This window comes from Ruthenibacterium lactatiformans, assembly GCF_000949455.1.
Classification (GTDB): Bacteria; Bacillota; Clostridia; order Oscillospirales; family Ruminococcaceae; genus Ruthenibacterium; species Ruthenibacterium lactatiformans.
The window spans coordinates 288,358-343,004 of record NZ_JXXK01000001.1 but is presented as its reverse complement, the minus strand read 5'-3'; the positions used below and the strand labels follow the sequence as shown (position 1 = coordinate 343,004).

Below are 54,647 nucleotides of genomic sequence, written 5' to 3'. Positions count from 1 at the left end.
TGACGTTGACCTGGATGGGCGAAAACGAGCTTGGCTGCGGCGGTGAAGCGGGCGGCCCGCTTACGGAGTTCGGCCGTGCAGTGGTGCGTGCGCTGCCGCAGTATGGTATTGTACCGGATGTTTCTCACCTCTCCGACGAGGGTGTGGCGGAGGTGTTTGAATGTTACGGTGGTCCGGTGGTGGCCACGCATTCCAACGTGCGCCGTGTCACGGGGCACCACCGCAACCTGACGGAAAAGCAGATCCGGGAGATCGTACGGCGCGGCGGGTTGATCGGCATCAATCTGTGCAGTGCGTTTTTAAGCAGCGACCGCATGCGGGCATGCAGCGACGACGTATACCGTCATCTGGATGCGTTCCTTTCGCTGGGAGCGCAGGATACGGTGTGCTTTGGAACGGACTTTGACGGCGCACATGTGCCGGAGGATATCCGGGATATCGGGGGCATCCCGCGCTTATACGGGTACCTTCTGGCGCGCGGGCTGCCGGAGACGGTTTTGAACAAGGTGTTTTTTGAAAACGCCTGGAGTTTTTGGAAGCGCACTTTTTAGAAAGGGCTGGGCAGAGCCGCTCTGTCCCACGGAAAAAGAGCAGGCCTTGCAGGGCTGCGGAAAACGGCGGAACAGCCGGATAGCGGCTGTGGCTATAATTGGAGGGGTAAAGTATGAACTACACAAGCACGCGCGACAGTGCTCTCTGCACCGGTGCGTCCACGGCCATTCTCACGGGCATTGCGCCGGGAGGCGGGCTGTTTGTCCCGCAGCAGTTCCCACAGGTGGACATGCGGGAGTTTTACGGCCTGACGTATCCGCAGACGGCGCAGAAGGTGCTGGGCATGTTTCTGACGGATTATGACCCGGATTTTTTAAAAACCGCCACAGAGCAGACATACAGCACCGAAAACTTCGGCGGCAAGGCAGGCTTTGCGGCGCATGTGGCCGGGAATACCTATGCATTGGAGTTGTGGCACGGCCCGACCTGCGCGTTTAAGGATTATGCATTGCAGCTTATGCCGCGTCTGCTGGTAGAGGCCAAAAAAAATCTGGGAGAAACAGGCGTGACAAAGATCCTTGTAGCGACCTCCGGCGATACGGGAAAGGCCGCGCTCGCGGGCTATGCGGGCCTGCCGGGCATCCGTATCGCGGTGTTTTATCCCAACGCGGGCACCAGTGAGGTGCAGCGCCTGCAGATGGCCACGCAGGAGGGAGATAACGTGGCGGTGTATGCTGTCAACGGAAACTTCGACGACGCGCAGACAGGTGTAAAGCGCGTGTTTGCGGACGAGGACCTCGCGCAGGAGCTGGCTGCCAAAAACGAAAAGCTTTCCAGCGCAAACTCCATCAACTGGGGCCGCCTTGTACCGCAGATCGTTTACTATTTTTACAGCTATGCGCAGCTTGCGGAGCGGGGGGATATCGCACCGGGCGCGCCCGTCAGCTTCTGTGTGCCCACAGGCAATTTCGGCGATATCCTTGCGGGTTATTACGCCAAACGTATGGGCCTGCCTGTGGAAAAGCTGATCTGCGCGTCCAATAAAAACAACGTTCTCACGGACTTTCTCACCACGGGTGTTTACGACGCCCGCCGCACGTTCTACAAAACGTCCTCGCCGTCCATGGACATTCTTGTGTCCTCGAACCTGGAGCGCCTTTTGTACCATGTAACACAGGATGCGGCAGCGGTGGCGGGATGGATGCGTGAGCTGGCGGAGCATGGGCATTACACCGTGCCCGCCGAAGTGCTTTCCGCCATCCGGGAGACCTTTGCCTGCGGCTGTGCCAATGACGCGCAGGTGCGGGAGGAGATCCGCGCGCGGTATGAAGCGGACGGATATCTGTGCGACACGCACACGGCGGTGGCGTTCCGTGTGGCACGGCAGCAGGCGGCCGGCGAAACGCCTTGCGTTGTACTTTCCACGGCAAGCCCGTACAAGTTCCCGTGCGATGTGCTGGGCGCGCTGGGGGCGGATGTGCCGGAGGATGAGTTTGAGGCCATGCGCCTGCTGCAGGAAAAGACCGAGGTCCCGGCGCCTGCGAGCCTTGCGGGCCTGCGGGAAAAGCCCGTACGCTTCACGCAGGTGGTGGAAAAGGACGGCATCCGGGCTGCGGCGCTTGCTTTGTAGAGAAAAAGGGTGCAATGAAAACGGCCCGTGCATATCACACGAGCCGTTTTTGCGGACATTTTTCGACGAAGCCTAAACTTCCTCAAAGGTCTCGCACATGGTCTCTTCACCGAGGACGGCCATGCGGTTTTTCACTTTGATCTCCTGCGCGGTGCAGCAGCAGTTGCCGTTGTTGTGCACACAGTTCTCTACTTCGCAGCAAATGCCTTCCAGAATCTTTTCGTCCTGCATTTTTATTGCCTCCTTAAAATCAGTTCGCAAAACGCCGCTTCATAGGGCGCGGCGCTTCCTTTTCTTAGTATGGCCGGCCTGCGGCCAGTCATTCGGAGGATGCTATGGCAATTTTTACAATCGGGGATCTTCATCTGTCGCTGGGAACGTCCAAGCCCATGGACATTTTCAGCGGCTGGGAGAACTATGTGGAGCGTCTGCGGGAAAACTGGCTGGCGGCTGTGGGTCCGCAGGATACCGTGGTACTGGCGGGGGACACCTCCTGGGCGATGAAGCTGGAGGACTGCAGTGCGGATTTTGCGTTCCTTCAGAATCTTCCGGGCAGGAAACTGCTCTTGAAGGGAAACCACGATTACTGGTGGACGACTATGGCGAAAATGAACGCCTATCTGGCTGCGAATGGGTTTGGCAGCCTGTCTTTTCTGCATAACAATTGTGTTTTTGCAGAAGGGCTTGCACTGTGCGGCACGCGGAGCTGGCTGTTCGACGCGGGCCAGCCTCACGATGAAAAGGTAATGAGCCGCGAATGCGGACGGCTGCGGGCTTCGTTGGAAGCGGCGGGAGATACGGAAAAGGCAGTGTTCCTGCATTATCCTCCGGTCTATCCCCAGGCGGACGCCGGGGAAGTGGTGGCGCTCCTGCGGGAATACGGCGTGAAACGCTGCTTTTACGGCCATTTGCACGGCCCGTCCATTCCACGGGCGGTGCAGGGGGAGCTGGACGGCATCGAGTATAAACTCATCAGTGCCGACGCACTGCGGTTTTTTCCATATAAAATTTGAATTTGTATAGAAATATTCATAAACGTATGCTATAATTGTACTCTGTAAGTTCAGTATTGGAGGAAATACAATGAATCTCGTCAAAAACGAAAAACTTGAAAACAACAGCCATGAACTGCAATTCTCCATTGACGCCGAAGCGTTCAACGCCGCAATTGCCAAAGCGTTCAAACGCGAGGCCGGTAAATACAACATTCCGGGCTTCCGCAAGGGCAAAGCCCCTCGCCATATGATTGAAAAGATGTTCGGCGCCGATGTGTTCCACTACGATGCCATCAATGACCTGTTCCCCGAGGCGTATGAAGCTGCCGTTGCCGAGAGCGGCATCGAGCCGGTGGACCGCCCCGAGGTGGACATCGTTTCCGCCAGCACCGAAGACGGCGTCGTGCTCAAGGCTGTCGTCACTGTCAAGCCCGAGATGAAGGTGGGCGAATACAAGGGTTTAAAAGCCACAAAGAAAGTCAATACTGTCGAGGACGCCGCTGTGGAGGCCGAGATCGAGCGCATGCGTGAGCGCAACGCCCGCATCATTACCCGTGAGGGCAAGGCTCAGGACGGCGACGTCACGGATATCGACTTCGAAGGCTTTGTGGACGGCGTGGCTTTCGAGGGCGGCAAGGGCGAGCATTTTTCCCTGACGCTGGGCTCCGGCCAGTTCATTCCGGGCTTTGAGGAGCAGGTTGCCGGCCATGAGGCCGGCGAGGAGTTCGAGGTGAACGTCACGTTCCCCGAGCAGTATCAGGCTGAGGAGCTGGCGGGCAAGGCCGCTACGTTTAAGGTCAAGCTGCACGAAGTGAAGACCAAGGAGCTGCCCGCCGCGGATGACGAATTCGCGAAGGATGTGTCTGAATACGACACACTGGACGAGCTGAAAGCCAGCATTCGCAAGGGCATGGAAGAGCAGAACGAGAAGAATGCCGAGCTGGAAGTGGAGAACGATCTGGTCGAGCAGATCGTTGCGACGCTGGAGGGCGATATCCCGCCCGTTATGTTCGAGAGCCGCATTGACGAAATGGTGCGCGATTTCGAGTACCGCCTGCAGCAGCAGGGCCTGCGCCTGGAGGATTACATCAAGTATATGGGCGGCGACACGGCCAAGTTCCGCGAAGGCTTCAAGGAGCAGGCTGAGAAGCAGGTGAAGATCCGTCTGGCGCTGGAGGCTGTGGCTGCAGCGGAAGGCATCGCGGCCAGCGAGGAGGACTTCGAGAACGAAGTCAAGCGCATTGCCGACGCCTACAAGATGGAAGTGGAGAAGGTGCGCGGCATCGTGCCCGAGGCCGAAGTGAAGAAGGACCTTGCCGTGAACAAGGCCATTGACTTCATCAAGCAGAACGCGGACGTCACCGTTGAGAATGTGGCGCCCCAGAAGGACGAGAAGGCGGAGTAAAGCGGGCCTTTTTGTCGGATAGTGACGACGCGTGACCGATACCCGCATTTTATGCGCGTATCGGTCATCTGTTACCCTGCTGCGGCGGCCGGTTTTACGGCCCGCCTGCGGCGGGCCGCGCGGCCGGGTACAGCGGGCTGCCGCGGCCATGCGATTTCCCATAAAAACTGAACCGCTGTAAAACAGGGAGGCTAATTTATGAGTTTGGTTCCTTACGTTGTAGAGCAGACCGCGCGCGGCGAACGCTCTTACGATATCTTTTCCCGCCTGCTGAACGACCGCATCGTCATGCTCAGCGAGGATGTGAACAGCACGACGGCCAGCCTTGTGGTGGCGCAGCTGCTGTATCTGGAAGGCCAGGACCCGGAGAAGGATATCAATTTCTACATCAACAGCCCGGGCGGGTCCATCACGGACGGCATGGCGATTTATGACACCATGCGGTATATCAAATGCGACGTTTCCACCATCTGTGTGGGTATGGCGGCCTCCATGGCTTCCGTACTGCTTGCGGCGGGCGCAAAGGGCAAACGCTTCGCGCTGCCCAACAGCGAAATACTCATCCACCAGCCGCTGATCGGCGGACAGGTGGGGCTGCAGGGGCAGACGACGGATATCAAGATCCACGCGGACCATATGGTGCGCACGCGCAATAAGATGAACGGTATCCTCTCCGCTTGCACCGGCCAGCCGCTGGAACGCATCGAGCAGGACACGGAGCGCGACAATTATATGACGGCCGAGGAAGCAAAGGCTTACGGCCTTATTGACGACGTGATCTCACAACGATAAAGGTGTTATATGGCAAATAAAGACAACAGCAAAGACAAAAATCTCATCTGCAACTTCTGCGGCAAAAGCCAGGACGAAGTGGAGCGGATGATCATTGGGCCGGGTGTGAACATCTGCAACGAGTGCATCGAGCTGTGCCACTCGCTGCTGGACGAGGAAGGCAAGGCTCCGGCTCAGGCCCCGCGCCGCGGCAAGGCTGCCCCGGCCCATGCCGTGCCGCAGGATATCAATATCCTCACGCCGGCGGAGATAAAGGAAGGGCTGGACCAGTATGTCATCGGGCAGGACAATGCCAAGGTGGTACTGGCTGTTTCTGTGTACAACCACTATAAGCGTATCCTGAACATGGAAAAGACGGATGTGGACCTGCAAAAGAGCAATGTTCTGCTGCTTGGCCCCTCCGGCGTGGGTAAAACGCTGCTGGCACAGACGCTGGCGCGCATGCTCAATGTGCCCTTTGCCATCGCGGACGCGACTACGCTCACCGAGGCAGGCTATGTGGGCGAAGATGTGGAAAACATTCTGCTCAAGCTCATTCAGGCTGCGGATTTCGATATTGAGCGGGCAGAGCGGGGCATCATTTACATCGACGAGATCGACAAGATCACGCGGAAAAGCGAGAATCCCTCCATCACACGCGACGTGGGCGGCGAGGGCGTGCAGCAGGCGCTGTTGAAGATCCTGGAGGGCACTGTCAGCAATGTGCCGCCCCAAGGCGGACGGAAGCATCCACAGCAGGAGTTCATTCAAATCAACACGAAAAACATCCTGTTTATCTGCGGCGGCGCGTTCGACGGGCTGGAAAAGCATATCCAGAAGCGCACGGACACCTCTGCGCTGGGCTTTGGCGGCAAGCTGAAGGAGGACCCCGAAAAGGCGAAGCAGAACCTGCTGCGTCTGGTGGAGCCGCACGACCTGGTGCGCTTTGGCCTGATTCCGGAGCTGGTGGGCCGTATCCCTGTTGTGACAGTGCTGGACCCGCTGGATGAAGATGCGCTGGTGCGTGTGCTGAAAGAGCCGAAAAACAGCCTTGTGAAGCAGTACCAGACGCTGATGAAGCTGGACAGCGTGGAGTTGGATATCACGGACGAGGCGCTGCATGCCATCGCAAAAAAGACCATTGCGCTGAAGAGCGGCGCGCGCGGCCTGCGCAGCGTGATGGAGCAGTCGCTCATCGGCATCATGTACGAGATCCCCAGCGACCCAACCATCATCAAAGTGACGGTGGACGAGGAAACGGTGAACGGCGCGAAGCCGAAGCTGGAATACGGCGCGGTGCGCAAGCGGTATAAGGCGCTGGCGTCGGGCCGTGTGAACTGAGACGGCGGACGGATAAGTGAAAAAATGGCGGAACATGGGCGTTTTACCAATGTTCCGCTTTTCTTTTTGTTGAAAAGTTCACAAATTTCGTATATAATAAAGTTCCATAGAGCATTCATGGGGCTAAAGCCCTTTCAGATATGCATACAAAGGGGAGATACACGTATGTCGGAACGAGTAAAAATCATTTTGGATAAGAACGCGGATATCCTGCGCCTGCCGGCCATTGCACTGCGGGGCCTGGTGGTATTCCCGGGAAATATCATCCACTTCGAGGTGGGCCGCAAAAAGTCCATCGCGGCCATCGAATGGGCCATGAGCAATAACAACGCTGTCTTTTTGACTGCCCAGCAGGATATGGACGTGGAGGATCCCGGCTTTAAGGATCTGTATGCGTACGGCGTTGTGGCCGAGGTAAAGCAGGTGCTGCGTGTCTCGGACGAGCTTGTCAAGGTGCTGGTGGAAGGCAAATACCGTGCCAAGCTGCTGACGCTGGATTCAAGCGGGCGTTTTCTGCTGGCGTCTACCAAGGCCGCCGCGCTGCGCGGGACAAAATCGGTCGATTCCGCACGCGTGGAGGCGCTGGTGCGCAGTGTGAAAGAAGCCTTTGAGGAATATCTTTCGCTGAACCCGCGCCTTTCCAAAGACGTGGTGTATACCATCATCACCAATGAGGATGCAGCATTGCTGTGTGATTATATCCCGGCAAACCTGCTGCTGAAATATACCGACAAACAGGCGCTGCTCAATGAGGGCACTGTGTCCGGCCGCCTGGAAAAGCTGCTGGAGATCCTGCGCCGGGAGACGAAGATACTGCACATTGAAAAGGACATCCAGAGCAAGGTCAACGAGCAGATGGACAAAAATCAGCGGGATTATTACCTGCGTGAGCAAATGCGGGCGATTTCCAACGAGCTGGACGATTTCGACGACACCCGCGAGGAGGCCGAGGAATACAAGGCGAAGATCGAAAAAACAAAGCTGCCCGAAGAGGCGCGGGAGAAACTGCTCAAGGAAGCGGACCGCATGTTCAAAATGCAGGGCAATTCCCAGGAGGCTTCGGTCATCCGCACTTATCTGGACACATGTCTGGATCTTCCGTGGGATACGCGCACCGAGGATAATCTGGACGTCAATAAGGCTGCTGCGCTTCTGGATAAGGAGCATTACGGCCTGAAAAAGGTGAAGGAACGCATCCTTGAGATTCTGGCCGTGCGCAAGCTGGCGCCCGAAGTCAAAGGACAGATCATTTGCCTGGTCGGCCCTCCGGGCGTGGGTAAAACGTCCATTGCACGGTCCATCGCTGAATGCCTGGGCCGCAAGTATGCGCGAATGTCTCTGGGCGGCGTGCGGGATGAGGCCGAAATCCGCGGCCATCGGCGCACCTATATCGGGGCGATGCCCGGCAAGATCATCAGCGCCATCCTCACGGCAAAGAGCGCGAATCCGCTGCTCCTGCTGGACGAGGTGGACAAAATGGCCAGCGATTTTCGGGGCGACCCGGCCGCCGCCCTGCTGGAAGCGCTGGACCCGGAGCAGAACGTCGCGTTCAAGGATCACTATCTGGATATCCCGTTTGACTTGAGCGATGTGTTGTTTATCACCACGGCCAATACTACGGATACCATTCCGCGTCCGCTGCTGGACCGTATGGATGTTATTGAGCTTTCCAGCTATACGCGCGTGGAAAAGTTCGAGATCGCCAAGCGTCACCTGCTGCCCAAGCAGCTCGCTGCCACGGGCCTGAAAGGCCGTGTGAAGCTGACGAACTCCGCGCTGTACGGCCTGATCGACGGATATACGCAGGAAGCGGGTGTGCGCAACCTGGAGCGCGCCGTCACCGAACTGCTGCGCAAGTGCGCCAAGCGCATCGCGGCGGGAGAGGTGGAGACGCTTTCTGTAAGTGATAAAAACCTGGAAGAGATTTTGGGGCCGAAACGCGTGAAACCGGCTTTTCTCAGCCGTAAGGACGCCGTGGGCGTGGCCAATGGCCTTGCGTGGACCAGCGTGGGCGGCGAGATACTGCCCATCGAGGTGCAGACAGTGCCCGGCGGAGCAGGACGGCTGGAACTGACGGGTTCTTTGGGCGAGGTAATGAAAGAGAGCGCCAAGCTTGCCATCACCTACGCAAAAGCCCATGCGGAGGCTTACGGCTATGATGTTTCCGTTTTTAAAGATATCGATATCCACATACACGCGCCGGAAGGAGCCATTCCAAAGGACGGTCCGTCTGCGGGCGTAACGCTGACAACGGCGCTGGTGTCGTGCCTGTCCGGCTGCCCGGTGCGTTCTGATGTGGCCATGACGGGTGAGATAACACTCCACGGGCAGGTGCTGCCCATAGGCGGCCTCAAAGAAAAAAGCATGGCCGCCTACCGGGAGGGGATGAAGTTGGTGCTGATCCCGAAAGACAATGCTCCCGATTTGTATGAGGTGGACGACGCCGTGAAAAACGGTTTGACGTTCCGTCCGGTGAGCACGTTGGAGGAAGTTCTGCGCACGGTGCTGCTGCCCGCTAAAAAGCCTGCAAAGGCCGCGAAAGCGCCCAAGGCAGGCGGGGAAAAGCATACGCGCCCGGTGCCGCCGGAAAAAGCAGAACCGCAGCTCAGCATCCGCCAGTAAGGAGGCACGCATGGATACGACGAAAGCCGAGTTCAAGGCGTCCTACGGCCTTTCTTCTCAGCTGCCGGAACGGGACCGCGCGGAGATTGTTTTTTCCGGGCGCTCGAATGTGGGGAAGTCCTCTCTGATCAATAAGCTGTGCAACCGTAAAAGCCTGGCGCGCGTGAGCAGCACGCCGGGCAAGACGGCTACCATCAACTTTTATACGGTGGGCGGCGTCTATTTGGTCGATCTGCCGGGTTACGGCTACGCCAAGGTGGCGCAGGGCGAACGGCAGCGCTGGGATAAACTCATCAACAGCTATTTCGAGCGCGGACGGCGATGTGCGCTGCTGGTGCAGCTGCTGGACAGCCGCCATGCCCCCAGCGCCGACGATGAAATGATGCTGGAGTATCTGGCGCACCACGAGGTACCCTTCATTGCGGCACTGACGAAGGCTGACAAGCTGAAAAAAAGCCAATATGCCGAGACAGCGGCACGTTTTGCGGAAATCTGTGCGCCCTATGGGTGCAGGGGCGTGGTGCTCACCAGCGCGGATAACGGATACGGCATTCCGGAATTGCGGGATGTCCTGGACCAATTTTTAGCGGAGGGGTAAAGAAGTATGGAAACAAAAGTGACGGCTGTCAACGGGCATGGACATTTGACGATCGGCGGGTTGGATACCGTAGCGCTGGCCTCGAAATACGGTACGCCGTTGTATGTGATGGACGAGGATGCCATCCGGGCCAACTGCCGCGCGCTGAAAAATTCCATGGACGCGCATTATCATAAAAAGGGTCTGGTACTGTATGCCAGCAAAGCGTTCTGCTGCAAGCGGATGTACCGTATCCTGAACGAAGAAGGCCTTGGTGCGGATGTGGTGTCCGGCGGCGAGCTGTACACGGCGCTGCAGGCGGGGTTCCCGGCTGAGCGAATTTATTTCCACGGAAACAATAAGACGGCTGATGAGCTGACCATGGCGCTGGAGAGCGGTGTGGGGCGTATCGTGGTGGATAACATCGCTGAGTTGGAGCTGCTGGGCGCGCTGGCAAAGGCAGCGGGCAAAACGGCCAGCGTGCTGTTCCGCATCAAGCCGGGTATCGACGCGCATACGCATAATTTCATCCGCACCGGCCAGATCGACTCCAAATTCGGCTTTGCGCTGGAGACGGGCGAAGCGCTGCAGGCTGTGGCTGCGGCGCTCAAGACACCGGGCATCCGTGTGGCGGGCATTCACTGTCACATCGGCTCGCAGATCTTTGATATCGATCCTTTCTGCCATGCAGCCGAAGTAATGCTGGGCTTTGCACAGCAGGTGCGCGCAGAGCTGGGATATACCATTGAAGAGCTGAATCTGGGCGGCGGCTTCGGCATCCGCTATGTGGCGCAGGATGATCCCAAGGCGCTGGAAAGCTATATGGAGGCGGTCTCCAAGGTGGTGCTGGGTTTCTGCGAAACAAACAGCTTTCCGGTGCCGTTTATCTGCATTGAGCCGGGACGTTCCATTGTAGGGGATACGGGCATCACGCTGTATACCATCGGCAGCGTCAAAACCATTCCGGGCTACCGTACATATGTTTCCATCGACGGCGGCATGACGGACAACCCGCGCTATGCGCTTTACCAGTCTGCTTATGAGGCGGTCGTTGCAAACAAGGCTGCACAGCAAAAAGACTTTACAGCGACGATCGCAGGGCGCTGCTGTGAGAGCGGCGACCTGATTCAGGAAAACACGCAGCTCCAGACGCCTGCTGTGGGAGATATCCTGGCTGTGCTGTCCACGGGCGCGTACAATTATTCCATGGCGTCCAATTATAACCGTGTGCCCCGTCTGCCCGTGGTGATGGTGCGCGGCGGAGAGGACAGCCTTGCCGTCCGGCGCGAAACGTACGAGGACCTCGTGCGCAACGACGTATAATGGCTTACGAAGCATTTGCAGGGGTATATGACGCGTTCAACGAGGACGCGGACTATGACTCCCTGTTCCGGTACGTATGCGGCGTGCTCCGCGCTCACGGTGTGGAGGACGGCATCGTGGCGGACCTGGGGTGCGGTACGGGAGAACTGACGCTCCGCCTGGCGGCCGCGGGATATGATATGATCGGCGTAGACCTCTCGCCGGAGATGCTCAGCGTCCTGAGGGAGAAGGCTTGGGAAACGGGGCAGGAAGGCCTGTTGCTGCTGTGCCAGGACATTGCAGAGCTGGACCTTTACGGTACGGTGCGCGCTGCCGTGTCCACATTCGATACGTTCAATCACATCGGGCCTGCCGAAAAATTCCGGCGGGCCTTGTGCCGCGCTGCTCTGTTTGTGGAGCCGGGCGGACTGGTGCTTTTTGATATGAACACGCCTTACAAGCACGCACATATTTTGAGCGACAATGTCTATGAGATTGAGGCGGACGACGCGTATTGTGTCTGGCGCAACCGTTATGACGCGGCTGCGTGCTGCACGCATATCGCGGTGGAGATCACTTATCCCGATATGGATGAATGCGACAAGGAGGCCTTCACGGAGTATGCCTATTCTCTGGAAGAGATAACCCGTGCCTGCAGGCAGGCGGGGCTGCGCGTGGAGCATGTGGCGGACGGCGAGGATTTCGGCCCGCTGCGCCCGGACAGCGTGCGCTATTTTATTACGGCGGTGAAACAGGCCGCAGGGGAGAATGAATGATGTCAAGATTGATACGCGCCATTTCCGAAAATGGCGGGGTGCTTTTTTGCGCCGTGGATTCCACAGATATCGTCCGTGAAGCCGAGCGCATCCATAAGACGTCCGCGGTGACCTCGGCAGCTCTGGGGCGGCTGCTTACAGCCGCGTCGATGATGGGTGTAATGCTCAAGAGCGAAAAGGATTCTCTGACGCTGCGTATCAAAGGCGGCGGTCCGTCGGGTACCGTTCTGGCAGTTTCGGACGGGGCGGGCAATGTACGCGGTTATGTAGAGCAGCCTGTGGTGGAGCTGCCGCCTCGGGCAGACGGCAAACTGGATGTAGGCGGCGCTGTAGGCCGTGATGGCACGCTGAGCGTTGTGAAAGACCTTGGAATGAAAGAGCCGTATGTGGGCCAGGTGCCGCTGGTGAGCGGAGAGATCGCGGAGGATATTACGGCATACTACGCTGTCAGCGAACAGACGCCCACAGTGTGTGCGCTGGGGGTGCTGGTGGACAGGGACCTTTCCATCCTGACGGCGGGCGGCTATCTGCTGCAGCTGCTGCCGGGAGCCAGCGACGCGGAGATCACACATTTGGAACAAAATGTGGCGGCGCTGCCCTCTGTGACAGAGCTGCTGCGCAGCGGCGCGTCTTTGGAACAGATTATGGAGCAGGCTCTGGCGGGCTTCGCCCCGAATGTGTTGGACGAGCAGCAGGTGCGGTATCAATGCGATTGCAGCCAGGCGCGTGTGGAACGCGCACTGCTTTCGCTTGGGCGGGATGAGCTTGCGGAAATGGCGGCGGAGGGCAAGCCTGTTGAGGTTTCGTGCCATTTCTGCGACAAAAAATATTATGTGGACGCCGGCACGCTTTTGGACAAAACGAAAGGATAAAGGCGTTTTTTTGAAAAAATTGCCGGATTCCTATTGACAAATATACGGCAATAAGATAAAATAAATATCGCCGCTCAGAGAGCAGCGGCGGTTACGCGGATTTAGCTCATCTGGTAGAGCGCCACCTTGCCAAGGTGGAGGTAGCGAGTTCGAGCCTCGTAATCCGCTCCATTTTCCGGTATGCGCCAAACCGAATACCGGATTTTTATTATCGCAAAACTGCTTGACAAATAAGTAGTTGATGTGATAAAATAGCATGCGTCGGTTTGGTTTCGGAAGTTTAGCTCAGCTGGGAGAGCATCTGCCTTACAAGCAGAGGGTCAGCGGTTCGAGCCCGTTAACTTCCACCATGATGGCCCGGTAGTTCAGTTGGTTAGAACGCTAGCCTGTCACGCTAGAGGTCGTGAGTTCGAGCCTCATCCGGGTCGCCATTTGCCTCTGTAGCTCAGTCGGTAGAGCAGGGGACTGAAAATCCCCGTGTCATTGGTTCGATTCCGATCGGAGGCACCAAGGGCTTTGCAAGCGCAAAGCCTTCCCGCGGATTTAGCTCATCTGGTAGAGCGCCACCTTGCCAAGGTGGAGGTAGCGAGTTCGAGCCTCGTAATCCGCTCCATGAAAATTTGGCGCTGTAGCTTCAACTGCGGCGCCAAAGTTTTATGGTGCCGTAGCCAAGCGGTAAGGCAGAGGTCTGCAAAACCTCTATGCACCAGTTCAAATCTGGTCGGCACCTCCAATGCAAAAGCGCCGGACGAAATTGTCCGGCGCTTTTCGTATTTTTTTGAGTGTACAGGAGAATATAAAGCGGGAGAGTGATGGACATGAAGCGTGTTCTTATGATTGGTACCGGCGGCACCATCGCGTCCGAAATGACCGGCGCAGGGCTTGTGCCGGAGCTTACCACGGACCAGTTCCTGAAATATGTCCCGGCGGTGCGCGAGCTTTGCGATGTGACCTGCCGCCAGGTATGCAACATTGACAGCACGAACATGTCTCCTGCTTACTGGCTGGAGATCGCGCGTGCCATTCGCGAAGCGTATTCTTCCTGTGACGGTTTTGTGGTGTGCCATGGCACGGATACGATGGCGTATACCGCCGCTGCACTCAGCTACCTTGTTCAGCAGGGCCCCAAGCCCATTGTGCTCACCGGCAGCCAGAAGCCCATCAATATGGATATTACGGACTCCAAGACCAATCTGCTGGACAGCTTTGTCTGCGCTTGTGACGGACGCATCCCGGGCGTGCAGATTGTGTTCGGCGGTGCGGTGATCCTGGGGACCCGTGCGCGCAAAACTTATTCCAAAAGCTTTGGTGCGTTTTCCAGCATTAATTATCCGGTTCTGGGGGTTGTGCAGGACAATTGTCTGGTACCCTATATCCGCCCGCAGGCTCAGGCGGAACCCGTGTTTTATGATGCTTTGAATAGCCGTGTGGCACTGCTCAAGCTGATTCCGGGGGCTTCGGCGGGGCAGCTCCGCTTCCTTCTGGATGAAAACGATGCGGTCATTCTGGAGAGCTTTGGCGTCGGCGGCGTGCCGTCGGGTGAGACCGGGGAGTTTTACGAGGTTATCCGCAAGGCTTCAGCAAAAGGGAAGACCGTTGTTGTTACGACACAGGTGCAGAACGAAGGCAGCGATCTGAGCATATATAATGTGGGGCACAGCCTGAAAAACAGCCTGGGCGTGCTGGAAGCCTTTGATATGACGACTGAGGCCGTGGTGGCAAAGCTGATGTGGCTGCTTGCGTTGACGGATGACCCCAACGAGGTGCAGAAGCTCTTTTATACGCCTGTTGCAAATGATATCCTGCGCGGCGCAGGTATTTGAAACGGCTCGTGTGCGCCGCTGCGTACGAAGGCGGGCGGGAAGCGCAAATCAAAAAGAGCGGCGTGAAGCCGCTCTTTTTTGCTTTATCACAGCTTGGAGTATCCAAAACTGTTTACCAGGGCGTCGATGCGCCGTCCCTCTTTGCACAGCGGACAGTCGTGCATGGCGCAGCTCTGATAATCGGGAATATCATCCTTGTGGAACACTGCGTTGACGGGCTGGCCTTCCACCTCGTCTACTGCGCTGAAAATCGCGGATATTCCCACGAGCATGCCGCCATAATAGGAGATGCATTCCATGCTTTTGCGGATGGTGATGCCTGTGGTGACGGAGGCCATCAGGACAATGACATGCTTACCCTGGATCATTGGCTGGATATTGTCGCGGAAAATCATTTGGCTATTGGAGTTGTATTCCGGTGTGACCACGTAGATAGTGCCGTGAGCGTTCATGGAGAGATATCCGGCGCGTGTAAGTTCCTGGGCGAGCAAAGTACCGATGACCTGGGTGCCGTCCAGACAGACGATGGTGTCCACGATAGTGTTCGTCATATAAAGGCCTGCCAGCGAAGCGGCTACAGACCCGGCTTCTGACAGGCGCGTTTTGAGCGTTGTCATGTCGATATAGTAATTTACATGAGAATGGTTGGTGGCAAAATGGCCAGGAACGACCTTCAGGGGAACGGTGTTGTTCTTTGCGTACAATTTAACGATGCGCTTTTCCATAATAGGCCTCCCATTTTCAAAAGCGTCCCCCTTTCCACGCAGAAAGTTGAACGCTTTTTTTAAGTATACCATATATAATGAGTTAAATCAACAAAATAATATTTAAATGATGAAAAATATTGTGCGAAAATGTTTTGCGCTTGCACAAATACGGTGGGCGTCGTATACTGGAAACAATAAAAGGAAAGGGTGGAACGCTGATTTGCCGGATTCCAATATCACGAAACACGCCATTGCCGCAGCCTTGAAAGAACTGTGCCGCGAGAAAAGCTTTGACAAGATCAGCATTGCGGACATCACCTCCACCTGCGGCCTCAACCGTCAGACATTTTATTATCATTTTGAAGACAAGTATGAGCTGCTGAATTGGATTTATTATACGGAGGGGTTTGCGCGGCTGGTCGACGGAATTACGCTGGAAAACTGGGACAGCCATATCGCAGTGCTGTTCGAGACCATGCGTGCGGATAAAAAGTTCTACGAAAATACGGTGCGCTGTACGCCGGACACCTTTGGAAACTATTTGTTCAAAGTGGTGCGCGCACTTTTCCTGGAGGCCGTCGAAGCTTTGGACAATGGCACGGTACCGGATGCTGACAAGGCGTTTTTTGCAGACTTTTATGCCTACGGAAGCTGCGGAACAGTCAGAGCTTGGGTGTCTGCCGGTATGAAAACGCCGCCGGAGGAGCTGGCCCGCAGCCTAAAACGGCTTGCACAGGACAGTGAGAAGCTGGCATACCGGCGTTATGTTGAAGAGCGGGGCGAAAAGCCTGCTTTGTAGAAATATGTACAACAAAAAGGACGCCGCAGATCTTGCGGCGTCCTTCTTGTCATTCGCAAAGTCCGGCGGCGTGTTCCAGCAGAGCGAAAAGGTGTTCCCGGTCCGCTTCCTGCAGCATGGGATAGACTGCATCATACAGCTTGGCTTTTTGTGCATCGTCAAATAAGCCGCCGGCGACGCCTGCGGTAAATTCAACGAGGTTGCGTGCCGTTCGCGCCGGGTTTTTGGCTGCGTGCCGCAGTGCGGGATGCAGGGCGGCTTCCAGCGCTGCAGCCTTCAGCTTTTGTTCAAAGGTCATCTCATCACCTTACTTCGCTTCTATCCTACGCCATGGAAGTACACTTGCCCATAGACAAAATGTGCGGTTTGTCTAAAAAACGTACAACCGATGGTTACTGTCTGCTTTTTTTACAGGGGCGTACAACTGTATAATGACATGCGCCTGGACGGGCGGTATACTGATGCCACCGAAAGGAAAATGGGACATATGTCCCGAAGAGAAAGGGCGCATGAGCATTATGAATAAAAAGGTTTTGGGCATCGCAGCGGCAGCCGCAGCAGCGGGCGGCGCGGTTTACGCGGCAAGCAAAGTAAAAAAACAGGCGCAGGCACAGGAAATGCGCAGGGAAAAGGAAAGCCTCCAGCCCCATAATTACGGCGATAAGCAGGTTTATCTTGTGGGCGGCGGCCTGGCATCTATGGCGGCGGCTGCATACCTTGTACGGGATGCGAATTTTGACGGTCACAACATTCACATACTGGAAAGCATGGATGTCTTGGGCGGCTCAAACGACGGTGCGGGCAGTGTACAGCAGGGCTTTGTCTGCCGCGGTGGCCGTATGCTCAACGAAGAGACCTATGAAAATTTCTGGGAGTTGTTCCGCAGCATTCCGTCGTTGGAGCAACCGCAGCGCAGCGTCACAGAGGAAATTTTGAACTTTGACCATGCGCATCCCACATGTGCGCATGCACGTCTGATCGACAAGGACGCCAAAATTCTCGATGTCCGCAGCATGGGCTTTGACAATGCGGACCGCTTGGCAATGACAAAGCTGCTGCTTACACCGGAGGAACGGCTCGACAATATGACCATCGAGGATTGGTTCGGCCCGCATTTCTTTGAAACGAATTTCTGGTATATGTGGCAGACGACCTTTGCTTTCCAAAAATGGAGCAGTCTGTTCGAGTTCCGGCGCTATATGAACCGCATGATTTTTGAGTTCCCGCGTATTGAAACGCTGGAGGGCGTCACACGAACGCCGTATAATCAGTATGAGAGCGTGATCCTGCCACTGAAGGCCTATTTGGAGACGAACGGCGTTCGGTTTGAAACAGGGCGTACCGTGACGGATATCGATTTTGCACCCGGGGAGGCGCTGACGGCGACAGCGCTGCATTTTGCGGACGGTTCCGCGGTCGATCTGCGCGAAGGCGACGTATGTATCATGACGAATGCCTGTATGACGGATTCCGCTACATTGGGCAGCCTGCATGCACCGGCTCCGGCACCGGAACGAAAGCCGGTTTCCGCTGAGCTGTGGGCGAAGGTGGCGGCGAAGCGGCCGGGGTTGGGCAATCCGGAACCGTTCTTCGGCAACGTGAATGAAAGCAACTGGGAAAGCTTTACGGTGACCTGCAAAGGAAACCGGCTGCTGAAGATGATCGAAAACTATTCGGGCAACATCCCCGGCTCCGGAGCGCTGATGACCTTTAAGGATTCTTCGTGGCGTATGAGCATTGTGGTGGCGGCACAACCGCACTTCAAAGCCCAGGATCCGGATACCACGATTTTCTGGGGCTACGGCCTTTATACGGATCATGTGGGAGATTATGTGAAAAAGCCCATGAGAGATTGTACCGGCGCAGAGATCCTGAAAGAGCTGCTGCATCAACTGCACTGGGAAGAACATCAGGAAGAGATCATGGCGGATGTCGTTAATGTCATTCCGTGTATGATGCCGTATGTGGATGCACAATTCCAGCCGCGGGCAATGGCCGACCGGCCGCCGGTGGTGCCGCAGGGCAGCACAAACTTTGCGATGGTGAGCCAGTTTGTAGAGATACCGGAGGATATGGTGTTCACCGAGGAATATTCTGTCCGTGCGGCCCGTATCGCCGTGTACACATTGTTCGATATCCCCAAAAAGATATGTCCTGTCACACCCTACAACAAGGCCCCCAAAGTCCTGCTGAATGCAGCCCGGACAATGTATCGCTAAAGAAGCCGGGGCTTGTTTCATCGGAACGAGCCCCGGTTTTTCTGCGTGTTCAATTAACAAATCTTTCATGCATCCTGTTCGTGAGTATGATATAATGAATCAGGGCTAATCCTCAGTAATTTAGGAGAGGAAAAGGATAATCGCATGAATCTTTTGTTTTTTTAACGCCGAAGGCCGAGGTGGCGTATCTGTATGATGACTTCACCCTGCGCCAGGCGATTGAGAAAATGGAGTACCACCGTTATTCCTCCATACCTATTTTAAATAGGAAAGGAGAGTATGTTGGCACCATTACAGAGGGTGATATCCTGTGGGCGGTGAAGCGGAATTATAACTTGAATCTGCAGGACGCCGAGGATATGCCGATCATGAGCATCCCGCGCAAGCGGGATAACAAATGCGTCTCAGTGGATACGGACATGGAAGAACTGATCGCGGCGGCAATGCGGCAAAACTTTGTGCCTGTTATTGATGGAAAAAACAGTTTTATCGGCCTGATCAAGCGTAACAGCATCATCCAGTTCTGTTACGACCAATACAAAAACAGTCTGAGACAGGAACCGCAGGTCTGCATGAAAATATCATGCCGTGAAAATGAAAAAAAGACGTTGACAAAAGTGCAAGGATGACGTATAATAATTTTTGCCGCCGGAACGGGCGGCAATGTCCGGGTGTAGCGCAGTTTGGTAGCGCGCTTGAATGGGGTTCAAGAGGCCGTGAGTTCGACTCTCGCCACTCGGACCATGCGGAGTATCATTAAAGGATCTGAAAAGGTCTGCTGATGATACTCCGCATTTTTTATTTCCAAGTTTATATAGCGATCTGTACGGGGGCGTAGCTTAATGCTACGCCTTTTCTCGTTTCCAAAAGAATGTCCCGCTCGGGGATCTTCCGGCAATCCGGCACCTCAAAGGCTCCAATGCAGTTGTAGTGAATTGTCACCCGCTGATTGGTAATGCCGTCCTCCTTGACCGCCGGATAAACCTCGATGTACTGAATGAGCTCGGCAACCATGCGTTTGGTGATGGTGGTGGCGTCGGTATAGCGGCGCACCGTTTCCAAGAAGGTGTCCACATCCATCCGCTTATCTTCCAGCTTTTTCAGCTCCAACCGCAGCGCCTTGATCCGTCCGGCGTTTTCGCCCTGTTCCTGCTCATACCGCTTGGACATTTTGGCGAACCGGGCATCGTCGATTTTGCCGGACACATTGTCCTCATAGAGCCGTTCAAAGAGCATATCCAGCTCCCTGTCCCGGGCCAGTAGCCCGTCCAGCTCCCGCTTCTTGCGTACCCGGTCATTTTCCGCTACCTTTGCCGAGCGGCCCACCATCGCCTTGATAAAGTCGTTTTCGTACTCATTGGCGAAACAGGCCAGCCGGTGTACCTCGTAAAGCACGACCTGTTCCAAGAAGTCCAGCCGGATATAGTGGGTAGACGAGCATTTGCGGAGCCCGGAATTGTGGTTGTTGCAGCTAAAGAACTTGATGTCGTGGTTGCCTTGGTTGAAGTGGAAAGTCAGATTGCCTCCGCACTCCGGGCATTTCAGATAGCCGCAAAAGGCGCTGGACTCCTTTGTTACGGTAGGCCGCCTGCGCCGGGTGGTTTGCAGGCTTTGCACCTTTTCCCAAGTCACACGGTCAATGATGGGCTCATGGACATTGAGGAAGATTGCCCGGTTTTCTTCCGGGTTTTCAATCCGACGCTTCATCTTGTAGGACTTGGAATAGGTCTTGAAGTTAATTACATCGCCACAGTATTCCTGCAAGGTGAGGATTTTCTTGACGGTGGTATGGTTCCACTTGGTAGGCTCCAGCGTACTTTTGGAGCCGCCCTTGCTAATCCCCTTGCTGGTTCGATAGGCCGAGGGGTTCAGCGCCCCCATCGTCCCCAGCGCCGTGGCAATCTGCAAGGGGCCGTTACCCTCCAAGGCCAGACGGTAGATGCAGCGCACCACCTCGGCGGCCTCCGGGTCAATGACCCAAAAACGGGGATCGTCCGGGTTTTTCATGTAGCCATAGGGCGGCGGCGAAAGCGGAATCCCGGCGTTGCCTTTCATCTTATTGACGATCCGGCGCTTCTTGGAGATGTCCTTGGCGTAGTATTCATTCATGATGTTCTTGAACGGGGTGAAATCGTCCTCGCCCTCGTCGCTGTCCACGCCATCGGAAACGGCCACCAGCCGCACATCATGGAGCGGGAAAAACTCCTCGGTGAGCTTGCCCACCTCAATGTAGTTTCGGCCCAGCCGGGAGAGGTCTTTTACAAACACCGCCGAGATGTACCCGGCCTCGATTGCGGCGATCATTTTCTGAAAGCCGGGGCGCTTCATGGTAGTGCCGGTGATACCGTCATCCACGAAAAAGATAGTGTCCGTGTAGCCTTTATCCTTGGCGGCCTTTTGGAGAATTTTCTTTTGGTTCTGGATGCTGTTGGACTCGCTGTCCATGTTATCGTCACGGCTCAGGCGGCAGTAGAGAGCGGCTGTGCCGGTAGAGATTTTCTTACTTGACTGCTTCACAATGCCCTCCTTTCCAAGCAGTCGAGCAAGGCTTCATCCTATGTATATTATACCTCTGCCGACCGCTCGAGTTAAGGATGTCGATGGAACAGTTAGGCTGGCTCCAAATCGGCCAGCATCAGCTTCAACAGGATGTCACGCATGGACTCGCCTTTGTCCTTGTAGACGGGCGTGACAATGAATTGGATTTTGCCGACTTGATAGGTGTATTCCTCCTTGACGGGTACGGGATCTTCCATGTGGGCCTCCTTCCAGAGCGATACGAAACAATGACCGACAGTCCCCCTTGTCCCGTGGGGAAACGCAAGAGGGCGGCACCTTCGGCGGTGCCGCCCTCTTGCCTTGCTCCACTTTGGGACAACTTGTCCCAAGGTCAGTAGGGGCTGTTCTCAAAGTGCTGCTGGGCTTCCTCCAGCCCACGGATGTCAAAGACCTCGTAGAGCTCTGCCACCACACGCCGGATGTCCGAGGGAGAAAACCCGCAGTTTTCCATAGCGTAGATGACATAGCCACGGCAGGCGTTGTTGCTCCACGGTTGGGTGAGCAGGGCCGCCAGTTCGGGATCATACTTCATGTTGGTTTCCTCCTTGATAAAAAGTTTCGGGAGCACCACGCTCATTTCCTTGGCCCGTCATAAGACAGCAATACTCAGCATGACGCTCCCGAGGGGGCGGCAGCCCGGAGGGGCAAGCGGCCAGCTTGTCCGGCTGCGGATCGTGGCCGTGGGGTGGCTTGTCCCACTTGCGGCGCTGGTGTTGATCGCTCGTTCTCCTGCCGGAGAAGTCACAGCGCACCCGCCGCCCGGCTCCCCGCTCTATGGCTCGGGGCCGCCGCTATTCAGTTGTTGATCGGATGTAACTCCTCTCATATACCAAGGACAAAAAACGGCTCTGTGGCAGGGTCAATCAAAGAACTTTTTTCAAATATTTTCTCATAGCAGCCAAACCGCTTTGAACCGACTCCTGCACAGAAGTTTTGCTCACACCTTCGGCCATAGCCACCTCCCGATAGCTCTTGCCGAGGATCACACAGGCGTCCACCCGGCGGCCCTGCGTTTCGGGCAAGGAATTGAGCGCAGCGCACAAATGGCAGAACAGCTCCATGCGTTCCAGCAGCTCCTGCGGGGTGGGTTCGGAAACGCAGGCGGAGTATTCGATCCCGTCCTCGCAATCGAGGGAATACTGTGCCTTGTTGCGGACGATCCGCCGCTGATAGGCGGCCTCGTACAGTCTGCTCGCCCGGAGCTCGTCGGCAACTTCCTCGGAAACCTCTATGTATTCGTCGTGGGTGTACCACGGATAAAAGTCTTTCAGATTGATGGTCGTCATTTGTAATTCCTCCGTTCAGATGGTTGGGGGTGAATGGCGATCTGAACGGAGGGCGGCGGAGAGCGACACCCCGGGCCGCCTTTGCCTACTTCGGGACAACTTGTCCCAAAGCAGACAAAACAAAATGCGCCCGTGTGCCACAAGGACACGCAAGCGCGCGATGTTTTGTTGCTTTTTACATACTGCTGTATTTCATGTTCAATGCCGAACTGATCCTGTTGTGATGGCCGGCTTTTTTTGACAGGTTAGGTGGGTGGAAAAGGAAAAAGGACACAGCGATACCTCCCGGACACCGCCGTATCCTTAAAAAAGGGCGACTTTAACACACCCCCCGTATTCTCATTTTTTGAAAAAGAAAACGGCGGCTTGAAATTGATATTTCAAAACCGCCGTAAGGTTGCTATACTTTTGTTTTTGGCGCACAATCTCCAACCACCAAAACAACGGTTTTTTTATTATCCCCTTCTTTGGTGGATTGAGCTATATCAAATTGAATTGCCTGTTTTTATTTTTGGGGACGATACTTAAAAATCAATATGGTTCCCCATATTCCCCCACAAAGCATGACCTCAAGAAAACCAAGGAAATGAATAGAACCAAAAGAAAAGTTCGAATTAACAAACGCCACAAGGTGATTTGCACCTAAAAGCCAGCATAGTGTTGTAGTTTGAATAGTTAATAATCTTAGGGCAGCAATATCCTTTTTCTTTATCGAAAGCATGATTGCTGTTATTAAGGCAATATTCCATAACGCAATTTCTCGCTGCCAACCAACCGCACTTCCCCAAATCGAGTACTGCTCTCCAATTTGAGGAATGAATAATTGCCAAATACAGGCTCCTCCACACGCAAAAATGATAAATAGTAGATAGAATTTGTACGAGCACATAGATTTTTTATTGTCGTTCTCTGTCATTGTGTTCCTCCAAAACATGAAATATATTTCAGGTTTAGTGTATCACGCCATCCGACTGATGTCAACAATGTATCTGAAATTAGTTTCAGATTTTATTGATTTGATCACTATATTGCGGTATAATGGTTAAGATAACAAAGGCGGGTGAATGTAATGCCTACAAATGAAATCCGTATTCCTAAACAAAAACGGTCTATTGAAAAAAAGATGCTATTATAGTAGCAAGTTATGAACTGTTTTGCGAAAAAGGGTATTATAAGACTAATACGGCGGAAATTGCAAAGGCAGCAAATGTTTCTACCGGAATTGTCTATAACTATTTTCACGACAAACACGACATTCTAAAGGAAGTTATTGGTCTGTATATTTCCAGATTGGAATCTGAATTTAGAACTACCCTTAGCAGGCAAATTCAAAAAGAGGATCTCCATAACCTTGTTAAAGAACTGCTTGATGCATTGATTACCTCTCATACCATGAATGTTTCTGCGCATAATGAGTTTATGGCCTTGGCGTTACTCGATCCTGAAATACAAAATTACTTTGTTGCTTTTGAAGCAAGGCTACTCGCACAAATTAAGGAACTTCTTATTAGTGCAGAGTTTTCGTCTTGCTTCTTAGAGGAAAAACTTCGCATCGCTTTTGGGATCATTGAGCAGCTTTGCCACGATTATATACAGCAGATCATTGATGAAGCACAGTTGTCCAGGTCAAAAGTTGTTGCGGTTCAAGCCATTACGAGTTTAATCGAGATGGATGTTGAACCAGAAATTAAATAGTCAGTATAGTGATTTTGTAAATCGTTCAAATACTAATACCTGAAATGTAAAATCATTTTGGGTGATGTTATGAAGTTTGAACGAGATGAGCGACGATTTGACTTTCACGATATAGGGCTTGCCATAAAAAAAGCTCGGGAAGCCAGTGGGATGACGCAGGAGCAACTGGCCTATATCGTTGACCGGGCTCCTCGCACCATCATGTATAACGAGAATGACGGCCAGCACCCCAGCCTTAACACCTTTTATCAGATGGTGACGATGTTCAATATATCGGTTGACCAATATTTTTATCCGTCCAAGAATAAAGGCAGCGAGTGTAGAAAGCGTATCGACGCCATGCTTAATGCTCTGGACGAAAAAGAACTGAAAATTGTAGAAGCCACGATCCAAGCGATGAAAGCGGCTAAGGAAACGGAGGATGCGTAAGAGAAACACGCACCTCCGTTTTTTTGAGCTGTTTAGGGCAGCGCACTAATGGCAAGCAGGGCAAGTGTGGCCACACTTGCTATTTTTGCAGCCCGAGGGGGCCGCAAAAACGCTTGTTGGGGAGCCTCCCCAAACCCGGTACTTCGGGACAAAATGTCCCAAAGTAAATTGTCTGCGTCACCGTCGCTACCGCTCCTGTTCCTTATTCTTGCGCCCGTCCGTCACGCCCAGCAGATGGTCAATATTGGTCTTGACCGCCACGGCCTGCCGCATTTCCTGTTGGGCGGCCCGGTACTTGGCATACAGGGCCTTTTTCTCCGCTGCCAGCTTGCGGCGCTTTTCTTTTAATTGGGCCATCTTGGGTAGTTTGGCCCCATCCAGAAGATCGTTCAAAGCAGCCTTGGCTACCCGGTAGTCAGCCAGCTCCACCTCATGCTGGGCCAGAAATCTCTTGCTATACTTAGCCGCCTTGTACTCCTCAAACACGGGACGGGTCTTGGCGTATTGCACCACGGCTCCCATGAGCTCGGAAGTATAGGCAAGATCAGCCTCAGTTTGCCGGAGCTGCTCCGTCAGCACACGGAAACGGGCGGACACAGCCTCGGCCTCGGTGGTGAGCTGGTCATATTCGCTGATCTGATGCTCCCGCATGAATTGCAGCGCAGCGGCCATTTGTTTGAGGTTATACACCTTGGCCCACCGCTCATAGGCCGGGCTTTTCCCGGAGCGGAGCCGCTCCTGTATATCCACGATCAGATCGACACGCCTGGGCGCAGCGGGGGCCGGAGCGTCCAGCTTCGGCAAGGGGCGCTTGCCCGCAATTACATCCCGGATGTCCCCGGGATCAAAGCCTTCTCCGAGGGTAGATGAGCGGAGCCGGGTGGCCCGCTGCTGCCCCGGCACAAGGAACGAGATCGCACCGCCACGCCCCCGCTTGACCGCATAGCCGGACTCCTCCATGAGCCGAAGAAAGGCGTCAAAGCTATCCGGGCCTTTGGCAAGGGCATCGCAGATGGACGCCCGCAGCCGTTCCTTGTAGGAGGGCTGGCGTTCCCTCCCCAGCCATGCTCCGTAATGGAGAAAACGGCCCTTGCTATGGAGCTTGGGGTTGGTAATCACGGACAGGTCATTTTCCAGACATACCCGGTCAGAGAGCCGCCGCACCGCCCGGGCCGAGCCGATGAAATCCCGGAACTTGTGGGAGCAATCCAGCGAAGTAGAGTTGTAGTAGATGTGGTTATGAATGTGCTGGCGGTCTGTGTGGGTGGCAACGAAAAAGGCGTACTTGCCCTTTGTCCAGCGCATCGCCGTTTCGTAGCCCACCCGGTTTGCCTCCTCCGGGGTGATCTCTCCCGGCTTGAATGACTGGCGGATCTGATAGCACAGCACATCAGCATCCCGCCGTTGCTCTCGGCCCGTGGTGACCTTGTATTTGGCCTTGGAGAGCAGGAACTCAGCATCGGCGGTCATGTAGTCGCACTCATAGGAGGAAATCAGTTCACCGCCCTGCGTCTTGTCTGGGTTTTGCCCATAGTCAAACCGCTCTTTCAAGGATTGAGCGACAGTTTCTCCCTTGCTGATCTTGTGCTTCTTGAAATAGGTTGTGGCCGTAGGCAGCCCTCCTTTGTTGTTGATGTGTATTGCAGTATAGTGTAAAATAGTAAATGCGATTTCTAGGCGCCTTTATTACAATATGTCGTAAACTATCGGTGTGTATTTAGAAGAATGAACTTTGTTGAGAAAGGGAGACATAAAAATGGAAACTTCAATATTAATGCCTGTACACCCTCAATTCATGGACGTCTTTGAAACATTTATGAACGAAGAACAAAAATCAAAGATTCGTGCAAATAATGTGCGTCAATATATTGAAGGTATCATCGATTTGCTGTTAAAGGATAAAGTTACTCCACATCTAAAACCTACGGAACCTTATGAAGGTATAAACTGGAAAAGAAAGCTCAAAATTATTAGAGAGCACTATGATGCAGGCATAGCAGATAAAATTCAGTTTATTTTTAAGGTTGGCGGAGATGGGTCACATTTCAGCGGACAGGTAACTGATGATGATTTACGCAAAACCATAGAACAGGCATCACATATTGTTGAAGACATCTTTATTAAGTATTTTCTTAGTCCTGAGCACAAATTTGGTAGTGAGAATATTTTTACCATTTTTAGCATGTTACCTCTACATAACAGGATATATATTTTGGAAAACCTCTATAAACAAGAAAAAAACCAATTTATTGTAGACCGCCTTTCACTAGCTTATTTAAAAAGCGGTAATCAAGAGAAGGCTACTCGCCTTTTAGAGGCGGCTTTTCGAGATAAAGTGATTGATGAAAATTTCAAAAATATTCAATTACAAAAGCTGCATACCTTGGATGAGAACCTAAAAAAACTGTATGAGATAAATGCTGATTACGAGCATGATTCGGAATATTCTAAAGCAATTATATTAGATGGCAGATTAGTGGTTGGTCTTCCCACTTCAAAGGATGTATTTGAAACAGCAAGGGCAGTTGAGGTATTTAAGAATTGGTTTGATGAAGACAAAGATAAATATCCTGAATTTATAAATTTATTTTTATGTTTAATGGCAAGCGATAACCGTAAATATATATAAGTTTTGGCAACAAAATGATTGTCGATATGATAGCTGTCGCAAAACATAATTTTAAGAATTAAAGGCAAACAAAAAGCCACCAAGATCCACTAAATCTGCGAATCTCGGTGGCTTTCTTAAAGCATCAATTTGCTGCCTTGGGCTAAAATCCGTATTTTCCCACAAGCCCATAACAAGTTGTCCCGAAGTATCAGCCTGTGATGAAATCCTGCAAGGAGTATTTTAGCGAGTAGAGCCTGTCCATAAGCCAGTCAGCGATGGCAGGGATGCCAAAGGGCGAAACGAGAAATGCCAGTACAAGGAACACTATGCCGCCCAGCGTCTGGCCGCCGATGAACAGGACAAGGGCCAGCAGGGTCAGCACCACGTAGCCTATATGACACAGCGCCGAAGCCACGCAGTATAGAAATGATATGATGGCAACGATCAGGGTCAGCGCCACCACAAAGGGAGCGGCAAGGATTTTAATAACAATCATATCAGCAGCTACCTCCCATAAAACTTGCTTGGTTTGTGCTTCTATGATAATTGTACCTCTGAAAAAATCGGGGCACAAGGATGTCAAACTAAGATGATGAAAGGACAAATATCTTGAATCCCATGTTGCATTAGGTCGATTTAGGTAATATGATATTTGCAGATAGTCCATTGGTTTACAGGACTTAAATATTGGAGGAATTAGTTATGAAATTATCTCCGGCTGAAAAAGGAAAAGTTGTTTCATGTTGCAATGATAATTTAATTTCTGATTATGGTTTTGATCCGGACAGGGAATATCCGATAGATTGGTTTAAACGCCAATTTTCATTTGTCCAAGACCAAAAGGTGCGTGAGCATTTAGCAGATGAGTTCTACCAAACAAGATTTGCATATACTCTCATGCAAACACTTAGTTTACCAATGGCCAAAAACAAAGGCATTGTAAAATTTCAAATCATCCAGTATGCCTCTATTTGTGAAGCCTTACTTAACTATGCTTTGGAAACATATTTCAAAGAGGAATTTGAAAGCAGGTATGCAGCTACTACTTATGTAGATTTTCCATCTGCATTGTCAATTAACACTAAAATCACATTTGAGGGCAAACCATTATACCTGTGCAAGGGCAAAACCGAAAAAGCCAAAATCACTTGGACTGCCAATCCTACAAAAGCTACATTTGCGTTAGAAAAAGGTGTTTTATCTCAGGATACAAAAGATAAATACTGTGCTTTGTACGATTTGAGAAACAACGCGCATATTCTAAAAGCCGCGACAGCTGACTATTATCCAAAGCTCAAAGAAGCAAGTGCGGGTTATGAACTGGTATTTCATTTCATTGCCGAAATACGCGCATTTTTTGAGGCAAATCCAGTAGACAACTAAATAAAAAGTGGGGGACGGCGAAAGCCGCCCCCCTAATTACATCTCCACCACTGACGACAGCTTTTTCAGCAGGTCGGACAGCGGCCCCCAAAGGTCAGCGTAGTCCCGTTGCAGGGCCTTGATCTCGTCGGGGTAAATGCCGCCGTAGGTGTTCACATGGATCGCCACTTGATTGAGATTATTGGCGCACCGCCGCTGGAGGGACACCAGCTCCCGGATGTTCGAAAGGTCAACATGGAGCACATAGCCATTCAAAGCCATTTTCCGTATATAAGCCCCCATGTTGGAAATGCCCGCCTCGGCCATGCGTTCCCCGATCAGCTTCTGCTCCTCCGGCGTCACCATCACATGAAGATGGACACAGCGGCGGCGTTTCTTTGTCACCGCTCCTCACGCTCCCGGCTCCTGTGCTTGTTGGGGGGCTCCTTCACCTTATCCAGCTCCTTTTCCGGGGGGGTGGGGCGGCCGGGCCGGGCCGTTGTTCAGCAGCCCGTCGATCATGTTGTAGTTCTGTTCGGTGGACAGCTCCACGGTTTTCATCGGGTTATCCTGTTCGCACATAGTACCTCCTTTTTGTAAGCAGAAATGACCAAGACTTTGGGACAAAATGTCCCGAAGCCCCGGCGCAAAGTGTGGAAAGCATTTGCCCTAAATTGGGACAGCCAATGAAAACATATTACCCACTTCAAATGCGGCCCCGGAAAGCCTTGAAATATGGGCATTTCCGGGGCCTAATTTTCCACGCATCAGCCTCGCTTTTTTCTCATGTAGTTTCTCTTTTGCTGTCGCAGAGCAGTCCTGGCGCAGCCGGAGGAGCAATACCGTGTCCGGCCATCGGGGAGAAAAGCCCTGCCACATACCGGGCAGGGCCGGGTTTTCGGGGCGGGGCCTTCCGCAGCGAGGGACGCCTCCAGCACGGGATCATTGGGTAACACCGCCTCCCGGAAGTAGCGGCACAGCGCCCCCGTCCAGTACTTCTCCAGCATATAGCAGGGGCAGTCCAGCGGCAGGCAGCCCACATCCCGGTCATAGTTGGCGCACAGCCTTGTCACCAGCTTGCGGATGGCCGCCTTTTCCTCACGGGTCAGCTCTCGGGCCACCGTTTCACCTCCCGCCGCCAGCGCCTTTCAGCAGTTCCCGGTAGCAGGCCACGCACCCGATCCCCCGCCAGTAGGGGCAGCCGTGGCAGCGGGAGCCCTCCGGGGCCTTGACAGGCTCGGGCCGCTCATACCGGGGAACCTGCTGCATCATCGTTTCATAGGGACTGTTGGTGAATTTCATTTGTCGCCCTCCGTTTCGTCCTCGTCCTCCTCGTCCCACGGCGGGGTGTCGTCGTAGGTTTCCAGCTCGTCCCCGTAGTCCTCCTCGGTTTCAGCGGCCCGCTGCTGCTTGGGGCGGTAGACCTTGAAATACCACCCGGCTCCGCCGCCCACCAGCGCCACCGCCAGAATGAGCAGGAGCGGCCCGGTGTTTCCACCCGCCTGTTCGGGCTCCTGCTCGGGGGTATGCTCCGACTCCTCCACGGGTTCGGGCTCCGGCTCTGCCCCCACGCACTCGGTCATATTGGTGGAGCAGACGGGGCAATCCATATTGATCGCCCCCGCCACGCACTTTTTCGTACAGGTACACTCGGGCAGTTCCGTCCCGGACGCTTCCAGAGCGGCCAGCAGATCGGCCTCGTCCACCACGCTGAAAAAGTAGGTTTCGTATTGTTCAGCGTCCTCGTCGGTGGGCTTGTCGTAGTCAATGACGATGTAAAAGGTGCTGCCGCCGCTGGTCTGAACGGTGATAAACTGCTTGTTGGTGTGCTCGTCATAGAGCAGATCCCGGGTCACAAGGTTGCCCTCCTCGGTGAAGCTCTCGCCGGGCTCAATGGTAGGCTCGGGGGTGGTGGTTTCCTCCGCCGGGTCAAGGCCCTCCCATTCGGGGCCGCCCCCGGCGTAGGCCGTGACGGAGAAGCCGCACAGGAACACGGCAACGCACAGCGTTACCATCAAAACACGCAGTTTTTTCATTCAGACACCCCCTCGGACTTCGGGACATTTTGTCCCAAGGTGGCCCTGGCCCGGATCTGCTGGAGCGCCACGGGCAGCTCGGCAAGAGGGATGCTCATGCCACGCACGATGTCCACGATCTCGCTGTTTTCCGCCTCCACCTTTTTCTGTTCCAGCTCCTTCAGCCGGGCCTGCTGTTCGGAGATTTTGGCCTTGACCTTTTCAATTTCGGCCTCGATCTTTGCACTTTTGGAAATTGCCATGAAAGCCTCCTTTACGGTAAACGCCCGTAGGCGTAGAAATGAGATTGCCAATAACTGCTGTTGAGGTTGGTATAACTGATGGGATCTCCACAATGGAGCATCCAGCCATCCCCCACATACAGCCCACAATGGCTGACCCCCGGCGTGTCGTAGGTGCCGACAAAAAACACCAGATCGCCCGGCTGGGGTGAGCTGGTGGGGGTGCAGTAGTTGTATAGGCCCTGGGCCCCCAGCCGCCCCACATTCCAGCCGCATTGATTGAGCACCCATGAGAGGTAGCCGGAGCAGTCAAAGGAAGTGGACGGGCTGGAGCCGCCCCAGACATAGGGATAGCCGATGTACTTTTCCGCCTCGGTGAGCAGGGCGGAAAAGGTTTCGTCCGACAGATATTCCTCGGGGACTTCATGCTCCACGGGATCGCCCTTGTACTTGCCCACATAGTCGGAGCTGGGGAACAGATCGGGACGGTTGCCCAGCGTCGCCATGTAGAGGGCATACCGGGAGAGCTGTTCCTCGCCCATGATGTAGACAGGCAGGTGGGAAAGGTTTTCGTTGGAAAGGGTCACGGTGCAGATGTAGTAGTTGTACGGCACTTCCACATCGTAGTCGTTGCCCTCGCTATCCGTCCGGGTTTCCGTCCGATACCGCACCTCCACCACCACATCCTCGGTGAGAATGTACTGGCGGTCAAAGAGCATTCGCAAAGTGTCCTGCACCTCGTTCAGCGTCCATTCCCCCTCATGCCATGCGCTGATGATGGACAGCAGGACATAGGGGTCATGTTCGATCTCGTCCAGATCGTAGTGGTACTCGTCATAGTCGTGGGTGCTCTCGTAGGTGTCCAGATAGTTTTGCAGCTCAGCCTCCAAAGCACAGTAGGCAGCCTCCGCCCCCAGCAGATCAGCGTCCTCGGCGGGATAGGTGGATGCCCCGATAGCCCCCGCCGTGCCGTTGCCCAGCGTTGCCAGCGAGGACATACAGGACTGCATCATCACCAGCAACAGGAACACCGCCACAAACAGCAGCGCCCCCACGGGATGCCGCTTGACGAAGCCCACGGCCCGGGCCGCCAGCTTTTCTGTGGTGACTGCTGTTTTTTCAGCGGCCTTGGCCCCTTGCTTGGCGGCCTCCCGTGCTTGTTTGGCATATTGCCGCTTGATCTTCTGCTTCTGGATCAGCCGGGACAGGGCGTTGCCCCGCATTTCCGGGTGCTCTTGGGCGGCCATGCGGTAGTGATAGTCCGCCGTGGCCTTGATGTGCCTGGACTCGGCCTTGCGGACAGCCTTGGCCGGGTGCTCCCGGATTTTCTTTTGCACAAACCGTTTGCCGTGGCGCAGGGCGGACTCGCCCACCAGCTCGGAGCGGTGAGCGCCCTCGGTGCCCACATTGTCCTGCTCCACTTCAAACATCTTGCCATGCACATAACCGTGAACGCCTCCACCCACCGTCCCGGCCACCCGGCGAACCGGGCCGGGCGGCTTGGGCGGTTTCTGTTTTGCCAGCTTTTCCTTGGCCTTCTCCAGCTTTTCACCCCGCTTTTCCATGCGGAGCTTGCTGGCGGCAGTCTGCTCCTGCTGGCTCTTGTGCCGGAACTTCGTCGTCGCAAACTTCGCTTTAGCTTCTTTGGCGGCACTGCCGCCAAAATCCGCCCGCTCCGTTGCTCCTCCTCTCCCCACAAAGTCATCCGACTTTGTGGGGGCCCCGTTTGGGGGCTTCGGGACATTTTGTCCCGAAGTGGCCCCGGCCTTATTCGTCTTTTCGCTCATGGGCCATATCCTCCGGGCGGGTGGTCAGCAGGTTATAGATTTCTCCCTTGGGGAACCGATCCACAAACGGGATGGTCACATTTCCATAGAACAGCAGTCCTTCGCCGGAATTGGAGTGGGTGATGTAGGAGAGCTGGTGCTCGGAAATGCCCAACTGCTTGGCGAGGATCGCCCGATCACTTTGGGCCTGCGACAACAGGATCAGAAAATCCGTGTTGTCCAGAATGTTGGAGATGGCCGGGCTTGCCAGCAGGTCTTTCACATTTTGCGTGAGGGCGCTGGGGACGCAGCCCTTTTTACGGAGCATCTTCCAAACGGCCACAAAGTAGCTGGCAGTGAGCTCGTCCCGCAGCAGGATATGGAACTCGTCAAAGTAGCACCATGTAGCGATCCCGGCCTTGTGGTTGGCGTTCACCGCCGCCGTGACAAACTCGTTGGTGGTGTGCATGGCGATCTTGCGGAGGTTTTCGCCCAGCCCTTTAAGGACGATACACACCACCCGGGAATTGAGGTTGACATTGGTGGGGTGGTTGAACAGGTTGAGGGAGCCGGTGCAGTAGAGCTCCAGCGCCGTTGCCACACGGCGGGCCTCCGGCTCCGGCTGTTTCAAAAGCTCCTCGTACAAATCCTGCAACAGCGGGGTTTTGGCCGTTTCCAGCCCCAGCGCCATTTCCCGGTACACCAGCCGCACACAGCGGTCAATCACAGTTTTCTCAATGGGCTGCAAGCCCTCCCGTCCGCCCACGATCAGCTCACACAGGGACAACAAAAAATCCGCCTTCATAGAAAGCGGACTTTCATCGTCGTTGGCGTTCATCTGCAAATCCATAGGCGAAATGTGGTGGGGGCTGTCCGGGGCGATGTCGATGACCTGCCCGCCCAGTCGCTGCACCAGCGGGGCGTATTCGCCCATCGGGTCTACCACGATGATCCGGTCATTGGTGGCAAGGAACACATTGATCAGCTCCCGCTTGGCGGCAAAGCTCTTGCCGGAGCCCGTGGAGCCGAGGTACATCCCATTGGCCGATTTCAGCTTCTTGCGGTCAGCCATGATGACATTGTGGGAAAGGGCGTTCATGCCGTAGTAGAGCGCCTGCCCGCCCATGCGGAGCTCCCGGGTCATAAAGGGAATGAAGATGGCCGTGGAGCTGGTGGTCATGCCCCGCTGGATTTCAATGCCGTTGTACCCCAGCACCAGCGAGGACACGAAGCCCTGCTCCTGCTGCCAGTCCAGCCGCTTCAAGGCGCAGTTGTATTTCTGTGCGATGCCGCCCACGGTGAACACATCGTTTTCCAGCCGCTGCCGGGTGGGAGCGATGTTCACCACAGTAAAGGTCAGCAGGAACATCCGCTCGTTGCGGGATTGGAGGTCGGCCAGCAGCTCGGCGGCGTCCTTGGAAAAGGTAATGAGGTCAGGGGGCAAAATCTCCATATCGTACCCGGCCCGCACCGCCTTTTTCTGCTCCTCGGCCTTCATGCGGCCAATATCAGAGATTTTCCCCTTGATGGTCTTGATGGCTTTGAGCTGATCCACCGTCCGGATGTGAAGCGTGACGGTGAGCTCGGCGTCCAGCTCCAAGATTTCCGCCAGCAGCTTGTCCGAGAGCTCCGACGCTAAAATCTGCAAGTAGGACGCAGCGCCCCACGACTGGCCCACCCGGAAAGTCCGGGATTGCCGGAAGTCGAAGCTGTCCGGGGCGATATAGTCCTTCGTCCCCATGCCGTGCCGGGGAATGTCTTTCCACGAAAAGCGGAACGGCTCCCGGCTCCCCGGGTGCATCTGGCCGTGAAGCACCGCCAGACGGTCACGGCCATCCAAGGGCTGGGACTGTACCCCCAGCCGTTTGAGGTTGCCCATGACATCGGCCTCCACACGGCCCAGCCGGGGCCGGGCCTCGGCCACGCTGCCAGCGGGCAGCCCAAAGGTGATGTACTTGGTGCGCTCAATGCCGTTGTTGCTCTTGGCGATCTGGCCTTTGAGCATCTCCACATATTCATGCCGGATGCTGTTGAACTCGTCCTCCTGTTCCGGGATATTCACCTTGTAGCGGTTGGCGCTGCGGGAACGACGGTTGACAAAGGAGAGCTGAAAGGGCAAGGAACTGTCAAAGTAGTTGAGAAACGAGCTCCACCCGCCGAAGATAGCGGTCTGATCCTCGGTGGACGCCACGGCGTAGTTGATGTCCTCATACTCCACGGTCTTGGTGTAGATGCCGCCGGGGAGCTGACACACCCCGTCTGGGTGCATCGCCACATAGGGGATGGTCTGCTGGGCGGACACCACCGCCCGGCGCTCATTTCTTTTTGCGTTTGGTTTTGTTTTGGCTGCGTTCAATAGACTCCTCCTTTCCCGTGAATGGAGCATAGATATTCTGCGTCCGATAGGGCCGGATGCCGGGGCGCAGGAACTTGGTGTTGATCATGTTCCACAGCACCTTTTCAAAGGGCAGCCCGTCTTTTTCGTACATCGCCATGAGAAAGGCCGGGAGCATGATCCCCAGCATGACGAACAGCGCCCCGGTGTTGCCGATGGCCCCACGGGTCAGCAGATAGGTGGGAATCCCGATGGCCGCCCCGATCCCGAAGCAGATCAGCTGCCGCTTGGTGAGATTAAAGGCAATCTTGGTTTTGATTTTGGACAGATCATTGGGGACATTCACATAGGGCATATTCAGCCTCCTTCCTTGGGACAATTTGTCCCGAAGTCCCGGAGCGTGGACTGTACCTCGTTGCCCCACACATCCCAGCCGGGCGGGGTCTGCCGGGCGAACAGCTCCACACGGGGCAGATCGCCCATGAGAGCCACAATTTTGTCCCGGGTTTCGTCCGGCTTTTTGCTGTGGGCCTCGATGGGCGAAATGATAAACTGGTGGATGTTGGCCGCCTGCCGCTTGGGGTGGCCCCGTGTCGCCAGCAGGCACACCTCCGCATTGGCCCGTGTCCAGAAGCCCAGCCCATAAAACCAGCTGTCCGCCTTACGGTTTTTCTTGAGCCAGACAAAAGCCACGCTTTTGTAGGTGAAGCCCCATTCCCGGATCAGCCGCAGGGCCTCCGGGAGCTGGGGAAAGGTGGCCCACAGGAAAAGTGCGCTGTCCGGGGCCGCGAGATCGGCCACAGGCAGCGCACAAAGCTCGTCTATGCTCATGGTGGGGTAATGATGCTCCGCTGCCCCCTGCAAGCCCTTTTGGGAGTAGCGCCACGGGGGATCGGCATAGATGATGGAATATGCTCCGATAATTACACTCCTTTCCCGCCACGCTCCACAGCCAGCCGTGCCTGCTCAATGCGCTGGACGGCGGGGCCGTAGATGGCCGGGGCGTTTTCAAAACAGATGAAGCGGCGGCCCGTATTGAGGGCCGCCACCGCCGTTGTGCCGGAGCCAGTGCAAATATCCGCTACCACCGCTCCTTCGTCGGTGTAGGTCTTGATGAAGTATTCGCACAGCTCCACAGGCTTTTGTGTCGGGTGGATGCCGCCCATCACCGTGGGGACAAACAGCACATTTCCCGGATAGCGCCGCCCATCGCTTGAACCGGAGCCTTGCCGCACAAATTTCCCGTAGTTGGTACTCAGGCCGCTGCTGGTGTGCGTCCGGGTGTATGGCTTGCCGTAGGTGAATTGCGGGTGATAGACCGGGGACTTCTGGTAGAACACCAGAATGTTCTCTGACTTTTTCAGCGGGGCTCGGTTGGCGTTGAGAAAACCTGTGCCCCGTTCTTTGTACCATACCCACTCATAGCGGAGCATGGACAGGTTGGACGCTCCCAGCACCTTGTCATAGGGGCATTGGGCGAAGAACAGTACCGCTCCATTGGGCTTGACCGCCCATTTCACCGCCTCCCACAGCTCGGGGAGCGGCAGCGGCACATCCCAGTAATTCCGGGTGGTGCCGTAGGGCGGATCGGTAAGCAACATATCAATCGAGTGCTGGGGCAGGGACAGCAGCCCCTTGATCCCGTCCATAAGGTACAGTCCCTCCGCCATGTTTGGGACATTTTGTCCCAAAGCGGCTCTATCGGTCATGTCTGGGCTCCTTCACCGCTGCCTTGGCGGGACGGGCGGCGTTGTCCCGGGCGGCCTGTGTGCGGCCCTCGGCCAGCCGCTGAGCAATCGACCTGGCGTCGCTCTCACCGCCCAGCAGCTCCCGCTTTTGCAGCACCTCCTCCGTTTCCGCCATGAAGCGGTACACATCCGCCTCGGAAAATTCCTCCGGGGCTTTTCCATTCCACAGGGCCGTTCCGTCCGGCCCGTATCTTCTTGGCATACAACACCCCTTTCTTAATGAGCACTAAAGATGCTCCGGGCAATCGTCCCTGTTTTGAACAGGCAGAAGCACAGCAGCACCGTGTACCCCACACAGCCCCAAATGGCCCCGATGGGGTCGCCGCCCGTGGCGATCCCTTGAATGAGCACCGCATAGATGGCGACGCACACAAGGATCAGCATCCCTTGGAATCCCACGGCAAACAGGGATTTCAAATAGTTTTGGCCCATGCTGCCCAGCTCCCGGTTGGAGAGGGTCGCCACAGGCAGCGGAGCCAGACTTGTGAGTAGGTAAATCTCAATCATGCGCCCGTAGACGATGACGAAAATCACGATGTTCAGCGCCCACATGGTCACATGAATGAGGAACGATTGGAGCCACAGCCCAAGCAGAGCGCCAAGGCTCATGGTTTCCAGACTTGCCTCCAGCGTGTCGATCATGGAGGAAGAAATGTCCGTTGAGCCCTGCACAATCCCGGCTGCGCTGGCAATCACACTTTGGGACACATCAAACACCGCCATAACGATATTGAATGTGTTGGACAGAATGAGGATGGCCGCAGCCGTTTTGAAGATCCACTTAAAAAAGATCCAGTAGTCCAGATCGTGCAGGTTGTTTTTCTCAATAATGAGCTGGATCAGCTCATAGGTGGCAACAAAGGTCAAGACCAGACCGGCAACCGGCAGTATCACCGTTTCAGAAAGCTGCCGTATGAGGGAAAAGACCCCGGCGTTCCACGCCGCCGGGGTCGTCCCCACTTGCACCGCAATCTCTCCAACACGGGTATTGACCGTATCAAAAAGCCCCGTGAGGTTGCCCATGATCCCCTCGATCAGAAGCCCTTTTAACCAGTCTGTCAGCCAGTCGGTGAGAAATCCCATAAGCTATCGCCCTTAAAACAGGCCGGACAGCAGGGGGATCAGGGTGGTGCCCAGCACGATGATGCCGCCGCCCGCCATGAGCTGCTTCATGCCCTGGCTTTTGGCACCGGGGTTGTCCGAGCCGTAGCCCTCCAGCAAATTCACCACGCCCCACACGCCAAGGCCAGCACCGAGGGCAACAACGAGGGTCTGCAAAGTGTCGATGGCAGAAGAAAAGAACTGCATATAGCCTCCATTTCTCCGGGGAATACCCGGACATGAAAAAAGCCGCCCTTACAGGCGGCAGGAACAGGTATGTATTGTTTTGGGAGGAGCTCTTGGAATGGCAACCATCCTTTCTCTTATTGAATAGTTTGAAGATAAAAGATAGAATTGTAACGGTACCAATAAGTTATAGGAGGGGAAATGTTTTGACTGAACTGGAGTATTTTAAGAATTTTAATATTGGAAAAGAAATAGACCTTGCAGGAACATTTGCGTACAATGCACTTTCAATATTAAATACGACACAGGATGTTTACTTGAATGACCAAATATTTATGTTCTTGTATAACGCCTCAGTCAGTGTGGAACGGATGCAAAAATGTGTTCTTTTTATGTACGGTAGCTATAACGGATCAGAAATTGAACAATTTGCAGAAACAATTAAAATTCATGATCACCAAAATCTTCAATGCAAAATAAATAGTCATACCAAGAAAAAACTATCCGAAGAACAAAATGCATTGCTGATTCTATTGCGGAATTTTTATGCTGATGGACGATACTCAAATTATTCCACGGATAACGCCTATGACTATAAATCAGCTCTTGAAAACTTCGTGAAGCACTACTATGACGCTTCGATGGTCAAAACTCATTTTTTTAGAGATGATACCTATATTTCGGAAGAAGCTAAAGAACGGATTGGCCGAACTTTAGGCAAATTATTATGCTACTATTATGATTTGATCAAAGAAAAAGCACATGAATTAAACCTATACACTTATGAGCTTAGAGATGGGTCACCTGCTGAAAGAGTGTTTCTAAACACTTTCCCCAAAAACTCTTTACAAGCAATAAATGCAAGTGAACGAAATGCTTTAGCCGAATTGATCGTATATTTGATTACCAATAAAGCCTCGACAGGATATTTGAATTATGTGCGAGGTCTTGAACCGCTTGATCTTGATCCGCATTTGGTGCCGGAATACCTTGCTGACATTATGAACCGACAAATCCCACAAAGCCTTGTGGATGAAGTAGAATCAATCTACGAAAATATGCCTCATAAGCAAGTAGCCGATAGGAAAGGCTCCATCTCAATAATCGGGGAAACTCATGTGTATTTTCCAGAAGATGATGAAGATGAAGAAGATAGCCTGAATTAAAAACAGCCTTATACAAAGGCGTCCGGGTCATCGAGATCGTCATAGTTGAGGATGTCCTCGTCTGTGAGCGCCTCGTCCGGCACGGTCGCCTCGTACACCTCACATTCCTCGGCCAGCCCGGGCCGTCTGCGGCGGTTGATGAGCTTGTCGAGGGAAAAGGCGTTTTTCTGTTTGTCGGCCTCCGCCGTGTACTTGTAGTTGGGGTGCTGCTTCAAATCGTACTTCTTGGAATAGAACGGGGGCAGGCCCCGAAGCTGCAAGATGCACCTGTCGCCGGGCATGGTGGCAAGCTCGCTGGGGGTCATCAGCTCCCGGCCCAGCCGTTGGTTGTTTTGGCTGTAACTTTCCGACTGTCCCCGTGTCCGGCCATCCGTCTGCATGGAGATCGTGGCCTTGCCCAGCCAGTTTTCGGATATTTCCTTAATTGTGCTGGACTCACGACCACCCAAAAACACCACACTGTCCATGTTGCCGAGGATGGTTTCGGCGTTCTTGTCATAGATAGCCTTGCATTGGGCCAACTGCTGATAAAAGAGGGTCAGACTGACCTCCCGGGAGCGGATCACGGCCACCAGCTTTTCAAGATTTGGCACCTGTCCCGTGTTGGCCGCCTCGTCCCACAGCACCCGCACATGATGGGGCAGGCGGCCCCCGTGAACATTGTCCGCCCGTTCACACAGCAAATTGAACATCTGCGAAAAGGCCAGCGCCACCAAAAAATTGTAGGTGCTGTCGGTGTCGCTGATACAGAAGAAAGTGGCCGTGCGCCTGTCGCCCATGCGGTCAAGCTCCAGCTCGTCATAGGACATGATCTCCCGGAGCTGGGGAATGTCAAAGGGGGCCAGCCGTGAGCCGCAGGAAATCAAAATGCTTTTTGCGGTTTTGCCAGAGACGAAAAGTCAAGGACTTTTTCATCAAATTCACAAAAAATCTAAAAAAGGTGTCAGAAGCACTGTAGGGCTCCTGACACCTCGTTTGATAGATTACATTTTTCCGTTCAGCAGGTCTTTGCAGAGATACGCATAGTCTGGCAGCTGGTTGATATATGGCTCCCAGCGCCGCTTGATTTCCGCCAATTCCAGCGGATCGGCTTTCTCCAGTGCATGATCGTTGCCTGTCATATATAAAACATCCGTAGCAACATCATCCAAACACCTGCCGCAGAGATCAGCAGCTGATTCTATCCTAATGCCAGTATCCACATAAAGCGGATTGACGCCAATCGCCAGCCAGACATAGCCTACCTTGTCCGACCAGAGCAGTTCAAAATCAGGGCTTTGCCGCAGATGTTCCGCAAAGACCTCCTTTACTCGTTCAATTTCATGCTTCTCTTTTTCTGTGTAAAGCATTTTCGTGTCCTCCTTGACAAAAATTTTGGTGCGTACCATTATCAGTTTAGCACAAGGCGGCTTCGTTTATCAGTCTGTCACATCTGCTGAATTTCATTTTTGAGCATACGCTTGATTTTATCGCTCATGGTTTCTGTGCTGGTCTGGCTGAAATGGACATGAACCTTGTAGGTTGTCTTGCCGATTTTCTTTACCATCGCTGGCGTGTTTTTCGGCGCTCTGGACGCAGTAGCGGCGTCTGTCACCTGCATAGTATGGGGTTCTTTGTTCATGGCGCTCCTTTCTCCGAACGGGTCTGTGCCGCCGGTAAAAAATCAGTCGTGCTTACTGTTTACAATGTCTTTTGCTGTCTGTCGGGTAGCACCGACATTTTCTTCCCGGAAATTCTTCCCGTCAAAGAGAATCGGCGCGCACCGTTCCAAAATACGGTCATAGATACGGGCGTGGGCCAGGTCAGGCGGGTTTTTGAGTTCGGCCAGCTTCAGGTTGGTGGTGATGATCATGGGCCTGCGGCTGCGGTAGCGGCTGTCAATGACGAAAAACATCTGCTCCATAGCATATTCGGTACTGCGCTCTACTCCCAGATCGTCAATGATAAGCAGGTCATACTCGTCAAAGCTGGCAATAAACTCCGACCTGTCCTCGGAAAACATTCCCGTCAGACGGTTCAGGATGGTGGGAAAGTTCGTCATCAGCACCGGCACATCCCGGTCAAGCAAAGCATTGGCAATACATCCGGCGAAAAAAGACTTGCCGGTTCCCACATCTCCAAATAGCAAAAGCCCGATATTGCTCTTATATGCCTCTTTCCAGTTCTCCACATAGGCGTGAGCCTTGTCCATCAATGGGTTTTGCCCGTTATCATTGGAAAATGTGTAGTCATACAGATAACGGTCTTGCAAGCCCTGTGCCTTTCGGCGTTTGATACGCTCCATGCGGCGCTGCCGTTCTTCAGCAGCCTTGCGCTGCTCCTCAGCCTCCTGCTGGCACTGGCAGATGCAGCGCGGCATAAAGTAGCCGGATTTCCCAAAGCATGGCACAACGGTCTGCCTCTGGCCGCCGCATTTCTTACAGTGAATGAGCCCGTCTGACGGGTCTATATACTCGTCCCCGGCCAATTCCACACCGGCAGCTGCCTTGTCGATCAGCGCCCGGATTTCTGCGGTAATCTCAATCATACAGTTTCATCCTCCTTTACGCTGTAATCCCGGTTGCGGGTGGGCGGGGCCGCCTTTTTCGCGTCCTCACCGGCCCAGCGCCGGATGGTGGCGGCATGGCTCTGATACCGCTTGCCGGTAGAGGCCATGTACTCGGACAGCTTTTCGATGTACTGGCCCCATACAGTGGGAAAGCTGGCCTGCAAGTCTGCCAGTTCTTCATCCGTCAGGAAAACATTCTGGTAACGGCCATAGGCGCGGGCGGGGTGTCCCTTCTCTATCTCTCTCTTTATCTCTATCTCTTTCTCTAACTCTATCTCTATCTCTGGTGGACGAATGTCGGACAAATGTCCGCCACTTGTCCGGAGCGCAGAAAGCGCCTTATTTTGGAGCCTCGCAGCCCGCTTTCGCTCAGCCTCGGTAGAGGACTGGCCGATTAAAAGTTCGATGTTGCTCATGTAGAATGTGCCGCTGTCCAGCACCTCCACAAGACCCAGCTTCAGGAAGATTTGCAAGGCCCTCTCCACAGTGCCGATCTGCTGGCGGGTGATGGTGGCGATCATCTGCGCCGTGTAAGGAATGTCCTCGTCAAGTTGAAGCCGTCCGCCATGTTTCAGCGATTTCAGATACAGCTTGAGCAGAATGTTGGAATACAGCACACCATCCTGCATACTTTCCAGCAGCACGATGGAATCATCGTCAAAATAGTTTTCTTTGAGTTTCAGGTAATAATATTTTCGGTTGTCTGACATAGAGTTCCTCCTTGGGGTTTCTCTTGGGATTCTGTACGCATTTTAAGGCCGTTTTAGGGGTCAGAGGATAAATCTATCAGCCTGCCTTTGACACCCCCGAAAAAAGCCTTGATTTACAAGGGTTTTTCAGCCCCTAAAGCGTGACATTTCTCCCGTTGTTTCCGCTTGCGCTTTGCGGCATTGATCCGCTTCATGCGTGCGGCACATTCCGGGCAGTATTTGGCCCGGTTGGAACCGGGGGTAAACAGCGCCCTACATACGGCGCACTTTTTCGCATTCAGCCGGTGGAACAGCGCCGTTTCCAGTTCCTTATCCTGCGGCAATACCGCCGCCCGAAACCACCTGCACAACAGGGAGTGGGAAATAGACTGGACACAGACACATTCCTCCCCATCGTCCAGGGCGATACAGTTTCCGTCGATGTAGTTACAGCACTCATGCACCAGCCTCCGCACTCTGCGGTACTGGCGGTAATCCATGACGGGGATAGGTGCAGACTTATTGTTCTTCATAAATGATTTCTTTCATAAAGCCGGTAACCTCCTTGAATGAATTTATTGTTAAATATTCGTGCAAAGTATTGTTTTCTTCGTGCAAATGGCATATACTATAATTGCCAGCAGAAAGGGGTTGATCGTATGGCTGGAAATACCACAAACATCAGTATCCGCATGGACGCAGATTTGAAAGCACAGGCGGACGCACTGTTTACTGAACTTGGCATGAACCTGACTACGGCGTTTAACATCTTTGTGCGCCAGTCGCTTCGTGAAGGCGGCATTCCCTTTGAAGTAAGGCTGGAACAGCCGAACAAAGAAACGGTTGCTGCCATGCTGGAAGCGGAAAGGATTGCAAAAGACCCGTCTGTAAAGGGCTACAATGACCTTGACGAGTTGTTTGCTGACCTGAAAAGATGAAAGAAACCAAATATACCGTCAAGTACACGACCAGTTTCAAAAAGGACTACAAACGAGCCATCAAGCGTGGCTTGAAGATTGAGCTGCTGGAGCAGGTCGTAGCATTGCTGGCAATGGGCGAGCCGCTGCCGGATAAAAACCGCGACCATGACCTGTCCGGCGATTGGGCAGGCCATCGGGAATGTCATATTCTCCCGGACTGGCTGCTTGTCTATCGCATAGAGGATGATGTTCTGGTGCTGACGCTGGCCCGCACCGGCACACACAGCGACTTGTTCGGCAAATAAACAGTCTGCCGCCGTATGGGGAAACCTGTACGGCGGTTTTTCTGTATGCAAAGGTATGTCGTGAAACGCGACGCACTTGACAGGGGTACGCCAAAACGCGGTAGCCTTTACCGCTCCGGTCCACGGTCGTGAGACTTGTCCCTTTCCTGTCGGGACAGCTGCTCGGCGGTTTTGCGGAGCCGTTCCACTGCTTTCAAATCCTCCCTCATGGATTTCATGGCAAGCGTGTCCGTCTGCTTTCCGGCGGTCAGCTGGTCGATCTCCCACTGCCATGCCTTCGGGGTGATTGCCTCGCCGCTGTCTTTCAGTTCTTTCAGATACCGGGCCGCTGCGTCATACAGAATCAGTTCCCGGCTGTGGCGCTGTTCAAACTGTTCCCGTTTTTCCGGCTTTACTTTGGCAAGCTGCTTGTGGATGGACTTGTACTGGTTGTACTGTTCCCACATCTCCCCGCGTTCGGTAAGAATGGCGATCCGGCGCTCAGCCTTGACGATCTTTCCCCGCAGGTCATAGTAACAGCTGTTCATATCAGCGATTTTTTCATGAAGCTGCTGCATAGACTGGATGCCGTTTGCCTGCAAAAAGCTGAATAGTGCAGCGCTTTCCTGCAAAGCCCGGATTTTGCCGGTGCGGGTGCGGGGAGCGTTCAACTGCTGCTGGGCTTTCCACAAGGCGATCAAGCTGCTTTGCTGCGTTTGTGGTTTTTCCGCTTCGTCTTTCGACCAGAGATAAAGACGGGTAATGCGGGCTTTGATTTCTTTCAGCAGCTTGTTGTCGGCGGCGATCTGCCGGTTTACTTCGCCCTTGTCGGTGCGGATGCCGCGCTTTTCCATTTGGCTGGCGGCTGGCCCCAGATGGACAGAGGGGATTTTATCAATGCCCTGCCGCTTGTAGCTGCGGTGGTCAATGCGCTCCGGTCTACCGGCAGATTCCAGCGCCCGGTTGGTGTAGGCTGCCCACGCTGCCCGCCAAATCTCCACATTTCCTTTATCGTTCCAATCGGTTGTATCCTCACGATGATTTTTCCAGCCGCCTTTCCCATCCGGGATACGCTGTCCATTCTCGTCCAGATCGTATGCCTTGCGGCACTTTGCGCCCCACTGTCCATTTTCTTTCAGAGGCCGGAGCGTCAGCATGATATGGACATGAGGGTTGCCGGTTCCCTTGTCATGGATAGCAAAATCGGCGCACATCCCCTTGTCCACAAAGTTGTCCTTCACATAGGACCGGACAAGGGCAAGCTGCTGTTCGCCGGACAGTTCACGGGGCAGGGCTGCTTCGATCTCGCGGGCAAGCTGGCTGTCCCTTGTTTTCTCGATTTGCTCCACGCTGTTCCAGAGGATAGATCGGTCTGCAAATTCCGGCGGCGCGTGGGCAGGCAGCATGATCTCCGCATGGACAATGCCGCCTTTCCGGGTGTAGTCGTGGGTCATTCCGTCCCATTCATTTGTCAGCTTGGTTCCGCTGCGGTAAGCAGCTGCGGCAACAGCAGAACGGCCCGCGCTGCGCTTGATGATACTGACGGGGATATGACAGAAATCTATGGGGAACACCTCCTTTCAATGAGGGAATAACAGGCTCTGTGGAGCCGGACAAACGCAAAGCGGGTGTCTGGCTGCGCAGAGCGCACAAGGGGTTTGGGGAGCGTAGCTTCCCATCGCGGACGAAGTACGCAACGCCCCCGGCAGGGCGCACAGCACCGGCAACGGTGTATAAGTGCGCCCTTGTAAACAAGGGACTTATGGCGTGTCCCCGGATTTTGGCAGGTTTGCAGTCAATTCCACAGCCCCCGGAAGATGGGACAGGGCAATCAGGAACGCCTTGACCTCTACGCCGGGAAGGTCGAGGGCCAGAGGGAAAATGCCCTCCAAAATGGCCCCGCGCTCAATCAGGCGGCGGGTGCGAACCCTGCGTTCTTCGTTCCGCTGCTTGTTCTCCAAAATCTTCTTTCGGTTTTCAAGCTGCCGAATCTCCTTCAGGACTTTCTCCCGTTCTTCTTTTTGGGGGTGGGCTGTAATTTTTTCGTTCATGTCAGGCACCTCTTTTCTTTGAAAATACTCATAGATTGACCGTCCATTTCTGTCGAGCAAAGTACCGGCGCAGCCTCCGCAGTGCGGCATGGATGGATTTTCCCGCCTGTGATGGCGTGATACCCTCCATTGCGGCAATATCTTTCACTTTCATACCCAGCATATAGCGGGCGTGGACACGGCGAGCCTGCATAGGCGGCAGGGAGGAAATGGCTTCGTACAATCGCCGTATCAGTTCTTCGTATTCGGCTAATTCTTCTTTTTCTATCAGGTAGTCCTCCGGCGATGGCTGCGCCCAGCCGATGGCGGCATTTTCGATTCCATCGTTACAATCGAGGGAATAAAACGCCTTATACCGGAACATCTTGCGATCTCTGGCGGCCTCGGCTCTCTTGTCCAGAAGAAACGCTTCGACGATCTCATCGGACACCTCCACAAAAATGTCCTCTTTGCAAAATGGATAATATTGTTTGAGATTGATGGTCTGCATAGGCACGCCCTCACTCTGTTTGAAAAAGGTCATCATAGCAGCTGCGCATATTCCGCAGACCTCGACGGATGGCAACGCTGACCTTGCTGCTGTGGATGCCCTCTCTCCGGGCGATTTCTGGCTGCTTGATACCGGCAATGTAGTAGGCGTGAACACGGCGGGCCTGTGTCGGAGTGGCATGAGCCAGAGCCACCGGCAGAGCTGCAATCAGGTATAGGCGGGTGGTCATTTCTTCTCGTTCCAGCAAAATATCTTCCGGCGATCTGCTGTGTTCCAGTGCGTAATTTTCCAGCCAGCTGTATGCGTCCAGAGAGTAGTAGGCGCGGTGGTAGACTTTCCGACGCTCATAGTTCTCCATCTCCCGCTTGGCCTGATACATCGCTGCCCATACTTCGTCCGTAACATCCACAAACTCGTCATGCCGGTAGTGGGGATACATCCACCGCAGATTGATTGTTTTCATAGGCTTACCTCCTGAAAATCGGAGAGGCGGACAGCTCGTCCGCTGTCCGCCCCTCGCTGAGATAAGGGAAATGATCCCTTTCACTTGGTAGCCAGAAAACAGGTCATTCGTTAAGCCTGTTCTCAAAGAAATTTATAAATTTTTTTCTGACCGCCTCCACACTTTGATAAACAGCCACTTTGGAGCAGCCGCACAGTACACCGATCTCTGCAAGGCTCAGCCCGTCAAGCGCATAGAGCAGGAACCGGCGGCGCTGGGCCTCGGTACAGGTGTCCAGAACAGCCATCAGCTCATGCAGCGTTTCCATGCGGCAAAGGTATTCCTCCGGCGTTTCGCCGTAGACCCCTACACCCTCGGTGGTAATGATGTACTCGTCAAACTCCCGGCCATCCCAATGCCGCCGCTGTTCATGGAAGAGGTTCTCCGTTTTATGATCGGCCCGGTCAAGAAATTCATAGACTTCCAGCGTAACCTCCACGGCTACAGCTTGTCCGTTATAATTGATGGTAACTTCCATCTGCCTTTCCTCCATTCAGATTTTTTGGGTAAATCTGAATGAGGCGGCGGGGCGCGGCACTGGGGCCAGGGTTCGGGCCATGCTGGCCCGATGTTCCGGCTCCATAGGGACAAAAAAGCGCCCGGACAGCAAAAAGCTATTCGAGCGCAAAAACTCCAATATTCACTTACAGAATGACAATTTTCGCACCGGCTACCAGACGGGGCCTGTTCGTTGACTGGGCTTTTTTTGACGGTAGTGAAATATCGTCTGAATTTGTCGGCGGTCAATGTGCTTCATGGCGGTTCCCTCCTAAAGCCGCCGTGTCAGCGTGTAGTCGTCACTCCTTTGTTGAGGGCATAAGGAACGGCGGCCTTGATGTTACTCAAAACCGCCGCAGTACCCGGAAAATCCATTATGGGCGCACGAAGCTGCCTGCCCTGCAACGGTTTTTTTCTTTCCCCGTCTTGCGGGGCAGGATCGCTTGTCTTATTTGGTTTAGGTTTGTTCCTGTTCGGCTGCCTCTTTCAGCCGTGAAAAGCTCTCATCGCTGATGATGTGTTCAATCCGGCAGGCGTCAGCCTCCGCAGTCCTGGGGTCAACGCCTGCGGCGATAAGCTGCTCGGTAAAGAAGCAGTGACGCTCGTAGATTTTTTCGGCTACCTCGCGGCCCACATCGGTCAGATGGAGAAAGTGATCTTCGTCCATAGTGAGAAAGCCGCCGTCCCGCAAGATAGCCACTGCATGGCACACGCTGGGCTTTGACACCTCCATGTGCCGGGCCACATCTACGGAGCGTACCATACCGCGTTTCTTTTGGAGAACAAGGATGGTTTCCAGGTAGTCCTCCCCGGACGCATGAAGTTTGTTCTTGCTGCTCATTATGCCAGCTTCCAGTTTTTAATAGATTTCTCTTTTTCCCACATAGTTTGATAAAGCGGCACGGTCTGCAACAGTTCTTCATGTTTCCCACAGCCTTGCAATATGCCGTCAGATAGGACAAGTATCTGATCTGAATTTTGGATATAGGACAAAGTGTGTGATACAAGGAACACCGTCTTGCCCTTAATCATTTCTTCTATGCCCTTCTGTATTGCTACGGCATTTTCGGCATCCAGACTGGACAGCGCCTCATCTAAAAGAATGATCGGGGAATCTTTCAAAATTGCCCTCGCAATAGCGACGCGCTGACGCTCTCCACCGGAAAGGCTTGCGCCGCCCTCGCTGATAACCGTTTGATAGCCCTGTGGGAGCTTTTCTATAAATTCGTGACAGTGAGCCTTTTTTGCCGCCTCTACCACCTGCTCGTCCGTTGCGCTCTGGTTTCCCATTCGGATATTATTCATCATGGTATCCTGAAAAAGATATACTTCCTGAAAAACGACACTCACATGACGCACCAGATCACTATGCTTTAATGTTGCCGCATCTTTCCCATTCAACAGAATCCGCCCGTTTTTCGGCGTCACGAATCCCGGAATTAAATTAAGGAGAGTGGATTTGCCGCTTCCAGAAGGACCCACCAATGCAGTGATCGTTCCGGGTTTAGCTGAAAAACTTACATGACTAACTGCGTCACGCTTTCCATCATAGCTAAACGATACATTTTCAAACCGTACATCGGCTTGTGTATCTGCAAACTGTGTAGTTCCCTGTTTTTCATTTTCGGTCGGCAGGTTGTTGATTTCTGCTATATTATCCAACGATGCGTTTGCAAGATTCATCATGGCAAAGGAACCCATCAGAGCTTCCAGCGGACGGTAAAAAATAATACCCATGATTGCAAAAAACAAATAGGTTGCCGGGGCTAATGAACCAGAACGAACCATTGCAATGCCAACACCCAAACTCAAAAACAGGCCCAGATTCAGGCAGATTTTATAACCCATGCTCCAATTCGTCAGCGTCGCTTCATAACGGTCAGAAGCCGTGCAATATCCGTTCACCTGCTTCTCCACGAGCTTACCAGATTGCTCCAGCCGGTATGCCTTGATCGTTTCCATGCCCTGTACATATTCCAGCGTGGAATCAATCATTGCCACCTGCGTATTTTTCTTCTGCTCTCCCAGTTGAACCATGCTCTTTTGAAACTGCTGGTAGAGGATATAGCCGGGGATGATCCCCGCAAACAGAAGAAGCGCCATACGCCAGTCCACACTAAGCAGCATCAGAGCAAATACAACCGTCATGATCATGCTGGAAACGAAACCGGCAATAATCTCCATGATATTCATTTCCACGAAACTTAAATCAGTTGTAAACAAAGATGTAAGCTGGCTGATCTTGTCTTTTGTAAAGTAGTAGAGCGGAAACTGTTTGATTTTCGCCGCAATCGAAAGACGTTCATCCCGCATCATGGCATAAGATACCGGGCGCTGTTTTGCAATCGTAAAGTAATAAAAAACAAAATGCAGGACAGTATAGACCAGAAACATAAGGCTATACTGCATCAGTTTTTCCTTTGTAAACGAGCCGCCCAAAATATCTTTTATCGCAAGGAACAGCATGAAATATATCGCGCCCTCACAAATTGAGGTCAACGCCTGAAACAGCCACGCAAGATAAAGCTGCTTTTTGCGCTCGCCTGCAAGGTCTAAGAATTTCCTTATCATAGCAATCATGCGTTTACACCTCCCATTTTCCATTGATCGGATTGTTCAAAGGCCGCCCACATATCCTGATACGGGGAGCAACGGTTTATCAATTCATCATGTGTGCCGCAGTCAATCACTTTGCCCTGTTCCAGAACCACAATCGAATCAGCTTCCTTGATACTGGAAAGACGGTGCGCTATTACAAGTACGGTTTTTCCCTCTGATAATTTAGCTAGCGCCTTTTGCAGTAAATCTTCATTGTCGGCATCAATGTAAGCCGTTGCCTCGTCAAGAATCACGACCGGCGCATTTTTCAGAATCGCCCTTGCCAATGTGATTCTCTGTTTTTCACCGCCGCTCAACTTGGTTTCCTTGTCTATCACTGTGTCATAGCCCTTTGGAAGCCGCATAATAAAGTCGTGACATACGGCATCCTTGGCTGCCTGCATCATTTCTTCCTCCGTGGCCTCTGGGTTTCCCATCATAATGTTATCCCGGATGCTCTTTTTGAACAGGAACGTATTCTGGGTCACAAAGGAAATCTGGGACATCAGATCGGATAGCGGAATCTGGTTCAGCGGTACGCCGCCCATACAAATCTGTCCCTCGGTTATATCCCAAAACCGGCAGATCAGGCTGGCCGCTGTACTTTTGCCGCTGCCGGAAACACCGGCGAGCGCCGTTACTTTTCCGTCAGGAACAGTAAATGAGACATCTTTTAATACCGGCTGTTCTTCCCCATAGGAAAATGTAACGTGTTCAAACGCAATCGTGTGGTCGGCAAGTTCTGCCTTTGAGGTCGTATCCGCCATTTCATCCAGCTTCAGAATTTCGTCTATCTTTTTTGCAACAGAGGCGTTCATGCCGATATAATCAAAGTTATTAGAAACAGTTTCCAACGGAATCAGCATGGCAAGCCCCATAAACAGATACATAATATAGCTGGCCGCTGTCACGCTGCCGGAGAGGTACATCAAACCGGCAAGCGGAAACAGGAACACAAGGTTGCTGTTTAAGTCGGTATGATTGAAAGCAACATATTTCAAGCAGCTTTGGAACCACTCTGTTACAACGGTGCTGTAAGTGCGGATGCTTTCTGACAGGCGGCCATAAGTGGATTCGTCGGCAGCAAATATCTTCAGTTCTTTCATACCGTTGACATATTCCACCGTCTTAACGCTGACATCGGCAAACGCCTGATTAAATTCGTCCATTTTTTTCATCTGAACGATAATCATAAGAATACCGACAAGAATAAACAGAACGACCGGAATCAGCATGATACCGGCTACCCTGATGTCCAATATCACCAGCAGGATTTCCATACACAGCGGTACAGCGAGGCCGGAAATAATCTCTGGAATGTTATGGGCGTAAAATGTCTCCAACTGTTCCATATTGTCCATAATGATCGTTTTGACCTGCCCGGATGCCGTTGTTTTCACATAGCCCATTGGTAAGCGGGCAATTTTACGGAACAGCTTTTTACGGGTTTCCCCCAATGTCTGGTAGGCTACCTTGTGAGAGATTTTTGTGCCGGTTCCAAACAGCAGATGTTTCAAAATGATTGCTGCGGCAATCAGGCACACATATTGAAAAAGGTTCTCTGTCCGTTCATCCAGGAAACAGGTCACAATACCCCAAACGCCTAAATAGGGCAGGATGCCGCACAAAACAGACAGGACGCAACAGATCACCGCACCAATCAGGCGGCGCTTATTTCTCTTATCAATTAGTCCAAACAGGGCTTTTACATCACTCATTACAATTCATCTCCTCCTTGCGGAATAGTGAAATTCCAAAATCTGTCCGATACTCCATTTTGCCAACCAGGTATAGCAATAGTTCCATGACTTTAATACGCATAAGGTAATTGCGGTACTGTTCCGGCAGCAAGAGCAGTTCGGTAAAAATATGCTCCACACTTTTTGTTGCGGGTGCTATAAAGCATCCGCCCGCTGTAAAAAGTCCTTGAAAATCCATGTCCTCGTCAAACGCGATTGTCCCCAGCATGATATTCAGGCTGTTTATGATCTGCGGCAGATAAGCCACCACTGAAACACCAACAAAAGGTTCTTCTCCAAAATCACAGCTTTTCAGGTGGCTTGCACCATTGAAAACAGAAATATAATGGTCGCTCATAATCATCTCCGGCTGGTCGCTGAACAGCATATTCACTCGCCCATGAAAGCAATAGGTGACTTCAATAAAACGATCTATACATTGGATATTTTTTTGAATTGGAGTTGTGATATGAACATTGCTATAAACAATTTCAGCACCAGGCATCACTTCAAAGCTCTGCATGGTGCCTTTCCCAAATTTGGGAGAAATTGTATATATCTTTGAATCCTTTTCAACGGAACAGTTACCAATCAGCTCATGGAAGAACAGGAGGTCATTTTCCATTCTCCTCAAGGTTCTGCCTCCTTTCTGACCGCAAGAAAAAATCATGTAGTCGATGCAGATTGTCGGGGGAAAGTGGGTAATCTTCCTGCTGTTTTCCGTTATCTAAATGAATCACTCTTGTACAGGCTGCCGCTAAAAATTCGTAATCATGGGTTACAACAAAAATTACCTTTCCCATTTTGGAAAGCGTTTGAAATAACCCCGCAACCTGAATCATGCTGTCATAATCAAGTCCGCTAGTTGGTTCATCAAAAATTAAAACATCCTTACGGCATACCATACTGACCGCCACGGCTGCACGCTGCTTCTGCCCCCCGGAAAGTGTATTGGGATGATGAGTACGGTACTCATAAATACCCAGCCGTTCCATTGCCTGTTTTGCTGCATCCAGATCAGGATGCTTAATTCCAAATACACATTCCTTTTCCAATGTATCGGCAAATAACTGATAGCTTACGTCCTGCATCACCATATAGGAGCGTTTTAACCGGCTCTTTGCGTTCAGTTCTTTACCATCCCAAAGAATTTGTCCCGTACAGTTTGTGTGCAGGCCGCATAGTGTTCTGGAAAATGTAGATTTCCCGGCTCCGTTATGGCCGATAATTCCTATGATTTCTCCCGGTGCCGCACTCAAATTCAAATCGTCCAGAACCAGTTTTTTCTTATAGAACAAGGATAAGTTCCTGACTTCCAAAATCGGCTTTTGAGAATTTTCAGCAAAGGCCCTTGGCTGTACCTTTGACAAATCTAAAGCGCGAAGTCCCATACTATGCCGCTGTTCTTCAGGAATAGAAAGAAACTGGCTTGGAGAAAACACAGCAGATATAGCCCCGTTTTCCATATACGCAATGCGGTCAACTAATTCCCTCAGATAATAAATCCTATGTTCTGCAATTAGAATGGTCTTGCCTTGTTTCTTTAGGAGTTCAAGTGTACGCCGCAAATCCTCAATAGCATCCATATCCAGATTGGACGATGGTTCATCTAACAAGTAAATACTCGGAGACATAGCATAGATGGACGCAAACGCCACCTTTTGTTTTTCACCGCCAGACAATTCAAATATGCTTCTCCCCGTCAGATGTGCTATATCTAAATCCGCAACTGTCTTTGAAATGCGTTCTTTCATTTTTTCCCTTGGATAAGTCAGATTTTCCATTCCAAAGGAGATTTCACTGTCTGTATCTACATTAAAAAATTGAGAGCGTGGATTTTGGAATACAGACCCCACATACTCGGACACTTCATATATGGGATAATCCTGTATATTTTTACCGTCAACATAGGTTGTTCCGGTGACTTCTCCCGGATAAAAGTATGGAATCAGGCCATTCACAAGACGGGTCAATGTGGTCTTCCCACAGCCGCTTCGCCCACACAACAGCACACACTCGCCTTTGTTGATTGTCAAATCAACATCGCGCAGTCCGCCATTTTGTAATGATTCCTGATAGGTAAAAGAAACCTTGTCAAAACGGATCATTAGCCTGCACCCCCTTTCAATTTCAGCCAGATTGACACTGACATAAACAAAGTGAACAGGATAAAGCATACGGCATCCGCAACACTAAAGTGGATTTCCTGCAAGCAGGTTCGGGGCTTCGGATTTTCCAGCCCCCTTGTAACAGCCGCCGCCGACAATTCATCCGCCACTTTCAGTGCTGACATCATCATCGGAACATAGATACATTCCACTGTTCGGGCCGGATGGGTCAGCAGACTTTTGACGGTTGGAGCTACATCGCGCATCCGCATGGCGTCGCTGATATAGCCCCAATCCTCATGCACCATAGGAAAATAGCGGAGCATGACCGTCAGAGGAATAACCATTGCTTTTGGCATATGAATACGGTTCATGGCCGCCATAAATTCATTTACCCTTGTCGTGCTGACTAAAATACCTCCGAGCATGGCACAAGGAAAGATTTTACGGATAAATACGGTAAATGTTACAATCGCAATCTGCAAAGTCCCTGTCAAATAATTTGTTCCAATGATATGCAGAACAACCATTCCCGCATAGACAGCAGCCATTCTTACCGTAAACCGCTTTGCTCCTACAAGGATGCCGAGAATCACAACGCATACAACCAGCGCAATCTCATAGAGTAAAGAGGGCGCAAGGAACAACGCAACATTTCCGACGATCAACAGATATAGTTTTGTGCGAGGGTCTAAATGTAATGTGGCAAGTGTGTCTTTTGTTTGCAGTTGCATCTCCATTACACTACTCCGGCCTTTTCAAAATGCTTTTTCAATAGTTTCTGGCCTACAAGACCGCTGATAGCAGCACAGATCAACACGCCGATAATCATTGCCGGGAGCATCCAGTTTTGCGCGGTTGAAACCATTGTGTCCATATAGGTCTGTTCTGTTCCCTTTTCTACCAAATATTGCACATAGGCGTCGCGGTCAAACCAAAGCATACCGTAGGAGAAAACTGGGCTGAGAACAAAAATCATGTAGGACAACAGGTTACGCCCTTTGTTTCTAAAGTTCCCGGAACCGGCCAGCAGATCGGCCACAACGCCGAGAATACAATATGCCAAACACATAGACCAGTACATACCGAGTACGAACAGTACACCTCCTACCAAAATACCGGTGACAATGATTGGGCCATGCTTCGGCACCTTCGCCAGTATCAGCATATAAACCGGGCCGCACAGCAGCGCAATAGACAGCGGGCAAAGGAAAGTCAGTACAGGGAAGAACCCAAAGATAGCCTCGCCAATCATGGCGCATACCATGTACAAAGCAGCAAGGATGCCGGTGGTAATCAAATCACGCACAGACAGCCCTTTTTTCATTTGTTGTGAATTAGACATTTTCAACGTCCTCCTATTTATTATTTGCTGGCAGAAGCCTCAT

At 53.0% G+C, this 54,647-nt stretch carries 63 protein-coding genes, 7 tRNA genes and 2 pseudogenes (1 of these 72 running past the window's edge); 30 read left to right on the top strand and 42 right to left on the bottom strand.

All coding sequences use genetic code 11. The features are described from left to right. Positions 1–551 carry the 3' portion of a dipeptidase gene (locus tag TQ39_RS01685; protein ID WP_050004319.1) on the top strand. Its footprint begins 376 nt before the window's first position, so 551 of the gene's 927 nt are visible here — the last part of the coding sequence; the start codon falls outside the window, past its left edge; the stop codon is at positions 549–551. A gap of 113 nt (positions 552–664) precedes the next feature. Then, a complete protein-coding gene (gene thrC / locus TQ39_RS01680) occupies positions 665–2,122 on the top strand; it encodes a threonine synthase (RefSeq protein ID WP_050004318.1) in 1,458 nt (485 codons plus the stop codon). Positions 2,123–2,194: 72 nt separating this feature from the next. On the opposite strand, the gene TQ39_RS20050 is transcribed toward thrC, so the two are convergent. Continuing rightward, positions 2,195–2,353: a DUF1540 domain-containing protein gene (locus TQ39_RS20050; protein WP_009325859.1), complete on the bottom strand. Its 159-nt coding sequence runs from the start codon at positions 2,351–2,353 to the stop codon at positions 2,195–2,197. A 104-nt stretch (positions 2,354–2,457) separates the two neighbouring features. On the opposite strand from TQ39_RS20050, the gene TQ39_RS01675 reads away from it, so the two are divergent. The 16 genes from TQ39_RS01675 to TQ39_RS01600 all read left to right on the top strand — a co-directional run bounded on the left by TQ39_RS01675 (position 2,458) and on the right by TQ39_RS01600 (position 14,606). Further along, positions 2,458–3,135 (top strand): metallophosphoesterase, encoded by a 678-nt coding sequence (locus tag TQ39_RS01675; RefSeq protein ID WP_050004317.1) that lies wholly within the window; start codon positions 2,458–2,460, stop codon positions 3,133–3,135. A gap of 70 nt (positions 3,136–3,205) precedes the next feature. Then, positions 3,206–4,522, top strand: coding sequence for a trigger factor (gene tig / locus TQ39_RS01670; RefSeq protein WP_050004316.1), 1,317 nt, complete (start codon positions 3,206–3,208; stop codon positions 4,520–4,522). Positions 4,523–4,720: 198 nt separating this feature from the next. Next, entirely contained in the window at positions 4,721–5,314 is a 594-nt protein-coding gene (locus TQ39_RS01665; RefSeq protein WP_050004315.1) for an ATP-dependent Clp protease proteolytic subunit, read from the top strand. 9 nt (positions 5,315–5,323) lie between these two features. Further along, the gene (clpX, locus tag TQ39_RS01660) at positions 5,324–6,634 is read left to right on the top strand and encodes an ATP-dependent Clp protease ATP-binding subunit ClpX (RefSeq protein WP_050004314.1); all 1,311 of its coding nucleotides are present in this window, start codon (positions 5,324–5,326) and stop codon (positions 6,632–6,634) included. A gap of 165 nt (positions 6,635–6,799) precedes the next feature. After that, complete coding sequence (lon, locus tag TQ39_RS01655) at positions 6,800–9,256, top strand: endopeptidase La (RefSeq protein WP_050004313.1); 2,457 nt, start codon at positions 6,800–6,802, stop codon at positions 9,254–9,256. Between the two features lie 10 nt (positions 9,257–9,266). After that, the gene (gene yihA / locus TQ39_RS01650) at positions 9,267–9,854 is read left to right on the top strand and encodes a ribosome biogenesis GTP-binding protein YihA/YsxC (protein ID WP_009325853.1); all 588 of its coding nucleotides are present in this window, start codon (positions 9,267–9,269) and stop codon (positions 9,852–9,854) included. 6 nt (positions 9,855–9,860) lie between these two features. After that, positions 9,861–11,156, top strand: coding sequence for a diaminopimelate decarboxylase (gene lysA / locus TQ39_RS01645; RefSeq protein ID WP_009325852.1), 1,296 nt, complete (start codon positions 9,861–9,863; stop codon positions 11,154–11,156). Beyond that, positions 11,156–11,911, top strand: a complete 756-nt coding sequence (locus TQ39_RS01640; RefSeq protein ID WP_050004312.1) for a class I SAM-dependent DNA methyltransferase — start codon at positions 11,156–11,158, stop codon at positions 11,909–11,911. The genes lysA and TQ39_RS01640 overlap by 1 nt, the downstream gene beginning before the upstream one ends. Continuing rightward, the gene (gene hslO, locus TQ39_RS01635; protein WP_050004311.1) at positions 11,911–12,783 is read left to right on the top strand and encodes an Hsp33 family molecular chaperone HslO; all 873 of its coding nucleotides are present in this window, start codon (positions 11,911–11,913) and stop codon (positions 12,781–12,783) included. Before TQ39_RS01640 ends, hslO begins: the two co-directional genes overlap by 1 nt. A 95-nt stretch (positions 12,784–12,878) precedes the next feature. Further along, a tRNA-Gly gene (locus tag TQ39_RS01630) sits at positions 12,879–12,954 on the top strand. A 103-nt stretch (positions 12,955–13,057) separates the two neighbouring features. Beyond that, positions 13,058–13,133: transfer RNA gene (locus TQ39_RS01625), tRNA-Val, on the top strand. A gap of 4 nt (positions 13,134–13,137) precedes the next feature. After that, positions 13,138–13,214 (top strand) — tRNA-Asp (locus TQ39_RS01620). Positions 13,215–13,217: 3 nt separating this feature from the next. Next, positions 13,218–13,293: transfer RNA gene (locus tag TQ39_RS01615), tRNA-Phe, on the top strand. A 27-nt stretch (positions 13,294–13,320) separates the two neighbouring features. Then, positions 13,321–13,396, top strand: a tRNA-Gly gene (locus TQ39_RS01610). Between the two features lie 45 nt (positions 13,397–13,441). Further along, positions 13,442–13,516, top strand: a tRNA-Cys gene (locus tag TQ39_RS01605). An 85-nt stretch (positions 13,517–13,601) separates the two neighbouring features. After that, complete coding sequence (locus TQ39_RS01600) at positions 13,602–14,606, top strand: asparaginase (protein ID WP_050004372.1); 1,005 nt, start codon at positions 13,602–13,604, stop codon at positions 14,604–14,606. 86 nt (positions 14,607–14,692) lie between these two features. Here TQ39_RS01600 and TQ39_RS01595 read toward each other — a convergent pair whose 3' ends face one another. Beyond that, complete coding sequence (locus tag TQ39_RS01595) at positions 14,693–15,331, bottom strand: phosphoribosyltransferase (RefSeq protein WP_009325848.1); 639 nt, start codon at positions 15,329–15,331, stop codon at positions 14,693–14,695. Between the two features lie 202 nt (positions 15,332–15,533). On the opposite strand from TQ39_RS01595, the gene TQ39_RS01590 reads away from it, so the two are divergent. Continuing rightward, positions 15,534–16,112 carry a TetR/AcrR family transcriptional regulator C-terminal domain-containing protein gene (locus tag TQ39_RS01590; protein WP_009325847.1) on the top strand — a complete coding sequence of 193 codons (579 nt, stop codon included), beginning with the start codon at positions 15,534–15,536 and terminating at the stop codon, positions 16,110–16,112. Between the two features lie 49 nt (positions 16,113–16,161). On the opposite strand, the gene TQ39_RS01585 is transcribed toward TQ39_RS01590, so the two are convergent. Beyond that, complete coding sequence (locus TQ39_RS01585; RefSeq protein WP_009325846.1) at positions 16,162–16,410, bottom strand: hypothetical protein; 249 nt, start codon at positions 16,408–16,410, stop codon at positions 16,162–16,164. 220 nt (positions 16,411–16,630) lie between these two features. Here TQ39_RS01585 and TQ39_RS01580 point away from each other — a divergent pair, with 220 nt between their 5' ends. From TQ39_RS01580 to TQ39_RS01570, 3 genes are all read left to right on the top strand, one after another. Beyond that, on the top strand, positions 16,631–18,331 hold the full coding sequence (locus TQ39_RS01580; protein ID WP_050004371.1) for an oleate hydratase: 1,701 nt from the start codon (positions 16,631–16,633) through the stop codon (positions 18,329–18,331). Between the two features lie 179 nt (positions 18,332–18,510). After that, positions 18,511–18,960, top strand: a complete 450-nt coding sequence (locus tag TQ39_RS01575; protein WP_050004310.1) for a CBS domain-containing protein — start codon at positions 18,511–18,513, stop codon at positions 18,958–18,960. A 38-nt stretch (positions 18,961–18,998) separates the two neighbouring features. Continuing rightward, positions 18,999–19,075, top strand: a tRNA-Pro gene (locus TQ39_RS01570). A 66-nt stretch (positions 19,076–19,141) separates the two neighbouring features. Here TQ39_RS01570 and TQ39_RS01565 read toward each other — a convergent pair. The 5 genes from TQ39_RS01565 to TQ39_RS01550 form a co-directional block, all read right to left on the bottom strand. Continuing rightward, on the bottom strand, positions 19,142–20,848 hold the full coding sequence (locus tag TQ39_RS01565; RefSeq protein ID WP_050004309.1) for a recombinase family protein: 1,707 nt from the start codon (positions 20,846–20,848) through the stop codon (positions 19,142–19,144). 92 nt (positions 20,849–20,940) lie between these two features. After that, the gene (locus tag TQ39_RS21170; protein ID WP_006573143.1) at positions 20,941–21,087 is read right to left on the bottom strand and encodes a hypothetical protein; all 147 of its coding nucleotides are present in this window, start codon (positions 21,085–21,087) and stop codon (positions 20,941–20,943) included. A 134-nt stretch (positions 21,088–21,221) separates the two neighbouring features. After that, complete coding sequence (locus tag TQ39_RS01560) at positions 21,222–21,422, bottom strand: hypothetical protein (RefSeq protein ID WP_050004370.1); 201 nt, start codon at positions 21,420–21,422, stop codon at positions 21,222–21,224. A 331-nt stretch (positions 21,423–21,753) separates the two neighbouring features. Further along, positions 21,754–22,176 (bottom strand): RNA polymerase sigma factor, encoded by a 423-nt coding sequence (locus TQ39_RS01555; RefSeq protein ID WP_050004308.1) that lies wholly within the window; start codon positions 22,174–22,176, stop codon positions 21,754–21,756. 505 nt (positions 22,177–22,681) lie between these two features. After that, positions 22,682–23,092 (bottom strand): hypothetical protein, encoded by a 411-nt coding sequence (locus tag TQ39_RS01550; protein ID WP_050004307.1) that lies wholly within the window; start codon positions 23,090–23,092, stop codon positions 22,682–22,684. Positions 23,093–23,304: 212 nt separating this feature from the next. On the opposite strand from TQ39_RS01550, the pseudogene TQ39_RS21945 reads away from it, so the two are divergent. From TQ39_RS21945 to TQ39_RS01540, 3 genes and pseudogenes are all read left to right on the top strand, one after another. Further along, positions 23,305–23,433 (top strand): annotated as a pseudogene (locus TQ39_RS21945) (TetR/AcrR family transcriptional regulator); the annotation flags it as partial. A gap of 33 nt (positions 23,434–23,466) precedes the next feature. Beyond that, positions 23,467–23,871, top strand: coding sequence for a hypothetical protein (locus TQ39_RS01545; protein WP_050004306.1), 405 nt, complete (start codon positions 23,467–23,469; stop codon positions 23,869–23,871). 69 nt (positions 23,872–23,940) lie between these two features. Beyond that, the gene (locus tag TQ39_RS01540) at positions 23,941–24,300 is read left to right on the top strand and encodes a helix-turn-helix transcriptional regulator (protein WP_050004369.1); all 360 of its coding nucleotides are present in this window, start codon (positions 23,941–23,943) and stop codon (positions 24,298–24,300) included. Positions 24,301–24,486: 186 nt separating this feature from the next. On the opposite strand, the gene TQ39_RS01535 is transcribed toward TQ39_RS01540, so the two are convergent. Beyond that, positions 24,487–25,851, bottom strand: a complete 1,365-nt coding sequence (locus tag TQ39_RS01535; RefSeq protein WP_050004305.1) for a relaxase/mobilization nuclease domain-containing protein — start codon at positions 25,849–25,851, stop codon at positions 24,487–24,489. Positions 25,852–26,056: 205 nt separating this feature from the next. Between TQ39_RS01535 and TQ39_RS01530 the strand changes: the two genes are divergently transcribed. Beyond that, a complete protein-coding gene (locus tag TQ39_RS01530; RefSeq protein WP_050004304.1) occupies positions 26,057–26,929 on the top strand; it encodes a hypothetical protein in 873 nt (290 codons plus the stop codon). A 190-nt stretch (positions 26,930–27,119) separates the two neighbouring features. Here TQ39_RS01530 and TQ39_RS01525 read toward each other — a convergent pair whose 3' ends face one another. After that, positions 27,120–27,407 (bottom strand): CD1845 family protein, encoded by a 288-nt coding sequence (locus TQ39_RS01525; protein WP_050004303.1) that lies wholly within the window; start codon positions 27,405–27,407, stop codon positions 27,120–27,122. Positions 27,408–27,613: 206 nt separating this feature from the next. On the opposite strand from TQ39_RS01525, the gene TQ39_RS01520 reads away from it, so the two are divergent. Further along, complete coding sequence (locus TQ39_RS01520; protein ID WP_050004302.1) at positions 27,614–28,294, top strand: hypothetical protein; 681 nt, start codon at positions 27,614–27,616, stop codon at positions 28,292–28,294. A gap of 36 nt (positions 28,295–28,330) precedes the next feature. Here TQ39_RS01520 and TQ39_RS01515 read toward each other — a convergent pair whose 3' ends face one another. From TQ39_RS01515 to TQ39_RS01455, 14 genes are all read right to left on the bottom strand, one after another. Next, entirely contained in the window at positions 28,331–28,678 is a 348-nt protein-coding gene (locus TQ39_RS01515) for a plasmid mobilization protein (RefSeq protein ID WP_050004301.1), read from the bottom strand. Between the two features lie 48 nt (positions 28,679–28,726). Continuing rightward, complete coding sequence (locus tag TQ39_RS01510; protein WP_412433793.1) at positions 28,727–28,855, bottom strand: DUF4316 domain-containing protein; 129 nt, start codon at positions 28,853–28,855, stop codon at positions 28,727–28,729. A gap of 185 nt (positions 28,856–29,040) precedes the next feature. Continuing rightward, positions 29,041–29,394: a cysteine-rich VLP protein gene (locus TQ39_RS01505; protein ID WP_050004300.1), complete on the bottom strand. Its 354-nt coding sequence runs from the start codon at positions 29,392–29,394 to the stop codon at positions 29,041–29,043. Positions 29,395–29,398: 4 nt separating this feature from the next. Further along, positions 29,399–29,575, bottom strand: a complete 177-nt coding sequence (locus tag TQ39_RS21165; RefSeq protein ID WP_167541515.1) for a hypothetical protein — start codon at positions 29,573–29,575, stop codon at positions 29,399–29,401. After that, a complete protein-coding gene (locus TQ39_RS01500) occupies positions 29,572–30,309 on the bottom strand; it encodes a DUF4366 domain-containing protein (RefSeq protein WP_050004299.1) in 738 nt (245 codons plus the stop codon). The genes TQ39_RS21165 and TQ39_RS01500 overlap by 4 nt, the downstream gene beginning before the upstream one ends. Further along, complete coding sequence (locus TQ39_RS01495; RefSeq protein ID WP_050004298.1) at positions 30,306–30,551, bottom strand: DUF4315 family protein; 246 nt, start codon at positions 30,549–30,551, stop codon at positions 30,306–30,308. The genes TQ39_RS01500 and TQ39_RS01495 overlap by 4 nt, the downstream gene beginning before the upstream one ends. Positions 30,552–30,562: 11 nt before the next feature. Continuing rightward, the gene (locus TQ39_RS01490; protein ID WP_050004297.1) at positions 30,563–32,317 is read right to left on the bottom strand and encodes a C40 family peptidase; all 1,755 of its coding nucleotides are present in this window, start codon (positions 32,315–32,317) and stop codon (positions 30,563–30,565) included. Beyond that, a complete protein-coding gene (locus TQ39_RS01485) occupies positions 32,298–34,682 on the bottom strand; it encodes a VirB4-like conjugal transfer ATPase, CD1110 family (protein WP_207641394.1) in 2,385 nt (794 codons plus the stop codon). Before TQ39_RS01485 ends, TQ39_RS01490 begins: the two co-directional genes overlap by 20 nt. Next, entirely contained in the window at positions 34,612–34,986 is a 375-nt protein-coding gene (locus TQ39_RS01480; RefSeq protein WP_050004296.1) for a PrgI family protein, read from the bottom strand. Before TQ39_RS01480 ends, TQ39_RS01485 begins: the two co-directional genes overlap by 71 nt. A 2-nt stretch (positions 34,987–34,988) precedes the next feature. Further along, positions 34,989–35,537, bottom strand: coding sequence for an MT-A70 family methyltransferase (locus TQ39_RS01475; RefSeq protein WP_207641395.1), 549 nt, complete (start codon positions 35,535–35,537; stop codon positions 34,989–34,991). Positions 35,538–35,554: 17 nt separating this feature from the next. Further along, on the bottom strand, positions 35,555–36,340 hold the full coding sequence (locus TQ39_RS01470) for a DNA-methyltransferase (protein ID WP_050004294.1): 786 nt from the start codon (positions 36,338–36,340) through the stop codon (positions 35,555–35,557). Further along, on the bottom strand, positions 36,330–36,581 hold the full coding sequence (locus TQ39_RS01465; protein WP_050004293.1) for a hypothetical protein: 252 nt from the start codon (positions 36,579–36,581) through the stop codon (positions 36,330–36,332). Before TQ39_RS01465 ends, TQ39_RS01470 begins: the two co-directional genes overlap by 11 nt. 14 nt (positions 36,582–36,595) lie before the next feature. Beyond that, a complete protein-coding gene (locus TQ39_RS01460; RefSeq protein ID WP_050004292.1) occupies positions 36,596–37,462 on the bottom strand; it encodes a VirB6/TrbL-like conjugal transfer protein, CD1112 family in 867 nt (288 codons plus the stop codon). 12 nt (positions 37,463–37,474) lie between these two features. Then, positions 37,475–37,687, bottom strand: coding sequence for a Maff2 family mobile element protein (locus TQ39_RS01455; protein ID WP_050004291.1), 213 nt, complete (start codon positions 37,685–37,687; stop codon positions 37,475–37,477). 185 nt (positions 37,688–37,872) lie between these two features. Here TQ39_RS01455 and TQ39_RS01450 point away from each other — a divergent pair, with 185 nt between their 5' ends. Then, positions 37,873–38,832 (top strand): hypothetical protein, encoded by a 960-nt coding sequence (locus TQ39_RS01450; protein WP_156146145.1) that lies wholly within the window; start codon positions 37,873–37,875, stop codon positions 38,830–38,832. 8 nt (positions 38,833–38,840) lie between these two features. Here TQ39_RS01450 and TQ39_RS01445 read toward each other — a convergent pair. The 6 genes and pseudogenes from TQ39_RS01445 to TQ39_RS01420 all read right to left on the bottom strand — a co-directional run. Then, positions 38,841–39,722 (bottom strand): annotated as a pseudogene (locus tag TQ39_RS01445) (VirD4-like conjugal transfer protein, CD1115 family); the annotation flags it as partial. 93 nt (positions 39,723–39,815) lie between these two features. Then, positions 39,816–40,181 carry a hypothetical protein gene (locus TQ39_RS01440; protein ID WP_050004289.1) on the bottom strand — a complete coding sequence of 122 codons (366 nt, stop codon included), beginning with the start codon at positions 40,179–40,181 and terminating at the stop codon, positions 39,816–39,818. A gap of 77 nt (positions 40,182–40,258) precedes the next feature. Next, positions 40,259–40,432, bottom strand: coding sequence for a transposon-encoded TnpW family protein (locus TQ39_RS01435; protein WP_478002385.1), 174 nt, complete (start codon positions 40,430–40,432; stop codon positions 40,259–40,261). A gap of 63 nt (positions 40,433–40,495) precedes the next feature. Further along, on the bottom strand, positions 40,496–41,359 hold the full coding sequence (locus TQ39_RS01430) for an ATP-binding protein (RefSeq protein WP_050004287.1): 864 nt from the start codon (positions 41,357–41,359) through the stop codon (positions 40,496–40,498). Then, positions 41,356–42,090 (bottom strand): phage replisome organizer N-terminal domain-containing protein, encoded by a 735-nt coding sequence (locus TQ39_RS01425; protein WP_050004286.1) that lies wholly within the window; start codon positions 42,088–42,090, stop codon positions 41,356–41,358. The genes TQ39_RS01430 and TQ39_RS01425 overlap by 4 nt, the downstream gene beginning before the upstream one ends. A gap of 113 nt (positions 42,091–42,203) precedes the next feature. Further along, positions 42,204–42,602 carry a cysteine-rich VLP domain-containing protein gene (locus TQ39_RS01420; RefSeq protein ID WP_050004285.1) on the bottom strand — a complete coding sequence of 133 codons (399 nt, stop codon included), beginning with the start codon at positions 42,600–42,602 and terminating at the stop codon, positions 42,204–42,206. A 126-nt stretch (positions 42,603–42,728) separates the two neighbouring features. On the opposite strand from TQ39_RS01420, the gene TQ39_RS01415 reads away from it, so the two are divergent. Both TQ39_RS01415 and TQ39_RS01410 read left to right on the top strand, forming a co-directional pair. Next, positions 42,729–43,007 carry a type II toxin-antitoxin system RelB/DinJ family antitoxin gene (locus TQ39_RS01415; protein WP_005924829.1) on the top strand — a complete coding sequence of 93 codons (279 nt, stop codon included), beginning with the start codon at positions 42,729–42,731 and terminating at the stop codon, positions 43,005–43,007. After that, positions 43,004–43,294, top strand: coding sequence for a type II toxin-antitoxin system YafQ family toxin (locus tag TQ39_RS01410; protein WP_002596328.1), 291 nt, complete (start codon positions 43,004–43,006; stop codon positions 43,292–43,294). The genes TQ39_RS01415 and TQ39_RS01410 overlap by 4 nt, the downstream gene beginning before the upstream one ends. A gap of 107 nt (positions 43,295–43,401) precedes the next feature. Here TQ39_RS01410 and mobQ read toward each other — a convergent pair whose 3' ends face one another. The 12 genes from mobQ to TQ39_RS01350 all read right to left on the bottom strand — a co-directional run bounded on the left by mobQ (position 43,402) and on the right by TQ39_RS01350 (position 54,604). Beyond that, positions 43,402–44,847: a MobQ family relaxase gene (gene mobQ / locus TQ39_RS01405; RefSeq protein WP_082052070.1), complete on the bottom strand. Its 1,446-nt coding sequence runs from the start codon at positions 44,845–44,847 to the stop codon at positions 43,402–43,404. A gap of 186 nt (positions 44,848–45,033) precedes the next feature. Next, entirely contained in the window at positions 45,034–45,324 is a 291-nt protein-coding gene (locus tag TQ39_RS01400) for a DUF3847 domain-containing protein (RefSeq protein ID WP_050004284.1), read from the bottom strand. 28 nt (positions 45,325–45,352) lie between these two features. Beyond that, the gene (locus TQ39_RS01395; RefSeq protein WP_009296689.1) at positions 45,353–45,814 is read right to left on the bottom strand and encodes an RNA polymerase sigma factor; all 462 of its coding nucleotides are present in this window, start codon (positions 45,812–45,814) and stop codon (positions 45,353–45,355) included. Positions 45,815–45,824: 10 nt separating this feature from the next. Further along, positions 45,825–46,277 carry an RNA polymerase subunit sigma-24 gene (locus TQ39_RS01390; RefSeq protein ID WP_050004283.1) on the bottom strand — a complete coding sequence of 151 codons (453 nt, stop codon included), beginning with the start codon at positions 46,275–46,277 and terminating at the stop codon, positions 45,825–45,827. A 103-nt stretch (positions 46,278–46,380) separates the two neighbouring features. Continuing rightward, positions 46,381–46,794 carry an RNA polymerase sigma factor gene (locus tag TQ39_RS01385; RefSeq protein ID WP_007860240.1) on the bottom strand — a complete coding sequence of 138 codons (414 nt, stop codon included), beginning with the start codon at positions 46,792–46,794 and terminating at the stop codon, positions 46,381–46,383. A 477-nt stretch (positions 46,795–47,271) separates the two neighbouring features. Then, entirely contained in the window at positions 47,272–47,655 is a 384-nt protein-coding gene (locus tag TQ39_RS01380) for a metal-dependent transcriptional regulator (RefSeq protein WP_024724761.1), read from the bottom strand. After that, complete coding sequence (locus TQ39_RS01375) at positions 47,655–49,394, bottom strand: ABC transporter ATP-binding protein (RefSeq protein WP_050004282.1); 1,740 nt, start codon at positions 49,392–49,394, stop codon at positions 47,655–47,657. The genes TQ39_RS01380 and TQ39_RS01375 overlap by 1 nt, the downstream gene beginning before the upstream one ends. Next, positions 49,391–51,130 (bottom strand): ABC transporter ATP-binding protein, encoded by a 1,740-nt coding sequence (locus tag TQ39_RS01370; RefSeq protein ID WP_050004281.1) that lies wholly within the window; start codon positions 51,128–51,130, stop codon positions 49,391–49,393. Before TQ39_RS01370 ends, TQ39_RS01375 begins: the two co-directional genes overlap by 4 nt. Beyond that, a complete protein-coding gene (locus TQ39_RS01365) occupies positions 51,123–51,785 on the bottom strand; it encodes a hypothetical protein (protein ID WP_059004508.1) in 663 nt (220 codons plus the stop codon). The genes TQ39_RS01370 and TQ39_RS01365 overlap by 8 nt, the downstream gene beginning before the upstream one ends. Beyond that, entirely contained in the window at positions 51,766–53,259 is a 1,494-nt protein-coding gene (locus tag TQ39_RS01360) for an ABC transporter ATP-binding protein (protein ID WP_050004279.1), read from the bottom strand. The genes TQ39_RS01365 and TQ39_RS01360 overlap by 20 nt, the downstream gene beginning before the upstream one ends. Next, complete coding sequence (locus TQ39_RS01355) at positions 53,259–53,999, bottom strand: energy-coupling factor transporter transmembrane component T (RefSeq protein WP_050004278.1); 741 nt, start codon at positions 53,997–53,999, stop codon at positions 53,259–53,261. Before TQ39_RS01355 ends, TQ39_RS01360 begins: the two co-directional genes overlap by 1 nt. Then, positions 53,999–54,604, bottom strand: a complete 606-nt coding sequence (locus TQ39_RS01350) for an MptD family putative ECF transporter S component (protein WP_015533385.1) — start codon at positions 54,602–54,604, stop codon at positions 53,999–54,001. Before TQ39_RS01350 ends, TQ39_RS01355 begins: the two co-directional genes overlap by 1 nt. Between the last annotated feature and the right edge of the window lie 43 nt (positions 54,605–54,647).

Bases quoted from the DNA above. Each gene is read 5' to 3' on its own strand.
- thrC (WP_050004318.1), top strand. From the start codon at position 665: ATGAACTACACAAGCACGCGCGACAGTGCTCTCTGCACCGGTGCGTCC.
- TQ39_RS20050 (WP_009325859.1), bottom strand. From the start codon at position 2,353: ATGCAGGACGAAAAGATTCTGGAAGGCATTTGCTGCGAAGTAGAGAAC.
- TQ39_RS01675 (WP_050004317.1), top strand. From the start codon at position 2,458: ATGGCAATTTTTACAATCGGGGATCTTCATCTGTCGCTGGGAACGTCC.
- tig (WP_050004316.1), top strand. From the start codon at position 3,206: ATGAATCTCGTCAAAAACGAAAAACTTGAAAACAACAGCCATGAACTG.
- TQ39_RS01665 (WP_050004315.1), top strand. From the start codon at position 4,721: ATGAGTTTGGTTCCTTACGTTGTAGAGCAGACCGCGCGCGGCGAACGC.
- clpX (WP_050004314.1), top strand. From the start codon at position 5,324: ATGGCAAATAAAGACAACAGCAAAGACAAAAATCTCATCTGCAACTTC.
- lon (WP_050004313.1), top strand. From the start codon at position 6,800: ATGTCGGAACGAGTAAAAATCATTTTGGATAAGAACGCGGATATCCTG.
- yihA (WP_009325853.1), top strand. From the start codon at position 9,267: ATGGATACGACGAAAGCCGAGTTCAAGGCGTCCTACGGCCTTTCTTCT.
- lysA (WP_009325852.1), top strand. From the start codon at position 9,861: ATGGAAACAAAAGTGACGGCTGTCAACGGGCATGGACATTTGACGATC.
- TQ39_RS01640 (WP_050004312.1), top strand. From the start codon at position 11,156: ATGGCTTACGAAGCATTTGCAGGGGTATATGACGCGTTCAACGAGGAC.
- hslO (WP_050004311.1), top strand. From the start codon at position 11,911: ATGTCAAGATTGATACGCGCCATTTCCGAAAATGGCGGGGTGCTTTTT.
- TQ39_RS01600 (WP_050004372.1), top strand. From the start codon at position 13,602: ATGAAGCGTGTTCTTATGATTGGTACCGGCGGCACCATCGCGTCCGAA.
- TQ39_RS01595 (WP_009325848.1), bottom strand. From the start codon at position 15,331: ATGGAAAAGCGCATCGTTAAATTGTACGCAAAGAACAACACCGTTCCC.
- TQ39_RS01585 (WP_009325846.1), bottom strand. From the start codon at position 16,410: ATGACCTTTGAACAAAAGCTGAAGGCTGCAGCGCTGGAAGCCGCCCTG.
- TQ39_RS01580 (WP_050004371.1), top strand. From the start codon at position 16,631: ATGAATAAAAAGGTTTTGGGCATCGCAGCGGCAGCCGCAGCAGCGGGC.
- TQ39_RS21170 (WP_006573143.1), bottom strand. From the start codon at position 21,087: ATGGAAGATCCCGTACCCGTCAAGGAGGAATACACCTATCAAGTCGGC.
- TQ39_RS01560 (WP_050004370.1), bottom strand. From the start codon at position 21,422: ATGAAGTATGATCCCGAACTGGCGGCCCTGCTCACCCAACCGTGGAGC.
- TQ39_RS01555 (WP_050004308.1), bottom strand. From the start codon at position 22,176: ATGACGACCATCAATCTGAAAGACTTTTATCCGTGGTACACCCACGAC.
- TQ39_RS01550 (WP_050004307.1), bottom strand. From the start codon at position 23,092: ATGACAGAGAACGACAATAAAAAATCTATGTGCTCGTACAAATTCTAT.
- TQ39_RS01540 (WP_050004369.1), top strand. From the start codon at position 23,941: ATGAAGTTTGAACGAGATGAGCGACGATTTGACTTTCACGATATAGGG.
- TQ39_RS01530 (WP_050004304.1), top strand. From the start codon at position 26,057: ATGGAAACTTCAATATTAATGCCTGTACACCCTCAATTCATGGACGTC.
- TQ39_RS01525 (WP_050004303.1), bottom strand. From the start codon at position 27,407: ATGATTGTTATTAAAATCCTTGCCGCTCCCTTTGTGGTGGCGCTGACC.
- TQ39_RS01520 (WP_050004302.1), top strand. From the start codon at position 27,614: ATGAAATTATCTCCGGCTGAAAAAGGAAAAGTTGTTTCATGTTGCAAT.
- TQ39_RS01510 (WP_412433793.1), bottom strand. From the start codon at position 28,855: ATGTGCGAACAGGATAACCCGATGAAAACCGTGGAGCTGTCCACCGAA.
- TQ39_RS21165 (WP_167541515.1), bottom strand. From the start codon at position 29,575: ATGAAATTCACCAACAGTCCCTATGAAACGATGATGCAGCAGGTTCCC.
- TQ39_RS01500 (WP_050004299.1), bottom strand. From the start codon at position 30,309: ATGAAAAAACTGCGTGTTTTGATGGTAACGCTGTGCGTTGCCGTGTTC.
- TQ39_RS01495 (WP_050004298.1), bottom strand. From the start codon at position 30,551: ATGGCAATTTCCAAAAGTGCAAAGATCGAGGCCGAAATTGAAAAGGTC.
- TQ39_RS01490 (WP_050004297.1), bottom strand. From the start codon at position 32,317: ATGAGCGAAAAGACGAATAAGGCCGGGGCCACTTCGGGACAAAATGTC.
- TQ39_RS01485 (WP_207641394.1), bottom strand. From the start codon at position 34,682: ATGCTCCATTCACGGGAAAGGAGGAGTCTATTGAACGCAGCCAAAACA.
- TQ39_RS01480 (WP_050004296.1), bottom strand. From the start codon at position 34,986: ATGCCCTATGTGAATGTCCCCAATGATCTGTCCAAAATCAAAACCAAG.
- TQ39_RS01470 (WP_050004294.1), bottom strand. From the start codon at position 36,340: ATGACCGATAGAGCCGCTTTGGGACAAAATGTCCCAAACATGGCGGAG.
- TQ39_RS01465 (WP_050004293.1), bottom strand. From the start codon at position 36,581: ATGCCAAGAAGATACGGGCCGGACGGAACGGCCCTGTGGAATGGAAAA.
- TQ39_RS01460 (WP_050004292.1), bottom strand. From the start codon at position 37,462: ATGGGATTTCTCACCGACTGGCTGACAGACTGGTTAAAAGGGCTTCTG.
- TQ39_RS01455 (WP_050004291.1), bottom strand. From the start codon at position 37,687: ATGCAGTTCTTTTCTTCTGCCATCGACACTTTGCAGACCCTCGTTGTT.
- TQ39_RS01440 (WP_050004289.1), bottom strand. From the start codon at position 40,181: ATGCTTTACACAGAAAAAGAGAAGCATGAAATTGAACGAGTAAAGGAG.
- TQ39_RS01435 (WP_478002385.1), bottom strand. From the start codon at position 40,432: ATGCAGGTGACAGACGCCGCTACTGCGTCCAGAGCGCCGAAAAACACG.
- TQ39_RS01430 (WP_050004287.1), bottom strand. From the start codon at position 41,359: ATGATTGAGATTACCGCAGAAATCCGGGCGCTGATCGACAAGGCAGCT.
- TQ39_RS01425 (WP_050004286.1), bottom strand. From the start codon at position 42,090: ATGTCAGACAACCGAAAATATTATTACCTGAAACTCAAAGAAAACTAT.
- TQ39_RS01420 (WP_050004285.1), bottom strand. From the start codon at position 42,602: ATGAAGAACAATAAGTCTGCACCTATCCCCGTCATGGATTACCGCCAG.
- TQ39_RS01415 (WP_005924829.1), top strand. From the start codon at position 42,729: ATGGCTGGAAATACCACAAACATCAGTATCCGCATGGACGCAGATTTG.
- TQ39_RS01410 (WP_002596328.1), top strand. From the start codon at position 43,004: ATGAAAGAAACCAAATATACCGTCAAGTACACGACCAGTTTCAAAAAG.
- TQ39_RS01400 (WP_050004284.1), bottom strand. From the start codon at position 45,324: ATGAACGAAAAAATTACAGCCCACCCCCAAAAAGAAGAACGGGAGAAA.
- TQ39_RS01395 (WP_009296689.1), bottom strand. From the start codon at position 45,814: ATGCAGACCATCAATCTCAAACAATATTATCCATTTTGCAAAGAGGAC.
- TQ39_RS01390 (WP_050004283.1), bottom strand. From the start codon at position 46,277: ATGAAAACAATCAATCTGCGGTGGATGTATCCCCACTACCGGCATGAC.
- TQ39_RS01385 (WP_007860240.1), bottom strand. From the start codon at position 46,794: ATGGAAGTTACCATCAATTATAACGGACAAGCTGTAGCCGTGGAGGTT.
- TQ39_RS01380 (WP_024724761.1), bottom strand. From the start codon at position 47,655: ATGAGCAGCAAGAACAAACTTCATGCGTCCGGGGAGGACTACCTGGAA.
- TQ39_RS01375 (WP_050004282.1), bottom strand. From the start codon at position 49,394: ATGATTGCTATGATAAGGAAATTCTTAGACCTTGCAGGCGAGCGCAAA.
- TQ39_RS01370 (WP_050004281.1), bottom strand. From the start codon at position 51,130: ATGAGTGATGTAAAAGCCCTGTTTGGACTAATTGATAAGAGAAATAAG.
- TQ39_RS01360 (WP_050004279.1), bottom strand. From the start codon at position 53,259: ATGATCCGTTTTGACAAGGTTTCTTTTACCTATCAGGAATCATTACAA.
- TQ39_RS01355 (WP_050004278.1), bottom strand. From the start codon at position 53,999: ATGGAGATGCAACTGCAAACAAAAGACACACTTGCCACATTACATTTA.
- TQ39_RS01350 (WP_015533385.1), bottom strand. From the start codon at position 54,604: ATGTCTAATTCACAACAAATGAAAAAAGGGCTGTCTGTGCGTGATTTG.